The sequence below is a fragment of the Pantoea sp. PNT03 genome (assembly GCF_014852515.1).
GTDB classification, from domain to species: domain Bacteria; phylum Pseudomonadota; class Gammaproteobacteria; order Enterobacterales; family Enterobacteriaceae; genus Pantoea; species Pantoea leporis.
Map to the genome: position 1 here is coordinate 57,672 of NZ_JACVBT010000005.1, position 57,238 is coordinate 114,909.

53 protein-coding genes and 1 riboswitch (2 of these 54 only partly in view) are annotated in these 57,238 nt (G+C 58.0%); of the genes, 14 read left to right on the forward strand and 39 right to left on the reverse strand.

Translation table 11 applies throughout. The features are described 5' to 3' along the window. The 7 genes in view from IB226_RS17485 to argH are tightly spaced (at most 17 nt apart) and all read right to left on the reverse strand, a layout consistent with a single transcriptional unit that may run on beyond the window. Positions 1–962, reverse strand: partial view of an MmgE/PrpD family protein gene (locus tag IB226_RS17485; RefSeq protein WP_192236577.1) — the 5' portion only. 400 nt of this gene lie to the left of the window's left edge; the window shows 962 of its 1,362 coding nt (coding positions 1–962); its start codon is at positions 960–962; its stop codon lies beyond the left edge, outside the window. Continuing rightward, the gene (locus tag IB226_RS17490; RefSeq protein WP_192236578.1) at positions 946–1,833 is read right to left on the reverse strand and encodes a polysaccharide deacetylase; all 888 of its coding nucleotides are present in this window, start codon (positions 1,831–1,833) and stop codon (positions 946–948) included. The genes IB226_RS17485 and IB226_RS17490 overlap by 17 nt, the downstream gene beginning before the upstream one ends. Further along, complete coding sequence (locus tag IB226_RS17495) at positions 1,826–2,671, reverse strand: polysaccharide deacetylase (protein ID WP_192236579.1); 846 nt, start codon at positions 2,669–2,671, stop codon at positions 1,826–1,828. Before IB226_RS17495 ends, IB226_RS17490 begins: the two co-directional genes overlap by 8 nt. Before the next feature lie 11 nt (positions 2,672–2,682). After that, positions 2,683–3,504, reverse strand: coding sequence for an ABC transporter substrate-binding protein (locus IB226_RS17500; RefSeq protein ID WP_192236580.1), 822 nt, complete (start codon positions 3,502–3,504; stop codon positions 2,683–2,685). Between the two features lie 17 nt (positions 3,505–3,521). Beyond that, positions 3,522–4,286, reverse strand: coding sequence for an amino acid ABC transporter ATP-binding protein (locus IB226_RS17505; RefSeq protein WP_192236581.1), 765 nt, complete (start codon positions 4,284–4,286; stop codon positions 3,522–3,524). A 13-nt stretch (positions 4,287–4,299) separates the two neighbouring features. Then, entirely contained in the window at positions 4,300–5,178 is an 879-nt protein-coding gene (locus tag IB226_RS17510) for an amino acid ABC transporter permease (protein WP_101763141.1), read from the reverse strand. A gap of 9 nt (positions 5,179–5,187) precedes the next feature. After that, the gene (gene argH, locus IB226_RS17515; protein WP_110865790.1) at positions 5,188–6,615 is read right to left on the reverse strand and encodes an argininosuccinate lyase; all 1,428 of its coding nucleotides are present in this window, start codon (positions 6,613–6,615) and stop codon (positions 5,188–5,190) included. 157 nt (positions 6,616–6,772) lie between these two features. Between argH and IB226_RS17520 the strand changes: the two genes are divergently transcribed. Beyond that, complete coding sequence (locus IB226_RS17520; protein WP_192236582.1) at positions 6,773–7,744, forward strand: LysR family transcriptional regulator; 972 nt, start codon at positions 6,773–6,775, stop codon at positions 7,742–7,744. 241 nt (positions 7,745–7,985) lie between these two features. On the opposite strand, the gene IB226_RS17525 is transcribed toward IB226_RS17520, so the two are convergent. Next, positions 7,986–8,504 (reverse strand): GNAT family N-acetyltransferase, encoded by a 519-nt coding sequence (locus IB226_RS17525; protein WP_192236583.1) that lies wholly within the window; start codon positions 8,502–8,504, stop codon positions 7,986–7,988. Beyond that, complete coding sequence (locus IB226_RS17530) at positions 8,501–9,064, reverse strand: helix-turn-helix domain-containing protein (protein ID WP_192236584.1); 564 nt, start codon at positions 9,062–9,064, stop codon at positions 8,501–8,503. Before IB226_RS17530 ends, IB226_RS17525 begins: the two co-directional genes overlap by 4 nt. A 151-nt stretch (positions 9,065–9,215) precedes the next feature. Between IB226_RS17530 and IB226_RS17535 the strand changes: the two genes are divergently transcribed. Beyond that, on the forward strand, positions 9,216–9,950 hold the full coding sequence (locus IB226_RS17535) for a MerR family transcriptional regulator (RefSeq protein ID WP_101763312.1): 735 nt from the start codon (positions 9,216–9,218) through the stop codon (positions 9,948–9,950). A gap of 169 nt (positions 9,951–10,119) precedes the next feature. On the opposite strand, the gene IB226_RS17540 is transcribed toward IB226_RS17535, so the two are convergent. Genes IB226_RS17540 through IB226_RS17555 form a run of 4 tightly spaced genes read right to left on the reverse strand, consistent with a single transcriptional unit; the run spans position 10,120 to position 13,857 of the window. Continuing rightward, positions 10,120–10,851 (reverse strand): ABC transporter permease, encoded by a 732-nt coding sequence (locus IB226_RS17540; protein WP_110865787.1) that lies wholly within the window; start codon positions 10,849–10,851, stop codon positions 10,120–10,122. Further along, positions 10,851–11,786: an ABC transporter ATP-binding protein gene (locus tag IB226_RS17545; RefSeq protein WP_192236585.1), complete on the reverse strand. Its 936-nt coding sequence runs from the start codon at positions 11,784–11,786 to the stop codon at positions 10,851–10,853. The genes IB226_RS17540 and IB226_RS17545 overlap by 1 nt, the downstream gene beginning before the upstream one ends. Beyond that, the gene (locus IB226_RS17550; RefSeq protein WP_101763147.1) at positions 11,779–12,945 is read right to left on the reverse strand and encodes an ABC transporter permease; all 1,167 of its coding nucleotides are present in this window, start codon (positions 12,943–12,945) and stop codon (positions 11,779–11,781) included. Before IB226_RS17550 ends, IB226_RS17545 begins: the two co-directional genes overlap by 8 nt. Before the next feature lie 3 nt (positions 12,946–12,948). Beyond that, positions 12,949–13,857: an ABC transporter substrate-binding protein gene (locus tag IB226_RS17555; protein ID WP_192236586.1), complete on the reverse strand. Its 909-nt coding sequence runs from the start codon at positions 13,855–13,857 to the stop codon at positions 12,949–12,951. Positions 13,858–14,072: 215 nt separating this feature from the next. On the opposite strand from IB226_RS17555, the gene IB226_RS17560 reads away from it, so the two are divergent. Beyond that, positions 14,073–15,539 carry an MFS transporter gene (locus IB226_RS17560; protein ID WP_192236587.1) on the forward strand — a complete coding sequence of 489 codons (1,467 nt, stop codon included), beginning with the start codon at positions 14,073–14,075 and terminating at the stop codon, positions 15,537–15,539. A 39-nt stretch (positions 15,540–15,578) separates the two neighbouring features. Here the strand turns inward: IB226_RS17560 and idi are convergent, their stop codons facing one another. The 3 genes from idi to IB226_RS17575 form a co-directional block, all read right to left on the reverse strand. Continuing rightward, positions 15,579–16,112: an isopentenyl-diphosphate Delta-isomerase gene (idi, locus tag IB226_RS17565; RefSeq protein ID WP_192236588.1), complete on the reverse strand. Its 534-nt coding sequence runs from the start codon at positions 16,110–16,112 to the stop codon at positions 15,579–15,581. 211 nt (positions 16,113–16,323) lie between these two features. After that, on the reverse strand, positions 16,324–18,219 hold the full coding sequence (locus IB226_RS17570; protein WP_192236589.1) for a methyl-accepting chemotaxis protein: 1,896 nt from the start codon (positions 18,217–18,219) through the stop codon (positions 16,324–16,326). A gap of 152 nt (positions 18,220–18,371) precedes the next feature. After that, the gene (locus IB226_RS17575) at positions 18,372–19,484 is read right to left on the reverse strand and encodes a suppressor of fused domain protein (RefSeq protein ID WP_008102641.1); all 1,113 of its coding nucleotides are present in this window, start codon (positions 19,482–19,484) and stop codon (positions 18,372–18,374) included. 225 nt (positions 19,485–19,709) lie between these two features. On the opposite strand from IB226_RS17575, the gene IB226_RS17580 reads away from it, so the two are divergent. After that, the gene (locus IB226_RS17580) at positions 19,710–20,003 is read left to right on the forward strand and encodes a hypothetical protein (protein ID WP_110865780.1); all 294 of its coding nucleotides are present in this window, start codon (positions 19,710–19,712) and stop codon (positions 20,001–20,003) included. A 3-nt stretch (positions 20,004–20,006) separates the two neighbouring features. Here the strand turns inward: IB226_RS17580 and IB226_RS17585 are convergent, their stop codons facing one another. Further along, a complete protein-coding gene (locus IB226_RS17585; RefSeq protein ID WP_192236590.1) occupies positions 20,007–20,870 on the reverse strand; it encodes an oxygenase MpaB family protein in 864 nt (287 codons plus the stop codon). 115 nt (positions 20,871–20,985) lie between these two features. After that, positions 20,986–23,283, reverse strand: a complete 2,298-nt coding sequence (bglX, locus tag IB226_RS17590; RefSeq protein ID WP_192236591.1) for a beta-glucosidase BglX — start codon at positions 23,281–23,283, stop codon at positions 20,986–20,988. A gap of 154 nt (positions 23,284–23,437) precedes the next feature. Between bglX and dld the strand changes: the two genes are divergently transcribed. After that, positions 23,438–25,147, forward strand: coding sequence for a D-lactate dehydrogenase (dld, locus tag IB226_RS17595; protein WP_192236592.1), 1,710 nt, complete (start codon positions 23,438–23,440; stop codon positions 25,145–25,147). Positions 25,148–25,281: 134 nt separating this feature from the next. Here dld and IB226_RS17600 read toward each other — a convergent pair whose 3' ends face one another. The 3 genes from IB226_RS17600 to IB226_RS17610 form a co-directional block, all read right to left on the reverse strand. Further along, positions 25,282–27,723: a DUF3772 domain-containing protein gene (locus IB226_RS17600; RefSeq protein WP_101763157.1), complete on the reverse strand. Its 2,442-nt coding sequence runs from the start codon at positions 27,721–27,723 to the stop codon at positions 25,282–25,284. A gap of 219 nt (positions 27,724–27,942) precedes the next feature. Further along, positions 27,943–28,872, reverse strand: coding sequence for a D-alanyl-D-alanine endopeptidase (gene pbpG, locus IB226_RS17605; protein ID WP_137385419.1), 930 nt, complete (start codon positions 28,870–28,872; stop codon positions 27,943–27,945). Positions 28,873–29,197: 325 nt separating this feature from the next. Continuing rightward, positions 29,198–29,785 (reverse strand): Yip1 family protein, encoded by a 588-nt coding sequence (locus tag IB226_RS17610; protein WP_101763159.1) that lies wholly within the window; start codon positions 29,783–29,785, stop codon positions 29,198–29,200. Positions 29,786–29,951: 166 nt separating this feature from the next. Here IB226_RS17610 and IB226_RS17615 point away from each other — a divergent pair, with 166 nt between their 5' ends. Then, positions 29,952–30,527: a DedA family protein gene (locus tag IB226_RS17615; protein ID WP_192236593.1), complete on the forward strand. Its 576-nt coding sequence runs from the start codon at positions 29,952–29,954 to the stop codon at positions 30,525–30,527. Here IB226_RS17615 and IB226_RS17620 read toward each other — a convergent pair whose 3' ends face one another. Beyond that, positions 30,528–31,304: an SDR family oxidoreductase gene (locus IB226_RS17620; protein WP_110865774.1), complete on the reverse strand. Its 777-nt coding sequence runs from the start codon at positions 31,302–31,304 to the stop codon at positions 30,528–30,530. Positions 31,305–31,421: 117 nt separating this feature from the next. Between IB226_RS17620 and IB226_RS17625 the strand changes: the two genes are divergently transcribed. Both IB226_RS17625 and IB226_RS17630 read left to right on the forward strand, forming a co-directional pair. After that, a complete protein-coding gene (locus tag IB226_RS17625) occupies positions 31,422–33,236 on the forward strand; it encodes a glycoside hydrolase family 15 protein (RefSeq protein WP_101763162.1) in 1,815 nt (604 codons plus the stop codon). Positions 33,237–33,432: 196 nt separating this feature from the next. Next, complete coding sequence (locus tag IB226_RS17630) at positions 33,433–34,485, forward strand: L,D-transpeptidase family protein (protein ID WP_192236594.1); 1,053 nt, start codon at positions 33,433–33,435, stop codon at positions 34,483–34,485. Positions 34,486–34,568: 83 nt separating this feature from the next. Here IB226_RS17630 and IB226_RS17635 read toward each other — a convergent pair whose 3' ends face one another. Next, positions 34,569–35,594: a transporter gene (locus IB226_RS17635; RefSeq protein WP_192236595.1), complete on the reverse strand. Its 1,026-nt coding sequence runs from the start codon at positions 35,592–35,594 to the stop codon at positions 34,569–34,571. Positions 35,595–35,756: 162 nt separating this feature from the next. Here IB226_RS17635 and IB226_RS17640 point away from each other — a divergent pair, with 162 nt between their 5' ends. Continuing rightward, entirely contained in the window at positions 35,757–37,376 is a 1,620-nt protein-coding gene (locus IB226_RS17640) for an inorganic phosphate transporter (protein WP_192236596.1), read from the forward strand. Positions 37,377–37,420: 44 nt separating this feature from the next. On the opposite strand, the gene IB226_RS17645 is transcribed toward IB226_RS17640, so the two are convergent. From IB226_RS17645 to IB226_RS17660, 4 genes are all read right to left on the reverse strand, one after another. Next, entirely contained in the window at positions 37,421–38,629 is a 1,209-nt protein-coding gene (locus tag IB226_RS17645) for an MFS transporter (protein WP_101763166.1), read from the reverse strand. A 126-nt stretch (positions 38,630–38,755) separates the two neighbouring features. Beyond that, positions 38,756–39,712, reverse strand: a complete 957-nt coding sequence (dusC, locus tag IB226_RS17650) for a tRNA dihydrouridine(16) synthase DusC (protein WP_192236597.1) — start codon at positions 39,710–39,712, stop codon at positions 38,756–38,758. Positions 39,713–39,716: 4 nt separating this feature from the next. Further along, positions 39,717–41,105 (reverse strand): ATP-dependent RNA helicase RhlE, encoded by a 1,389-nt coding sequence (gene rhlE, locus IB226_RS17655; protein WP_192236598.1) that lies wholly within the window; start codon positions 41,103–41,105, stop codon positions 39,717–39,719. A gap of 215 nt (positions 41,106–41,320) precedes the next feature. Continuing rightward, positions 41,321–41,713, reverse strand: coding sequence for a YbhQ family protein (locus IB226_RS17660; protein ID WP_101763168.1), 393 nt, complete (start codon positions 41,711–41,713; stop codon positions 41,321–41,323). A gap of 177 nt (positions 41,714–41,890) precedes the next feature. Here IB226_RS17660 and IB226_RS17665 point away from each other — a divergent pair, with 177 nt between their 5' ends. Genes IB226_RS17665 through IB226_RS17675 form a run of 3 tightly spaced genes read left to right on the forward strand, consistent with a single transcriptional unit; the run spans position 41,891 to position 44,867 of the window. Then, the gene (locus IB226_RS17665) at positions 41,891–42,652 is read left to right on the forward strand and encodes an endonuclease/exonuclease/phosphatase family protein (RefSeq protein WP_101763169.1); all 762 of its coding nucleotides are present in this window, start codon (positions 41,891–41,893) and stop codon (positions 42,650–42,652) included. Further along, the gene (clsB, locus tag IB226_RS17670) at positions 42,649–43,893 is read left to right on the forward strand and encodes a cardiolipin synthase ClsB (RefSeq protein WP_192236599.1); all 1,245 of its coding nucleotides are present in this window, start codon (positions 42,649–42,651) and stop codon (positions 43,891–43,893) included. The genes IB226_RS17665 and clsB overlap by 4 nt, the downstream gene beginning before the upstream one ends. After that, entirely contained in the window at positions 43,893–44,867 is a 975-nt protein-coding gene (locus IB226_RS17675; RefSeq protein ID WP_101763171.1) for a lysylphosphatidylglycerol synthase domain-containing protein, read from the forward strand. The genes clsB and IB226_RS17675 overlap by 1 nt, the downstream gene beginning before the upstream one ends. Positions 44,868–44,924: 57 nt before the next feature. Here the strand turns inward: IB226_RS17675 and IB226_RS17680 are convergent, their stop codons facing one another. The 7 genes from IB226_RS17680 to moaA form a co-directional block, all read right to left on the reverse strand. Beyond that, positions 44,925–45,632, reverse strand: a complete 708-nt coding sequence (locus IB226_RS17680) for a Bax inhibitor-1/YccA family protein (RefSeq protein ID WP_101763172.1) — start codon at positions 45,630–45,632, stop codon at positions 44,925–44,927. Positions 45,633–45,695: 63 nt separating this feature from the next. Next, on the reverse strand, positions 45,696–46,790 hold the full coding sequence (locus IB226_RS17685; RefSeq protein WP_192236600.1) for a DUF1615 domain-containing protein: 1,095 nt from the start codon (positions 46,788–46,790) through the stop codon (positions 45,696–45,698). 80 nt (positions 46,791–46,870) lie between these two features. Then, on the reverse strand, positions 46,871–47,323 hold the full coding sequence (gene moaE / locus IB226_RS17690; protein ID WP_110865769.1) for a molybdopterin synthase catalytic subunit MoaE: 453 nt from the start codon (positions 47,321–47,323) through the stop codon (positions 46,871–46,873). A 2-nt stretch (positions 47,324–47,325) separates the two neighbouring features. Further along, a complete protein-coding gene (gene moaD / locus IB226_RS17695) occupies positions 47,326–47,571 on the reverse strand; it encodes a molybdopterin synthase sulfur carrier subunit (protein ID WP_101763175.1) in 246 nt (81 codons plus the stop codon). After that, the gene (gene moaC / locus IB226_RS17700; RefSeq protein ID WP_110865768.1) at positions 47,564–48,049 is read right to left on the reverse strand and encodes a cyclic pyranopterin monophosphate synthase MoaC; all 486 of its coding nucleotides are present in this window, start codon (positions 48,047–48,049) and stop codon (positions 47,564–47,566) included. The genes moaD and moaC overlap by 8 nt, the downstream gene beginning before the upstream one ends. A gap of 2 nt (positions 48,050–48,051) precedes the next feature. Further along, positions 48,052–48,567: a molybdenum cofactor biosynthesis protein B gene (moaB, locus tag IB226_RS17705; RefSeq protein WP_192236601.1), complete on the reverse strand. Its 516-nt coding sequence runs from the start codon at positions 48,565–48,567 to the stop codon at positions 48,052–48,054. Between the two features lie 17 nt (positions 48,568–48,584). Beyond that, positions 48,585–49,571 carry a GTP 3',8-cyclase MoaA gene (gene moaA / locus IB226_RS17710; protein WP_110865767.1) on the reverse strand — a complete coding sequence of 329 codons (987 nt, stop codon included), beginning with the start codon at positions 49,569–49,571 and terminating at the stop codon, positions 48,585–48,587. Continuing rightward, positions 49,561–49,696: riboswitch (molybdenum cofactor riboswitch) on the reverse strand. It overlaps the preceding gene by 11 nt. Before the next feature lie 195 nt (positions 49,697–49,891). Between moaA and yvcK the strand changes: the two genes are divergently transcribed. Then, complete coding sequence (yvcK, locus tag IB226_RS17715) at positions 49,892–50,794, forward strand: uridine diphosphate-N-acetylglucosamine-binding protein YvcK (protein WP_110865766.1); 903 nt, start codon at positions 49,892–49,894, stop codon at positions 50,792–50,794. A gap of 86 nt (positions 50,795–50,880) precedes the next feature. Here the strand turns inward: yvcK and uvrB are convergent, their stop codons facing one another. Next, positions 50,881–52,902, reverse strand: coding sequence for an excinuclease ABC subunit UvrB (uvrB, locus tag IB226_RS17720; RefSeq protein WP_192236602.1), 2,022 nt, complete (start codon positions 52,900–52,902; stop codon positions 50,881–50,883). Positions 52,903–53,803: 901 nt separating this feature from the next. Between uvrB and IB226_RS17725 the strand changes: the two genes are divergently transcribed. Next, positions 53,804–54,520 (forward strand): ABC transporter ATP-binding protein, encoded by a 717-nt coding sequence (locus tag IB226_RS17725; RefSeq protein ID WP_110865765.1) that lies wholly within the window; start codon positions 53,804–53,806, stop codon positions 54,518–54,520. 39 nt (positions 54,521–54,559) lie between these two features. Here the strand turns inward: IB226_RS17725 and bioD are convergent, their stop codons facing one another. The 4 genes in view from bioD to bioB are tightly spaced (each overlapping or abutting the next) and all read right to left on the reverse strand, a layout consistent with a single transcriptional unit that may run on beyond the window. After that, positions 54,560–55,231, reverse strand: a complete 672-nt coding sequence (gene bioD, locus IB226_RS17730) for a dethiobiotin synthase (protein WP_192236603.1) — start codon at positions 55,229–55,231, stop codon at positions 54,560–54,562. After that, positions 55,228–55,983, reverse strand: coding sequence for a malonyl-ACP O-methyltransferase BioC (bioC, locus tag IB226_RS17735; RefSeq protein WP_192236604.1), 756 nt, complete (start codon positions 55,981–55,983; stop codon positions 55,228–55,230). Before bioC ends, bioD begins: the two co-directional genes overlap by 4 nt. Next, entirely contained in the window at positions 55,967–57,118 is a 1,152-nt protein-coding gene (gene bioF / locus IB226_RS17740; RefSeq protein ID WP_192236605.1) for an 8-amino-7-oxononanoate synthase, read from the reverse strand. Before bioF ends, bioC begins: the two co-directional genes overlap by 17 nt. Then, positions 57,119–57,238: the end of a biotin synthase BioB gene (bioB, locus tag IB226_RS17745; protein WP_192236606.1), read on the reverse strand. It continues 912 nt past the right edge of the window; the window shows 120 of its 1,032 coding nt (coding positions 913–1,032); its start codon lies beyond the right edge, outside the window; it ends in the stop codon at positions 57,119–57,121.

The following is a 57,238-nucleotide window of genomic DNA, read 5'->3' on the forward strand; positions in this document are numbered from 1 at the left end:
CTGTGTAACTCGCGTCCGCCGCACATCTCCAGCAGGAACGGATTAACGCCCACCACGATGCGAGCGATCTGCTCTACCCGCACATCATGCTGTTGCAGCAGGATTCCCAGCGCATCAATCGCCGCGTGGGTGCCACGGCACGAAGCGTAGGGTTTGATTGAGCAGCGCGCCAGTTTCCACACCTCGCCGAGATCGGCCGTCAAAGCCTGCGGCTGCTGGGTTTCCGCTGCTAAGGTTTGCAGGAAGCCGCCCCAGCGCGGTTCAAACACCACTGAAGGGCCGCTGATACCGCGTTGTGCCAGCAGCGCGGCCTGTACGCCGCCTTCTGCTGCGCGCGCGGCATGGAGTTTCTTGGTGTGCGATCCATCGTGAATAAAGCCCCACAAACCGCCGCTGAAGCTGGCGGCAATGCCCAGCGCAGACGCACACTGCGCGCGATCCAGCTGCAGCAGCGAACAGACCGCCGCCGCCGCACCAAACACGCCGCAGCTGGCGGTAGAGTGCCAGCCTGCGCCGTTGTGCGCCGAGTAACCGCCGCAGGCTTCTAACACGCGGCGGCCAACGTCATAGCCGATCACCATCGCCACCAGCAGCGCTTGCCCGTCCACCGGCTGCGTCGCCAGCGGCAAAGCCGCCAGCAGCGCCGGGATCACCACCGCACCGGAGTGATCGCAGCCGCCGGTATCGTCGAGTTCATACATGTGCCCCGCCACGCCGTTCAGCCACGCCGCCTGTCGCGGATTGGCCTGCTGCGCGCTGCCCCAAATCTGCGCCTGTTCGCGGCCACCTTCGGCCTGCACCAGCGCCAGACACTCGCGCCAGATCGGGCTGTCGCAGCCCGCCAGCGAAGCACCGAGCGTATCAAGCAGATGGCGTTTCGCCTGCTCCACCAGCGGTTCAGGCAGTTGTGCAAAACGCGTCCCGGCGATAAAGGCCGCCAGTTGATCAAGCGAGTTCGCCATGCGCACCTCCAGTGATGCGGGTAAACACCTCCGCCGGATGGCAGACATCGTTATCCGGCTGCGTCTGCCAGTGTGCCGCCGCCTGCTCAGCGGTGGCGATCCACACATTGTGCTGTTGCAGCATGTCGAGCAGCGCCCGCAACAAACCAATGCGTCCGGCGGTGCCGATGATTTCCGGATGCAGGCGCAGCAAGTAGCACAGGCCAAAGCGGTGGAAGCCGTGGAAATCCTGCGTCATATTCGCCAGAGTTTCGCCATACGGCGCGATGCGCGATTGTCCCGGCGGAATAGCCGGGCTGAGGTTAAAGGCGAAGTACGGCTCATCTTCCAGCGTGTAGTGCATCGGTAATTCCACCAGACGCGTACCGGGATGGAAATACGGCATATCGTCGCCGCGCCAGCTCGATGACCATTTAATGCCGCGTGCGATCAACGCCTGCGCCAGTCCCGGTTTCCACTGCCCGGCGGGCGTACGGAACCCCGTGATTTTGCGTCCGGTTATCTGCGCCAGCTTGTCGCAGCCGCGCGTCACGCTGGCGATCTGCTGCTCCAGCGTCAACAGCGAGAAATCTTCGTGGGTATCGCCGCTGCAGGCGATTTCATGGCCGCCGGTCACGATGCGCTGCACCAGTTCCGGCTGCTGTTCGGCGACAATCGCGGGCATACACCAGCTGGCTTTGAGCTGCTTTTCTGCCAGCAGCGCCAGCAGGCGATCGACGCCGCGCAGCGTGCCGTAGCGCCACACCGACAGCGTTTTATCGCGCCCCGCCACTGCCGGAGCCTGAGTGAGAATGCCGTGAATATCGTTGAAATCGATAGTGAGGATCGCCGCCGACTGGAAACCCAGCGGCCAGCGTGAAGGTTCAGTCATGCTGTTGCTCCTGCAAATACCACTGCGCCACCGCGTCGCAGCGCGCAAACCAAACGTCATCGCGCGCCGTCATATGTGCAAACAGCTGTTCCAGCAGCAGCAAGCGTCCCGGCTGGCCGGAGATTTTCGGGTGGAACAGCGTGGTGAGGCACAAGCCTTCATTCATCGCGCCATCGAACTCGCGCTGCCAGTTATCACGCGTGTGCGCATAGCTGGCGATGCGGTCGCCACCTTTGGGGAAGTCGGGCTGGCGCGTGTAGGCCAGCGAGGCGTAATCATCCATCTCCCACTTACCGGGGACCTCCACCAGCGGCGTATGGCCCGCCACCGGAATGCTGTAAGGACGATCGTCGCCGCGCATGCTGCTGGAGTAGATCACGCCCGCGTCACGCAGGATTTGTGGCGTTTCGGCATGCCAGTCGCCCGACGGCGTACGAAAACCGCAGGCGGTGATGCCCAGATGCTGGTGAAAGACTTCAGCGGATTTCGCCATGACTGCGCGCTGTTCATCCGGTGAAATCGCCCAAAAGGATTCGTGGCGATAGCCGTGATAGGCCACTTCGTGGCCCTGTTCGATAATCGCCTGACACTGCTGCGGCCACTGCTCCACCACCCACGCCGGCACAAAGAAGGTGGCGGGAAGGTGGAAGGCGCGCAGCAGGTCAAGCAGACGCCCGAGCGCGCGGTACGGCCCGTAAGCCCCAAAAGTAAAATACTCTGGCGTTGACCACAGGCTGCCATTCAGCATGGCATCGCCGGTGGGACCGTCGAGGTCAAACGCCAGCGCCATACAGCCGCGTTTACCCTGCGGCCAGCGCACTGCGCCCGGTTGTTGCATCTGCGCGCTCCTTAGCCCTGGTTGACGGTCGCCTTCGCCACGCCGTTGTCTGCCAGACCCCATTTGCCGAGGATTTTCTGGTAAGTGCCATCGGCAATCATCGCGTCGATAGCCGCCTGAATCGCGGTGGTCAGCTCGCCCGCATCTTTACCAATCGCCATGCCGGTGTACTGGAAGGAGAAGGCTTTATCCAGCGCCTTATATTTGCCCTTTTCCAGATCCATGATGTACGGCAACGTTTCACTGCCCTGCACCACGCCATCCAGACGGTTCTGACGCAGCTGGGTGCGCGCATCGGCGGTGCCTTCAGCACCTACCACAATGATCGCCGGCTTACCGGCCGCTTCACAGTGCGCTTTTGACCAGTTGGCAATCTCCTGCGGGAAGGTGGTGCGACGGCTGGTACCGACTTTCTTACCGCACAGATCCATCGCGCTGTTGATGTCGCTGCGCGCGGATTGGGTGTAGAACTGCGGGCCGGTTTTGAAGTAATCGATAAAGTTCACCACCTGCTGACGCTCTTTGGTGTCCGTCATGCCAGACATCACCAGATCGACGCGCTTGGTCACCACCGCGTTCACCATCTGTTCGAAGGCGATCTCCTGCCAGTTGATCTTAACGCCGAGTTTTTCACCAATCGCCTGGCCGAGGTCGTAGTCCACGCCGGTCAGCTGGTTGGTCGCCGGATCTTTAAAATCCATTGGCGGATAGTTCGGCATGATCGCTACCGTCAGCCCTTTCTCTTTGATCGCCGCGGGTACGGCGATGTCTGCCCAGGCAGAGGATTGCAGCAATACGGCGGCACTGATGGCACTCAATAACAGCTTTTTCATATTCACCCCGGTAATGTTTAAAGAAGAATCGCGTTGATAAAGTTTTTCATCCGTGGATTTTGCGGGTTCAGCAGAATGTCTTCCGGTGCGCCCTGCTCGATAATCCGTCCCTCGTCCATAAACACCACCTGATTGGCCACCTCACGGGCAAAGCCCATTTCGTGCGTGACCACCAGCATGGTGGTGCCCTCTTTTGCCAGCTGACGCATCACCGCCAGCACTTCGCCCACCATCTCCGGATCCAGCGCCGAGGTGGGTTCGTCAAACAGCATCAGTTTGGGTTTCATCGCCAGCGCACGAGCAATCGCCACGCGCTGCTGCTGGCCGCCGGAGAGCGACTGCGGATAGTCGTGCGCTTTGTGCGCCAGACCCACGCGATCGAGCAGCGCCATCGCCTCTTCGCTGGCTTCGCGCCTTGGGCGCAGCAGCACGCGACACGGCCCTTCGATGATGTTCTCCAGCGCGGTTTTGTGTGGGAACAGGTTAAAGCGCTGGAACACCATGCCGGTTTGCAGGCGCTGGCGCGCAATCTGTTTGTCGCTTAGCGTATGCAGTTTGTTACCGGCGATGCGATAGCCCGCCAGCTCGTTGTCAACCCAAATTCCGCCTTTATCGACCTTCTCCAGCTGGTTAATGCAGCGCAAAAAGGTGCTTTTGCCGGAACCGGATGGGCCGAGGATGCACATCACCTCGCCGTAGTTCACTTCGAGGCTGACATCCTTCAGGGCGTGGAACTGGTCGAAATATTTGTTCACCTTAACGGCGCGCACGATGTTTCTCATGTTGGGCTCCTGATTACTGACGCTGACGATGGCCGCGTGAGAAATAACGTTCCAGTCGGCTCTGTCCAAACGACAACACCGTGACCACAATCAGGTACCAAATGCCTGCCACGAACAGCAGTTCCATGACGCGCGCGTTGGCGAAGTAGATGGTTTGCGTGTTGTAGAGCAGTTCGGAGTACTGAATCATGCTGGCGAGGCTGGTGGTTTTGATCATGCTGATAAATTCGTTGCCGACCGGCGGCAGAATCACGCGCATCGCCTGCGGCAGAATGATGCGCTGCAGCGCCTGCAGACGCGGCATGCCGATGGCTTTCGCCGCTTCGTATTGTCCGGTATCCACCGACAGCAGGCCCGCGCGCACCACTTCCGAGGTGTACGCGCCCTGATTGATGCTCAAACCGAGCAGCGCGGCGAGGAACGGCGTCATGATGGTGACGGTTTGCACGCTGAACACGCCGGGAATGCTGATGGTGGGAAACACCAGCGCGAGGTTGAACCACAGCAGCAGCTGCAGAATCAGCGGCGTGCCGCGAAAAATCCACGCGTAGCCCACGGCGATGTAGTGCAGCACCGGATTCGGCGACATGTACATGATGGCGGTGATGACGCCAAACAGTACGCCGAGCCCCATCGCCAGCACCGACATGATCAGCGTGTTGACCACGCCGTTGAGAATCGCCTGGGCGGTAAAGAACTGGCCGACAAACGACCATTCGATATTGCCGTGCGCAAAGGCGTTTACCAGCAGCGCCAGCAGCAGCAGAATCACCGCCGACGCGGTGATACGGCCGTAGTAACGGCGCGGCACCACTTGGTAACGATCGAGATCGTAATGCGTCTGCTCGCGGCTGTTGTTCAAACCCGGCTCAATCGGCGTTGATTGCGACATAAGTTCTCCTCAGGCGCGTGGGCCAGCGTAATCTTCGGTCCAGCGCTGCTGGTCCTGCATCAGGGTTTGCAGACGTGCCAGCTGCTCACGTACGCGTGCCGGTGCGGTACCGCCGTAGCCGCTACGGGCCGCCAGCGCGGCTTCCAGCGTCAGCGCACTGCGCACCTCCGGCGTTAAGCGGACATCCACCGCCTGCAGTTGCGCATCGCTGAGATCCGACAGACCGCAGTTTTCGCGCTCGCACAATTGCACCAGCTGGCCGGTGATCTCATGCGCTTCGCGGAACGGCACGCCGCGCATCGCCAGCCAGTCGGCCACTTCGGTCGCCAGCGTGAAGCCGTCCGGTGCCTGCTCGCGCATCACGTCGGTGTTGAATTTCAGCGTCGCCATCATGCCTGCCATCGCCGGTAGCACTAGCAGCAGCGTATCCACCGCATCAATCACGTTGCGTTTGTCGTCGCTGAGATCGCGGTTGTAGGAGAGCGGCATCGCTTTCATGGTGGTGAGCAGCGCCATCAGATTGCCGACCAGGCGGCCAGCGCGGCCGCGCGTCAGTTCGGCGATGTCCGGGTTTTTCTTCTGCGGCATGATGGAGCTGCCGGTGGCGTAGCTGTCATGCAGCTCGACCCAGCGGAACTGGCGCGATGCCCACATGCACACTTCTTCGCACAGGCGTGACAGGTTGATGCCGATCATGCTGGTGACAAACAGGAATTCAGCGGCATAGTCGCGGCTGGCAACGGCATCAATGGAGTTTTCGCACGGCGCGAGATAGGAAAGATCGGCGGCGGCCTGCTCCGGCTGGCGCGCAATGGCGGAACCGGCCATCGCAGCGGCACCGAGCGGACAGCGTGCGCTGCGGCGATCCCAATCCTGCATACGTTCAATATCGCGGGCAAAGGATTGCGCGTGAGCCAAAAGTTGATGACCAAAAACAATCGGCTGCGCCTGCTGCAGATGCGTGAAACCGGGCGCGACGCTTTCGGTGTGCTGTGCCGCCTGCTCGACCAGCGCCTGCTGCAAGGCCAGCAGCGCGCTCACCACCTTGCGACCGTTGTCGCGCAGGTAAAGACGCAGGTCGTTAACGGTTTGATCGTTACGCGAACGCCCGGCGCGCAGCTTGCCGCCCAGCGGACCTAAACGCTCGGTCAGCGCGCGTTCGATAAAGGTGTGCACATCTTCGTCGGCGGCAATCGGATGCAGCTGACCGGCGCGATAATCGGCGTCTAACGCGTCAATGGCCGCCAGCATGGTGCTGAGCTCTTCGGCGCTCAGCAACTCGCCGCGCGCCAGTTCACGGGCATGCGCCCGGCAGCCCGCCAGATCGTAAGGTGCCAATGCAAAGTAATAATCCGGGCTACGAGACAGCGCGGTTAAACTCGCCGCCGGTGCCGCTTTAAAACGCGCGCCCCATAACAGTTCGGCATTATCAGACATGCTATTTCCCCTTACAGATAATCATCAGCGATATGAAAAAGATATGGATGAGCCAGTTGAAATAATAAAAACTTATTTTATGGCTACACTGGTAAATAGGGCCTATTTCAGGTTCACTGTACTTTCACCGCAATTATTCCGGAGTTGAATAGCAAAAATGGAAAGTAAAGTTTCCCAGTCCGGAAACAATGCAAATAATCGCAGCGATAATGCGGTTCTGGCACTGAGTAATATCGATTTAAAATTACTGCGGGTATTTAAATGCGTGGTAGAAGCGGGCGGATTAACCGCTGCCAGCCACGAATTGAATATTGGTCTGGCGGCGATCAGTAAACAGGTTTCCGATCTGGAAATTCGTCTCGGTATGACGTTATGCAGCCGCGGACGCGAAGGTTTTGAGCTGACGCAGTACGGCATCAACGTCTACCAGGCCACGCTGGAGCTGTTCGTCTCGCTGAATCTGTTTCGCGAGCGGCTGCACAACAGCCGCAACGAACTGCTGGGCGACATTGCCATTTGCGTGGTGGATAACACCATCTCCGATCCGCAATCTCCGGTCACCGCAGCGGTGCAACAGCTGCACCAGAAAGCGCCAAAGGTACAAATTCGACTGCAAACCGCGCAATTAGATGATATTGAGCGCGGCATCAGCGAAGGCCGTTTTCATTGTGGTATTGCACCGGTTTATGAAATGAAAAGTGATTTTGATTACTTCCCGCTTTATAAGGAATATTCAAAATTATATTGCTCCATGTCACATCCTTTATATTCTGGATCGTGCGATAAAAATATATCGCTGGACATATTACGTGAGCAGAAAATTATTAATCATTTATATGTAACGCCGCGCGACGATCGTCGCATCATTCCCTTACAGGACAGCGGCGTGCAGGCGGTTCAGGTTGAATCTGTCGCCATGCTGATTTTAACCGGCCATTTTATTGGTTATTTACCGGAACATTATGCCGCCGCGTTTATTGCGCGTGGGCAGCTGTGTGAGTTGGGTGATGATTCGACTCGCCGTGAAAACCCGTTTTGTTTGATGATGAAGAAGGGCCGCAAAATAAACCCGATTATCCGGCTGTTTATGCAGGCGCTGGGGATTGGCGAGGCGGAAGGACCGCACTGAGTTGGTGCATTTTGGGATTGTGCTTGCTGTCCCCGGTCTGTGCTCGCTGTCCGTCCAGGTTTGTGCTCGCTTTCCCCGGTCTGTGCTCGCTGTCCCCCTCCTCGGTCCTCCCCCATAAATGGGGGAGGAAGATGCTGCCATATGTCAGTGATGAAGCTGCATGTGGCAGCGTCTCCTTCCCCCACTTGTGGGGGAAGGCCGGGATGGGGGACAGCAGGCACAATCACAATCACAATCACAATCACCCCAAGACCTTATACATCACCGTAGTCGCATCCAGCACACCTTCGGTTGACTCGGCATACAGCGGAATTGAACCAGCAATCTGCCAATCCATCGACAAATAGAGATCCGTTGCCACGTCGCCGCTGCGCGTATCCAGCACCAGCAGGGTTTTTCCCTGCTGTGCCGCCAGCTGTTCCGCCTGCTGCATCAGGCGGCGCGCGATGCCCTGACGTCTGGCGCGGGGATGCACCAGCAGCTTACTGATCTCCGCCCGATGGCGACCGTTCGGCATTGCGCTGAATCCCACCATCACCGTCGCCACAATCACGCCCTGCTGATACGCCACCAGCAGCTGATTGTCGCCGCTCGCCAGGCTGTAAATTTTGTCCTGCCAGAAGCGCTCAATGGCCGCGCGATCGTCCGCATCAATAAAGCCCACGCTGGCGCCATCGGCGACGCAGCCCTGCAGCACATCACACAATGCCGCCAGCAGCGGCTGCGCCTGGGTGGCGCTGAGAGGTTCGATGTCAATCATGGTTTGCATACCACCAAAATGTAGCGCGCGCCGCCTTCTGCATGGGCGGCAAACGCGGATTTGCCGGTGAGATGAAAGCGCAGACAGTCGCCTGCCTGCAGCGTCCAGTGCTGATCGTCCATGCTGATCGTCAGCTCGCCCGATTGCAGCCAGATGTGCTGCTCCAGTCCCTGAATCGGCGGCGCATCGTAATCGATGCGCGCGCCAGGACGCAGCACACCTTCCACCACTTCCGCTTTAAAGTGGCTGGCGGGCGGTGATACGTTGCGGCGCTGGAAGCCGCTGACGTCATCGCGCCATACCGGCTGTTGCGCCGCTTTCAGCAGCAGCGCGGCCTCCTCTTCCACCTCGCTCAGCAGGCGCGACATGGTCAAGCCGTAGGCCACGCAAAGGCGGTTAAGCAAAGCGGCTGTGGGGCTCGTTTCGGCGCGTTCAATGCGCGACAACGACGCCCGACTGATGCCGGTCGCCATCGCCAATTCATCTAATGACCAACCGCGTTGTACGCGTAATTCAGCCAGTCGCGCCGCCAGTCGATCGTCGGTATCCGAAGCAGACATCTTCACCTCTCATATACGGGAAATAAATCTCACTTATGAGATATGACCTTAAATAAATAAAGCGGTCAAGTTGTACAATTAAAAAATCATTGTACAACCCAGTCGTGGGGGTTAAGGTGTTGTTATGCAGGTCAGAATTTTTGAGGACTTTATGGCCTTATACAGTATCGGGGATGTGGCCGAACGCTGTGGAATCAACCCGGTAACGCTTCGCGCCTGGCAGCGACGTTACGGTCTGTTAAAACCCCAGCGTACCGAAGGTGGTCATAGGCAGTTTGATGATGAAGATGTTCAGCGTATCGAAGAGATAAAGCGCTGGATAGAGAGCGGCGTGCCTGTTGGCAAAGTGAAAGCGTTGCTGGAAGGCGCCACGGTCAATGTGGATGACGGTTGGTCGGCGCTGCAGGAAGAATTGATGAGCGTACTGCGCCACGTTCGCCCGGCGAAATTGCGCGTTAAAATTGCCAATATTGGCCGGGAACATCCGGTGGATGCGTTAATCGATCACGTGTTCGTGCCGGTTCGCCAGCGTCTTGGTTTAGATCAGAACACCGCGCGCACCATGTGCAGTCTGCTTGATGGCGCGCTAATTGATTATGTGGCGTTTTGTCTGGCCTGTGGACGTAAAAAAGCCGGTAAAGATGCCTTGATGCTGGGTTGGGCGGTGGAAGATCGTACCCGCATCTGGCTGGAAGCCTGGCGTTTGTCGCAGCAAGGCTGGCGCATGGATGTGCTGGCGGAGCCTCTGGACATGCCGCGCCCTGAGTTATTCCCCGGACAAAACCTGTTTATCTGGACCGGCAAAAAGCCGACGCGTCGTCAGGTCGAGCAGTTTGAACACTGGCAGGCGCAGGGTTTTGCCATTCACCTGCACGATCCCGCATAAGTAAAATCGCACACACGGCCTTTGCCTGGCGTGGTGTGCGCGTTATCATGCCGCCCTAAATTTCTTTTCTCAGGTCTCCTCATGAACTGGAATAAACTCCTTATCGGTTCCCTGTTTGCCATCATGGCGCTTGGCGGCATGGGTGGCATGATGCTGGTCGGCTACAGCCTCATTGTGCATACCCACTAAGTTTGCGCTGCACGCGCTCTAGCAGGCGATCGCAAATCAACGCCAGCAGCGCCACCAGCAGCGCGCCCTGAATCACATAGGCGGTGTTAAAGCCGCTAAGACCGATAATCACCGGCGATCCCAGACTCTCCGCGCCCACCGTGGAGGCGATAGTTGCCGTGCCGATGTTGATCATCACCGAGGTTCGCACGCCCGCCATGATCACCGGTGCCGCCAGCGCCAGCTCAATCTGCCACAAGCGTCGCCACGGCCCCATGCCGAGGCCGACCGCGATTTCACGATTGCTGGCCGGTACGCTATCTAAACCTGCCAGCGTGCCCTGCAAAATCGGTAGCAAGCCGTAGAGAAACAGCGCCATTACCGCGGGCGTGGCACCAAACCCCATCACTGGCACCGCAATCGCTAACACCGCAACCGGCGGAAAGGTTTGCCCGGCCGCCGCCACGGTTTCCAGCAGCGGACGAAAGGCGCGCCCGGCGTGACGCGTAGCAAACACCGCACAGGCAACGCCGACCAGCAACGCCAGCAGGCTGCCGCTGACCACCAACGCCAGATGCGCCAGCGCCAGCCGCCAGAAACTCTCCTGCTGATACAGCGGACGCTCGAGCTGTGGAAACCAGTGAGCAAACAGCGGACCGCTGTGCGGCAAGCCCCACAGCAGCAGCAGAAAGGCCGCCAGCAGCCAGTAGAGCGGATCGCGTAACAGCCGCATCAGCTCGCCTCCCGCTGGCGCAGCAGATCGCTGAAGTGCAGCACGCCCAGCGGCTGTTGCTGCTGATCGATCACCGGCAATTTATCGGTGCGGCGCGCAATAAATTGCGACAGCGCTTCACGCAGCGTCAGCGATTCGGCAATCGGTTCGGCGTCCAGCCATTCACCGCGTCGCGCCGCGCTGCCCGCACGTCCCAGCGCCAGCAAACGCACGCCGAGCTCGCTGCGACCAAAGAACTCGCGGGCAAAGTCGTTCACCGGCTGCGTCAGCAGATCGATTGGCCTGCCCTGCTGCACGATTTCGCCGCCGTCCATCAGCACCAGCTGATCGGCCAGCGTCAGCGCTTCGTCGATGTCGTGCGTCACCAGCACCACGGTGCGACCGGACATTTTCTGAATGCGCAGCATCTCGTGTTGCAACGCCAGACGGTTAACCGGATCGAGCGCGCCGAAAGGTTCATCCATCAGCAGCAACTCGGGATCGGCCGCCAGCGCACGCGCCACGCCGACGCGCTGCTGCTGTCCGCCCGACAGCTGATGCGGCATGCGCGTCGCCAGATGGCTGTCGAGATTGAGCAGCACCAGCAGCTCCTCGACGCGTTGTTTGATCTTCGCCTGCGGCCAACCGAGCAGCGAGGGCACGGTGCCGATGTTCTTCGCTACGTTCCAGTGCGGAAACAGGCCAATCGACTGAATGGCATAACCGATGCGGCGGCGCAACGCGCGCGCATCCATGGTTTCGATGGCTTCTCCGGCAAAACGGATTTCACCGCTGTCGTGCTCCACCAGCCGGTTGATCATCTTCAGCGTGGTCGACTTGCCCGAACCTGAGGTGCCAATCAGCACGGTAAAACTGCCCTTCTCAATCTTCAGCGACAGGTTACGTATCGCCTCTTTGCCAGCGAACACTTTGCTCACCTGGTGAAATTTAATCATGACGTCTCTCCAGCAGTGCCGACAGTAAACGCAGCAGCGCATCAAAAATCACCGCCAGCGCCACCACCGGAATCACGCCCAGCAGCACCAGATCCAGCGCGCTGCTCAGCAATCCCTGAAAAACAATGGCGCCGAATCCGCCCGCCCCAATCAGCGCCGCGACAACCGCCAGGCCCACGGTTTGCACCACTACCACGCGCAGCCCGGAGAGCCACACCGGCAGCGCCAGCGGCAGTTCGGCGTGCCAGAACTGTTGCCACGCGCTCATGCCCATGCCGCGCGCGGTTTCACGCACTTCCTGCGGCACCTGCTGCAAACCGGCCACCACGCTGCGCACCAGCGGCAGCAGCGCGTAGAGCACCAGCGCAATCAAGGCCGGCGCAATACCGATGCCGCTGATGCCCCAACGGGCCAGCAGCGGAAAATGCGCCACCAATCCCGCCAGCGGCGCAATCAGTAAACCGAACAGCGCCACCGACGGCACCGTTTGAATCAGGTTAAGCACGCTAAATGCGGCATTCTGCCAGCGCGGACGCCGCGCAATCGCCAGCCCGAGCGGCAATCCGATGATTACCGTCGGCAGCAGCGTGCCGCCCAGCAGCCACAAATGCTGCGTGAAGGCCGCATCAAACACCGCCGTGCGGTTGGCGTACTCTTTCAAAAGCGAGAGACGATCAAGATGACCGCTGAGTAACAGCGCCAGCGGCAGCAGCCAGATTTGCAGGTTTAGCACAATGCGCCACGGGGTACTGCGGGTGATTTGCCGGACCGCTTCCGCCGCCAGCAGCAGCGCCAGCGCCGCCGCACACCACAAGCCGCTGCCAAACGCGGTGCGCGCCAGCGGACTACCGCTGTTCGCCAGTTGCGTGGCCTGTTGTCCGGCCAGCCAGATGAGTAAGGCCAGCAGCACTTCCGCCGCCAGCAGCACCGATATCGCGTGAATGCGGCGCGGCGGCCACCACAAGCTCTGCCACAGCCACAGCAACGGGATGAACAGCAGTATGCTGTTGGTCACCTGCCATAACGTCAGCGGCTGGCCAGAGACCAGCCGATTGGCGGCAAAGCTCAATAGCGGCAAGGCAAACAGCGCCAGCGTGATAAGCGCGATTAACACCAGCAGCACCGGCTGCTGGCGCGGTCGGAATAACAACGACGACACTGCTTACAGCAACTTATTGGTCTGTAGCCACTGTTTCGCGACCTGGCTGGCATCCTGACCATCCACCGCGATCTGCGCATTCAGCTGCTGCAGGGTTTTCTCATCCAGCTTGCTGAAGACCGGCTGCAGCCAGTTGCCGATGTCGGGATATTGCTTGAGCACGCTTTCGCGGATCACCGGCGCAGGGGCATAAATCGGCTGCACGCCTTTCGGATCGCTCAGCGTCTGCAGGCCTAATGCCGCCACCGGACCGTCGGTGCCGTAGGCCATCGCCGCGTTCACGCCAGAGGTTTGCTGCGCCGCCGCTTTGATGGTCACGGCGGTGTCGCCACCGGCCAGCGACAGCAGCTGCGCCTGTTCCAGTTTGAAGTTGTAAGCTTTTTCAAACGCCGGTAACGCATCGCTGCGTTCGATAAATTCCGCCGAGGCAGCCAGTTTGAAAGTGCCGCCTTTTTTCAGGTAAGCGCTGAGATCGTCCAGCGTGTTGAGGTTGTTCTTCTGCGCCACGTCGCCGCGCACCGCAATCGTCCAGGTATTGTTAGCTGGCGCGGGCGTCAGCCACACCAGATGATTTTTCTCGGCGTCGAGTTTTTTCACCTTCTCGTAGCCCTGCTGGGCGTTCTTCCACGCTGTGTCTTTCTCATCGTTGAAGAAGAATGCGCCGTTGCCGGTGTATTCCGGGTAGATATCCAGCTCACCGGCGGTGATCGCGCCGCGCACCACTTGCGTGGTACCGAGCTGGATTTTATTGACGGTTTTTACCCCATGTTTGTCCAGCACCTGCAGAATAATGTTGCCGAGTAGCGAGCCTTCGGTATCAATTTTGGAACCGACTTTCACCGGATCCGCCGCCTGCGCTGCACCCACGCTCATTGCCAATGCCATCATTCCCAATAAACCCTGCTTTATCATCCCGCTTCCCTCATTTGTTTTCATTGTGTGACTATCAAGCGTAGCCTGGCGAATGGGGATAGGCGCGGTCAAGCGGCTTACTTCGTGCTTTTTTTGCTATCAATTGCCTATCGGTTATAACCAAAACGCAGCACATATAACCAATTGGAATTTTCGATGTTAAGACGGCGGCTTATGCTCACCGTCCCACTCATTACAATAAATTACAAAACATCATGACCGACTTAGCTTCTCCGGCGCACGTCGCGCAGGCAGGGAATGCCCCCATCGGTGAGACCAAATGGATCCGCAGCGCGGCCGATGTCTCCGGGCTGGTGAACAACAGCACCGAATCACGCAGCAACGCGCGCATCGTCATCGCCATTGCGCTGGGCGGCGTGTTCCTTGACGCCTACGATCTCGGCGCATTGGCGTTTGGCATCAAAGACGTGACGCGCGAGTTCCAGCTGACGCCCGCAGGCACCGGCATGGTGGCATCGGCGATTACCTTTGGTGCGATTGTCGGGGCGCTGATTGGCGGCTACCTCACCGACAAAATAGGTCGCTATCGCGTGTTTATGGCCGACATGTTTTTCTTCGTGGTGGCAGCGTTAGCCTGTGCGTTCGCGCCAAACGAATATGTGCTGGCCGGTGCGCGCTTTGTGATGGGCCTCGGCGTCGGGATTGACTTACCGGTGGCGATGGCGTTTCTCGCCGAGTTTTCGAAGCTGCGCGGGCAAGGCAATAAGGCCGCCAGCGTGGCGATGTGGTGTCCGACATGGTACGCGGCGATCAGTATTTCCTACCTGCTGGTCCTGCTGCTGTATGCGGTGTTGCCCGAAAGCCACACCGATTGGCTGTGGCGTTTGATTCTGGGTTTTGGTGCGGTGCCTGCGCTGCTGATCATCGCTATTCGCAGCCGTTACATGAGTGAGTCGCCGATTTGGGCAGCCAATCAGGGCAACCTCACAGGCGCGGCGGAGATTCTGCGCAACTCTTACAACATCAACGCGCAGGTGGCGGATGACGCCGATCTGACGCCGCAGAAAGCGGTACGTAAAGCCAGCTGGCGCAACTACGGCGCGCTGCTGCATGGCGTCTATCGTCGTCGTACCATTCTGGCAACCGTCACCTCCATCGCCTCGTCGTTTGCCTATAACGCGGTGGCGTTTGGCCTGCCGGTGATTATCTCCAGCTTCTTTGCGCAATCGATGCTGACCACCATTCTGGTGTCGCTGGCGCTGAATCTGCTGTTTGCTTTTGTCGGCGGCTTGCTGGCGGTGCGGCTGGTGCCGCGTCTCGGCGCGTGGAAGATGTCGGTGGCCGGTTACGCTTGTCAGTGCGTGGCGCTGCTGGGATTGGCGTTGATTGGTCGTCCGGAAGGCGGCGAACAGGCGGCGGTGGCGATTGCCATGCTGGCGCTGTTCCTGTTTGGTCAGGGCTTTGGTCCCGGCTCGCACACCATGACATTTGCCTCGCTAAGCTATCCGGCTTCGCTGCGCGGCGTGGGCGTCGGCTTCAATCAGACGCTGATGCGCGGCAGTTCCACCGTGTCGCTGTTCGCCTTCCCGCTGCTGGTGGCGGCGTTTGGTACCGGCGTGTTCTGGGTGATTTTCCTTGCACCGCTGATTGGCTTACTGGCGCTATTGGCGATTCGCTGGGAGCCGTCGGGTTACGACGTGGATGCGGAAGATTTTCAGTGATGGATTAACAGAGGTCGCCATAAATGGCGACCTTCGTCTTTAAGCCGTCAGGCGAAACTCGCCCAGCGTGTTGGGAATGCGCGGGAAGGTATGCAAAAACCACGGCGTGAACTGCGCCGGATTCTCCTGCATCTCCTGCTGAATCTGCGCAATCGAGCGATAGCACCATGCATCCGCCTCCTCCGGGTTGAGGACCGGCTGCTCATCGCTGATGGCGAAGAACACGTGGCCATATTCATGCTCGGTCAAGCCGTTACTCAGCGGCAGGTTGTAGCTCAGCTCAAACACCGGCGTTAACGCAACATTCATGCCCATCTCTTCACGCAAACGGCGCTCGGCGGCATCGCGCGTGGATTCCTGCGGATAGGGATGACTGCAGCAGGTGTTACTCCACAATCCACCACAGTGATATTTGCTGCTGGCACGGCGTTGCAACAGCACTTCATGGCGCGAATTGAACACGTAAACCGTTACCGCGCGATGCAGCAATCCTTTTTCATGCACTTCCAGCTTTTCCATTTTGCCGATAGGGCGATCGAGGTGGTCAACGAGAATAACTTCAATGGCGGGCATGACAACTCCTTCGGAAAATTCGCAGCTATTGTACACAACCTCCAAAGGGTTGATGGAGGAAATAGCGCACATTCCGTGCGTTAACGTGGGCACATTAAAGCGTAGCAGCCTGCGGAGAATTCAGCATAAAAAAGCGGGGAATGGCGTTAATAGAGAAGATGTGTGCGGTGTGTGAGAAGGTCGCCATGCATGGCGACCGACTCCACAAAACTTACAGCTTAAAGCTTTGTACCACCTGCTCCAGCTGCACGCTTTGCTGCTGCATCGACTGCGCGGCGGCTGAAACCTGCTCGACGAGCGCGGCGTTCTGCTGAGTGCTGCCGTCCAGCTGGGTAATCGCCACGTTAACCTGATCGATGCCCATGCTCTGCTCGCGGCTCGCTGACATGATTTCGCTCATCAGCGTGGTCACGCTGCTGACGCCCTGCATCAGCTCATCCATGGTTTGCCCGGCCTGCTCCACCAGTTGGCTGCCGGTATCAATATTCGCCACCGACTCCTCAATCAGCTTCTTAATTTCACGCGCCGAGTTAGCCGAGCGCTGTGCCAGGTTGCGCACTTCCGAGGCCACCACGGCAAAACCGCGCCCCTGTTCACCGGCGCGCGCCGCCTCTACCGCGGCGTTCAGCGCCAGGATGTTGGTCTGGAAGGCGATGCTGTCGATGACGCTGATGATATCAACCACTTTGCGCGAAGAGTGATTAATCGCGCCCATGGTGGTGACCACCTGACGCACCACTTCGGTACCGCGTGCCGCAACCTGCGACGCGCCATCCGCCAGCTGATTCGCATGCGTGGCGTTATCGGCGTTCTGACGTACGGTGCCGGTTAGCTCTTCCATCGATGCCGCCGTTTCGACAATCGAACTGGCCTGCGATTCGGTACGCGCTGAGAGATCGGCGTTGCCACTGGCGATTTCACGCGAAGCCGCCGTAATCGCCAGCGCGCTGTCGCCCACCTGACGCATCAGGCCTTGCAGATAGGCGATGAACTGGTTGAAGCTCTGCGCCACGGCGTTGAATTCCGGGCTGTTGCTGGCGGGCAGACGCTGCGTCAAATCGGCACCGCCGGTCGATAAGGCTTCAATGTTGCTGTTCAGCACCGCGAGGCGTTTCATCATGGCGCGCACAAAGCCCAGCAGCACCAACAGCAGGATCACCGCCAGCGGAATCTGCACCAGACCCAGACGCGTCAACATGCTGTGAGTTTGCGCATCCAGCAAGCTCGACGGCACATCGCTGGCGAGATACCACGGGCTACCGGCAATCGCCTGCACAAACAGCGTGTGTTCGCCATCTTCACCTGCAAAGGTGGTTTGCGCGGGCTGGCTGCCCGCCTGCGCCAGCAGACCTTTTAACGCGGACGCCATCGGCAGCTGGGTATCGGCGAGGTTTTCCAGCTTCGGCGCACCATCCACCAGCGCGGCGTTACCGACCACTTTGCCGTCGGCTTCAACGATCAGTACGCGGCCCTGAATCGCCTCACCCATCTGTTTTGCCAGTTGGTTGAAGAAGCCGAGCGTCACGTCAATGGTCGCCACGCCCCATACGGTGCCATCGCGATAGATCGCCATCGCGCAGTTGGTACGTGGCTGCGGGCTGGCAGCATCCTGATAGGCTTTTGCCCATGCGCACTGGCCCTTCGGCGCGCTCAAACCATCTTTGTACCAGGATTGCTCCCAGTATTTGTCGGCGGCGTCCGAGTTCCAGTAAGTGTTGACCTGCAGCTGGTTACTGGCGTTGCGCGCAAAGAACGAACTGTCTTTCTCTTTGGCCGGATCGCGACGGTTCGGTAACGGCCAGATGCCACCGCCGAACACGTTGCTGTCCTGATATTGGTTAACTAAGGCGGGCAGCAAGGTATCAATTGCTGCGCTGTCCATCACGCCTGCGGCTTCGGTAATGGCGCGCTGCTGTGCCTGTACGCGGTTCATCTGCTCGACGATGCGTCCGGCCAGGCCGTCCACTTCGTAACGTACCAGACGACTTTCATTTTCGGAGAGTTGCGGAGCGATAAACTGATTAATTACCAGCACGGTAACCAGCATCAGACCGGCAAAAAAGGCGACCAGCGTCGCGGTGAAACGGGATTGTGTTGTTTTGAACATTATGTGTGCCCTTACCCTGGTTGGCGAGTTGCCTGATCGAGGTTAACGGCGTGTTAATGGGGAACTTGAGGTGAGCGCGATCACAAAGCAGTGAAATAGTTGATTTGGGTGATAATTTAAAATCGTAGGGTCGGCATTGATGCCGACCTGATTTACGGAGCGGGAGTTTCAACCACTTCCTGGCGCGGCCGGAACACATGATTATTGCCGTCCGCCAGCAAACGTTGCAGCAGCTGCTGCCCACCGCGATCGTCAGCCTGCGCAAACTGGCGTTCGGCTTCAGTAATTGGCGTGGACCACAGCAGATTCACGCGATCGCCATCGCGTTTCGGCAGGCGGAATTGCGCCGCTTCGGGAGCGAGATCGTTGGCCAGCAGGAAGCTTTCAAAGCCAACCGGCGCCACTTCCGACGCCAGCGTATGCCCTTCGCCAATCCAGGTCAGGCGCGCCCACGGCAGATGGGCAAACTCAGCCAGCGCGCTCGCCATCTGCACCGCATTGGCTTCGGTCATCACTTCACCGTCCACCGCCATCGCCAGCTCGACGCGGCGATACTGCGGCGCCAGCTCGTCAAACAGGTGATCCACCTGCGGCATCGGACGGATCCCCATGCCAAGCGTCAGGAAATACCAAACGCCATTGTGCAAGTGCTGCGAAATCGCCATTGGCGGCCAGTTGCCTTGATCGATGGAGTAATATTTTACCGATTCGCCAAACTGCGCCTGATAACACTGCATCAGCTCGCGCTGCACCACATCCCACAAGTGTCCGTCGTGCCAGTCACGCCAGAAGTGACGCTGCTGTTCAGCGCGCGCGTAGTAATCGTTGGTGGAGGCCGATCCCAGCGGTGCGGTCAGGCGATTCTCTTTGATGCAGGCAGCAGAAAAACTCACCTGCTTATCCTGATACAGGCTCCAGCCAGGGATCACCGCCAGCAGCTGGCCGTAATACCACAGCGCGGCGCCGTCGTCGCTGGGCTCCCACAGCACCTGTAAGCCGGCGGGATCGAGCATCGGCTCGGCTTCCAGCGTGCGGCAATACTCGGCACTCAGCAGCGGCGCGATGCCCTGCTCCATCGCTTCACGATCTTCCTGCGCGGGCGCAGGCAGCAGGTTACGCAGCCAGCAGCCGCGCACCGCGTATTGGCTGCGAAACAGGTCATTCGGCCAGATATAAAAATAGGCCGTACGCGCATCCTGCTCGACGATCGCGGTTAGTGTGTGTTGCTGATTCGGCACCTCAGCAATCAGAGGTTGGTGGGTCATAACGCCTCGATATTACCTGGAGGAATCCATTTTCCCCGAGAATAGAGTAGGATCGGCACTCGTGCCATGTGACACAAGGGTAAAACTCTCAAAGTGCCAGACGGGAAAGATGAGTGCGGCTTATCAATTGCCGCTTAACACGCTGACAAGCTTCAGATTAATTTGCGATTCTTTTACCATTTCGCGTGATATGGTTTGCGCATTCACCTCTTTGGAGCTGCCATCATGGTGCTGCAAAACCTCGATCTGAACCTGCGTGACGTGGTTATTTTCGCGATGTTGGTGTGGCTGTTTATCCGTTATACATGGGTGATGACGTCGCTGACGCTATTGCTAGGCGGCGTGGCGTTGCTGGTGTTATTACCGCTTGATATCTATTACAGCCTGCTGCCGCTGGCGCTGATTGGCCTCGGACTTGGCATGATGCTGCACCATTATCAGCAACGTCAGCAGGCACTAAAACGTGAAGCGCGCACACCGCGCACCTACACGCAGAAAGAGGATGAGCTACATTTGTAACGCTTAGCGGCCCATGCGCTGCATGGCGCGGGTATAAGCGCCGCGCTGAATCGACCAGCGCAGCAGCCCGGCAATCACCGCCATTTCCCGATCCACGCGCCACTGCGTCAGCGGCCCAACCGGCTGCTGAATCTGCTGTTGTGCCCAGTCAGGCAACAATCCCATTCCCGCTTTCAGCATCACGCGCATTGCCGGTTTCGCCTGCCAGCTAGGTGCAGGCGCGTTAATCAGCAATTGCATCACCTCCAGCGTGCGCGCATCACAGAGCAACTCGGGCCGCATCATCTGTAGATGCGCCTCAACCGCCTGCACGCTTTTCGGCACCCGCTGTGCGCCAAGCGCCTCGGCAACTAATGCCGCTTCTTGATAGTAACGATCCTGATCGGCCAGGCTGAGCTGCGGATTTTTGTAGCGCAGATGCGCCGCCAGAAAACGGCTGGTTTCCGCAACGTGTACCCAGGTAAGCAGATGCGGATCGCTGGCGGCATACGGCTTGCCCGCGTTATCGACGCCGGTGACGCGCAGGTGAATCCGTTTGACGCGGTCGATAAGGATGTTGGCATCGGCGGTGTTACCGAAGGTGGTGACGGCGATAAACTGGCTGGTGCGACGCAGGCGGCCCATCATGTCCTGCCGGAAATTGGAGTGATCCCACACGCCCGCCAGCGCCGCCGGATGCAGCATCTGCAGCATTAAGGCGCTGATACCGCCGCACAGCATCGAGGGGAAGTCGCCATGGACGCGCCAGATTACGTGGTCCGGGCCAAATAAGCCGGGATCGCCAGGCGGTTGCGAAATGTCGAATTCGTTGAGTGACAGGCCGTTGAGGCGGAATACTTGCTGTTGGATGCGTTCGCGGATGTTCATGGGTTTGTGCGCTCATTGGCCTGGTCGACATGAATGCCGACCCTACAAATCACCGAAGCATAACATGTAGGGTCAGCATTCATGCTGACCGAGCGAAAGAGCGCAACAATCTTACTTACAGATAATCAAACTGCGCATCCTGAGTGCGCACTGAATCCAGTCCAATCATCACGTTGAATTTGCCTGGCTCGGCAACCTGCTGCATCTTCTGGTTCCAGAATTTCAGCGCATCAACGTCGATCTTAAACTTCACGGTCTGCGATTCACCGGCTTTCAGCATGATGCGCTGGAAGCCGCGCAGCTCCTGCACCGGACGGCTAATGCTGGCGACCGGATCGTTGAGATAGAGCTGCACCACGGTTGCACCATCGCGTTTACCGCTATTGGTCACGGTCACTGACGCTTCCACCGAGCCGTTACGCGGCATAGTGCGTGACGACATCTTCACCGGCGACACCGTGAAGGTGGTGTAGCTCAGGCCGTAACCAAACGGATAAAGCGGACCGTTCACCGCATCGTAGTAGTGCGAGGTGTACTTGTTCGGCTTGGCGAAGTTGTAGGGACGACCGGTTGGCAAGTGGTTGTAATAAATCGGAATCTGGCCCACCGAACGCGGGAAGGAGACCGGCAGCTTGCCCGACGGGTTGTAATCGCCGAACAGCACATCGGCGATCGCGTTGCCGCCTTCAGTACCGCTAAACCAGGTTTCCAGCATCGCATCGGCTTGCTGATCTTCCTTCACCACCGTCAGCGGACGGCCGTTCATCAGCACGATCACCAGCGGTTTGCCGGTGGCCTTCAGTGCGGCCAGCAGCTTCTGCTGACTTTCCGGGATCACCAAATCGCTGCGGCTGGAGGCTTCATGCGCCATGCCCTGCGCTTCACCCACGGCAGCCACCACCACATCAGCTTTTTTCGCCTGCGCTACCGCTTCGTCAATCAGCTCCTGCGGTGAACGCTTGTCCACGCTGACCGCCTGCTCATACAGATTGAGGAAGTCCTGAATGCCTTTGTTGTCGGTGATGTTAGCGCCTTTGGCGTACAGCACCGTGCCTTTGCCCGCCATCGCATTGCGCACGCCTTGCAGCAGCGGAATCGACTGTTTCGCCACGCCGGCGGCCGACCAGCTGCCCATGATGTCGCGCTGGCTATCCGCTAGCGGACCCACCAACGCAATGGTGGCGTCTTTCTTCAGCGGCAGCGTTTCGCGCCAGTTTTTCAGCAGCACAATGCTTTTACGCGCCACGTCACGCGCTTCGGCGCGATGCAAACGGCTTTCCGCATTGGTGTCCTGCGGATCACTCTCTTTCGGCCCTAAATGACTGTAAGGATCGTTAAACAAGCCCATGTCATATTTGACGTTCAGCACATGGCGCGCGGCATCGTCCACTTCCGCCATGCTCACCGCGCCGCTCTTCACCAGGCCCGGCAGATATTTGCTGTAGTACTCGTCGCTCATGCTCATGTCGATGCCTGATTTCATCGCAATGCGCACCGCATCCTGTGGATCGCTGGCTACGCCGTGTTTAATCAGTTCTTTAATCGCACCGTGATCGCTAATGGTGATGCCTTTGAACTTCCAGTCGCCGCGCAGGATGTCTTTCAGCAGCCAACTGTCTGCCGTGGCCGGTGTGCCATTCAATGAGTTAAGCGCCACCATTACGCCACCGCTGCCCGCATCCAATGAGGCTTTATACGGCGGCAGATAATCCTGGAACAGGCGCTGCGGGCTCATGTCGACGGTGTTGTAATCTCGTCCACCTTCCACTGCGCCGTAGGCCGCGAAGTGCTTCACGCTGGTCATGATCGAGTAGCGATCCGCCGCGCTTTTGCCCTGCATGGCTTTCACCATGCTGCTGCCCATTTGCGCGCTGAGGAAGGTGTCTTCACCAAAGCCTTCCGAGCCGCGTCCCCAACGGGGTTCGCGGGACACATCAACCATCGGCGCCCACGTCATGTTGAGGCCGTCATCCGCGGCTTCATAAGCAGAGACGCGTCCCACCTCAGCGATGGCATCCAGATCCCAGCTTGCCGCCAGGCCGAGGGGAATCGGGAAAATGGTGCGCTGACCGTGCACCACGTCATAGGCGAAGAACAGCGGAATTTTCAGGCGGCTGAGCTGCATCACCTGATCCTGCATGGCGCGAATATCCTGACGCGTCACGGTGTTAAAAATTGCCCCGACCTGACCGTGCTGAATCATGTCGCGAATCGCCGATTTTGGCGTATCCGGTCCTACGCTGATCAAACGCATCTGCCCGATTTTTTCATCAAGGGTCATTTTGCTGAGCAGCTGATTCACAAAGGCGTCGCGCGCCTGTTCAGTCATCGGATGTGGGCCAAACAGATCGTCCGCGAAAGCGGGTTGCATGGCTAAGGAGACAGCGAGGCTAACAGAGTAAATCCATTTCATCAGGTCGGGTTCTCTTAAGTGACTGCGCAATATCGAAATAACCGGGGCAGTTTGCCACAAGATGAGGATAGCAGGTAGCCGCCATGTCACACCGCGCTCCTGTCGCTGGCGCATGCTACAGTAAAAGCGCCATGTTAAAGACAAGGATAGGCCAATGAATAACAACACTTCGCACCCTACTCTGCTCGCCGAACTGCGTCGTCTGGTCGGATCGTCGAACCTGTTAACCGACGCGGAACAGACCGCGCGCTACCGTAAAGGTTTTCGCTCGGGCGAAGGCGAAGCTCTGGCGGTGATTTTCCCCGGTTCGCTGCTTGAGCTGTGGCGTGCGTTGCAGGCGCTGGTGAGCGCCGATGCGATCATTTTGATGCAGGCCGCCAACACCGGCCTGACCGAAGGTTCCACGCCAAACGGCAACGATTACGATCGTCCAGTGGTGATCATCAGCACCTTGCGTCTGGATAAGTTGCAGCTGATCGACAACGGCAAACAGATCCTCGCCTTCCCCGGCAGCACGCTGTATCAGCTGGAAAAAGCGCTAAAACCGCTTGGCCGCGAGCCGCATTCGGTGATTGGTTCCTCCTGCATTGGCGCCTCGGTAATGGGCGGGATTTGCAATAACTCGGGCGGATCGCTGATCAAACGCGGTCCGGCCTACAGCGAAATGGCGCTGTTTGCGCAGATTGATGCCAGCGGCAAACTCAAGCTGGTGAACCATCTCGGCATCGATCTCGGCCATTCGCCGGAAGAGATGTTGGGTCGGCTGGATGACGATCGCTGGCAGCAGAGCGATGTGCGCTGGGATGAACGTCACGCCTCGGATCATGAATATGCCGACCGCGTGCGCGATATCCATGCAGAGACGCCAGCGCGCTTTAACGCCGATGAGCGTCGCCTGTTTGAAGCCTCCGGCTGCGCCGGTAAGCTGGCGGTGTTTGCCGTGCGTCTGAATACTTTCCCCACCGAACCGCAGCAGCAGGTGTTCTACATCGGCACCAATAATCCGGCGGAACTGGGCGATATTCGCCGCCATATACTGGCGGAATTTACCCATCTGCCGGTGGCGGGCGAATATATGCACCGCGACATTTTCGACATCGCCGAGGTGTACGGCAAAGATACCTTCGTGATGATTGATAAACTCGGCACCGACAAAATGCCGCTGTTTTTCACCCTGAAAGGCCGCGTGGATGCCTGGCTGGGCAAGCTGAGCTGGGTGAAACCGCATCTCACCGATCATTTATTGCAGCGCATCAGCAGCTGGTTACCGGCGCATCTGCCTAAACGCCTGAAGCAGTATCGCGACAAATATGAGCATCACCTGATGCTGAAGATGTCCGGCGACGGCGTTGCCGAAGCGCAGGCCTATCTGACCGAATATTTCCGCGAAGGCGGCGGCGCGTTCTTCGCCTGTGACGCCAAAGAGGGCGCGCACGCGTTCCTGCATCGCTTTGCCGCCGCCGGTGCTGCGGTGCGCTATCACGCGGTGCATGCCGATGAAGTGGAAGATATTCTGGCGCTGGATATCGCGCTGCGTCGTAATGATGAAGCGTGGTTTGAACGACTGCCGCCCGAGTTCGATAACGATCTGATCCACCGTCTCTACTACGGCCACTTCTTCTGCCACGTCTTCCATCAGGATTACATCGTGAAAAAAGGCGTGGATGCGCATGCGTTAAAAGAGAAGATGCTGGCGATTTTAGCCGCGCGCGGCGCCGAGTATCCGGCCGAGCATAACGTGGGCCATCTGTATCAGGCGAAACCGCAGCTGCAGGCGTTTTATCAGCAGCTCGATCCCACCAACAGTTTTAATCCAGGAATTGGGAAAACCAGTAAGCAGAAGGGTTGGGCGGTCATAAAATAAACAACGATGTGGCCGTGTGTTAGGCCCCATCTTTTCCGATCCGTAGCGGCGCAATTAATTGCGTTGTTTTGACCTTTTCATCGCGGTCAAATTGCGCGATAAATCGCGCCGCTACAGTAGGTGCAATCACGTCATTATGGCAACGGATCGCTTTGCTGATCTTGTGCTGCGGCCACGGCGCGGCGCTCGATGATCATGGTCTGCGGCGTCGACAGCATAATGCCCTCTTTACGCAGACGCGTCAGAATATCGAACAGCAGATCGCTCTTGGCACCGGAAATCTGGCGTTGGCCGGCAACGTTGCCGGTGACGCTCAACACGATACCCGCCGGCGTCAAATCTTTGAACGACACGGACGGCTCCGGCGTCTCCAGAATACGTTCGTTCTCCTGATACACTTCCAGCAGAATTTCACGCACCCGCACCGGATCGATATCCAGCGGGAACGTCAGCAAGATGGTGACCACGCCCTGCGCGTTACCCATGGTGGCGTTACGCACGTTCTGCGAAATAAATTGCGAATTCGGCACAATCACCGTCGATTTGTCGCCGAGCTGAATTTCGGTGGCGCGCACGTTAATACGACGAATATCCCCTTCAATACCGCTGATGCTCACCAGATCGCCCACTTTCACCGGACGCTCGGTTAACAGAATCAGGCCGGAAATAAAGTTCTTCACAATCTCCTGTAAGCCGAAACCGATACCGACCGACAAGGCGCTCACAATCCACGCCAGTTTGTTCCACTGCAGGCCCATAATCGACAGCGTCAGCAGGATAATCAGCACGTAACCGATATTGCTGAACAGCGTCACCAGCGACACGCGCATGCCGACGTCCATGGTGGTTTTGGGCAGGAAATCTTTATCCAGCCAGCGACGCACCGAACGCAGCACGTAAATGCCCACCACCAGACAGAGAATCGCGTTCACCATGTGTGCCGGCACAATGTTCAGCGACTCCAGCCCTTTGCCGCCCCAGAACTCAATCACCTTCTGGATCAGCTCAATCGGCGTTGATGAGGCAAAGGTGCCGTTCAGCAGTGCCAGCGCCAGAATGGCAATCAGCACGGTTTTACCCAGCGCGCTGAGCAGCGTCGCCGCCTGTTGCAGGTAACGCTCATCAATATTCAGCGTGGTTTGCAGGCGCTTGCCGGTGGCATTGCTGGTGGAGAACAGGCTTTCGCAGCCGTCATTCACCAGATGGCTGAGGAAGTAGAACGAACCAAACAAAATGCCGCACCAAATCACTTCATAGCTAAGGAAGCGCGCCAGCGTGACGTAACCGATGATCAGTGAAATCAGAATGCCGAGCGCCGTCAGCATCAGCGCCAGCTGCACCAATCCCACCAACGTTGAACGCGCTTCAGGCTGCTGACCTTCCTGCACCATGCGGCGGCGTACGCGGTTGATGCGCATGCCGATCGCCAGTCCGGTACTGCCAATCAGCAGCGCGGTCAAGCCGTTAGCAAAAATGGTGGTATTCAGGCTGGTGCCCACGCTGTAGTTGAAGGCTTCCACCGTCTGGAAAATAAACACCAGCGCCGCAGTGAACGGCGGGAACGGCTTCAACGCTTGCGCGACTTCGTTGGAGATGGCCGGCAAACGCCAGCTTGGGCGACGTGTGGAGAGAAACGCGCGGCCTAAACCGGCAATCAAGCCGCAATAGACGCTGAGCTGCACCAGCCGATCAACAAAATCCTGCACATCACCCGAGACTTCATCACGGCGCGTAAAGGCCAGCGCGATGAAGTTAAAGGTGATCACCACCGCGGCCAGCGTGGTGAGCGCGGTGGTGGCGGCGAGGAAGCTGCGACGTAAGCGCCCTTCCGGCATTTTATGAATGCTGACCCAGGCAAAGAACTCTTCGCTGTAGCGACGGCCCAGCGTCATCACCAGCATCGCGGCAAACAGCCAGGCCACGGTGCCGAAACGCCAGCCAGATTCCCACGACAGCGCGGCGGTGTCCTGCAATTCAGTAATGAACTCGCTGATCTTCTCGCCATCAAGATCCTGACTGCTGACCAGCGGCGCCCAGAAGCGCGGGCCAAGGATACTGCCAGAGTTCAGCGCCAGCTGGCTTTTCAGCTGGTCACGACGCAGGTTGACGATCTGCGATGACAGCACCAGCGCACCGTTTTTGATGCCATCGGCTTGTTTGATCTGATCGTCCAGCTTGGCTTTCTGGCTCTCCAGCGCCGCACGTTTGCGCGTCACTTCAGGCGTCTCTTTCACGCCGCTATCGGCTTTCGGTGCCGGGCCGAGAACCGCCAATTGTGCATCCAATTGCTGGCCCTGCGGGATCAACGCCTGGCCGAGGGTTTCGGCATTACCGGAAAGCTCCAGCGCCATCTCATTAAGCTGGTTGAGCTGGCTTTCATTGGTATCGCCCGAGACCTGGCCTTTAATTTTGTCGAGAATTTTCTGCATCTTAGGCAGCTCGACCGAGGCATTCACCTTGGGTGCGGCGTCCTCTGCCTGATCGTTGGGCGGCGTATCTGCGGCCACGCTCAGCGTGGGAGCTAACAGCACAAGCAGCAGTAAAAACGGGGTAAACAGATGACGAAACTTGAACATATGAATGAGATTCCAGCGTAATAACAGCCGATAAACGCAAGTGCGATCGTGAATGGCGGCTAGTTTAAGACGTTGCCGACACTGAAACTATAGGAATGAAGGTGTAAAACTTTGGCGCTAACGATAAGCGTTTTTGCAGATGAGCGTAACAACACAACGCTCAATCTGTAGCGGCGTAATCTATTGCGCCGCTACGGTATATGCGTGCTTCAAATAGGGTTATTCATTATTCGCGGTCAAGCCGGATTTCTGCTTTTTGTACGCCAGCGCAGCGGCCGGAACCGGTGCGGCTTTGCCGGTTTCCAGCCAGTCGCGCAGGCGGTTGGCATCGGCGAAATGGGTATATTTACCAAAGGCATCCAGCACCACCAGCGCCACCGGACGGTTGTTGATCACCGTGCGCATCACCAGACAGTGCCCGGCTTCATCGGTATAACCGGTTTTGGTCAGCTGGATGCGCCAGTCGTTTTTGTACACCAGATGATTGGTGTTACGGAACGGCAGCGCGTAGCTCGGATGTTTGAATACGGCGGTGTCTTCTTTGGTGGTGCTCAGTTCGCCAATCAGCGGGTACTGTCGCGTGGCTTTCAACAGCTTGACCAGATCTTCCGCGCTGGAAACGTTCTGAATCGACAGGCCCGTCGGCTCGACATAGCGCGTGTGCGTCATGCCAAGTGAGCGTGCTTTGGCGTTCATGGCGCGAATAAACGCATCGTAACCGCCCGGATAGTGATGCGCCAGGCTGGCGGCAGCGCGGTTTTCCGAGGACATCAGCGCCAGTAGCAGCATGTTGCGGCGGCTGATTTCGCTGTTCAGTTTGACGCGGGAGAACACGCCGCGCATCTCAGCGGTATGGCTGATATCCACCGACAGCATTTCATCCATCGGCAGTTTGGCATCCAACACCACCATCGCCGTCATCACTTTAGTGAGTGAGGCGATCGGACGTACGCGGTTAGGATGGCTGGAAAACAGCACTTTGTTGTTTTCCAGATCGACAATCATGGCACTGCCGGAGGCGATTTGCGGTTGGGCAATCGGCGCCAGGTTTGCGAGTGCCGCCGGCGCAGCGAGCGCGGGCGTTATAGCGGCTGGCGCGGCGACAAACAGCGCCAGCGACAGCAAGGAAATACGCATTTTTGCAGACATCGTGTCAAAAAAATCCGGTCAGGAGTTTTGCGCTGTGTTGAGACACAGGCCGCCCGCAACAATCCAGGCGGGATGCGGGCTGGCAGCAGTATCATACGCACTTACCTAAGAAATTTCTTATTGAGATTGTTTCCGGGCGTTAAAAAGGTCGCCATGGATGACGTGATGCTCGTCAATTAAGATATGAAAATCCCTGATTACCGAAAGCACAGCTTGTAGCGGCGCAATTCATTGCGCGATAAATCGCGCCGCTACGGAAGGTGCGGTGATTTGATACGGCGCTTATCTGATCGGCATTACGCCATTGATGCCGACCTGGCTTTCCTCAGAACAACCGTGGCCCGTAACCCCACAGAACCACCGTCAGCGCCAGCAGCACTTCAAACACCAGCACACCAATCGCCAATGTCGATCCGGAGAAGCGCAAGCTCTCATCACGGTCGATGCTCAGGAACACCGGGATGCCGACGTAAAGCAGATAACCGGTGTAAACCAGCGCCATCGCGCCCACCAGCACGCACAGCCACACCAGCGGATAGAGCGCCACCAGCCCGCTGAGGAACAGCGGCGTGGCCACATACCCGGCAAACACCGTACAGCGCTGCAAGCTGGGACGCTGCGGATAGTTACGCGCCATCCAGTGGATCACGCGGCCCATTACCGCCACGCCGCCGAGGATAATCAGATAGAACAGAATGCCGAGACCGATACCGGTCAGTAGATTGAGTTGTACGAACTGCCCTTCGCCCAGATTCCAGCCCAGCTGCGTGGTACCGATAAAGGCGCAGATCACCGGGATCGCCGCCATTAGCAGAACATGATGGGTGTAATGGTGCGAAACGCTCTCATTTTCCTGTTTAATATCGCGCATTTCCTGACCTGGATGCGCCAGTAAACCCCAGACATGATTCATACATTTACTCCTTTGCTGCGATGGGCTGCCCTTACAGCCAACGGCCTGATCAACGGAGGCAGCGTTAGCTCAAGTATAATCGTCGGCGCCGTTTTTGCGGGGCGCCACACAAATTAAGCCGCTGGTATACACTAATAGCGATTTCACACTTTGCAGGGAGGATAATTTGCATCTCGATATCAATGGATTAATCACCCAATACGGTTATCTGGCGCTGCTGATTGGTTGTATTGCCGAAGGGGAAACGTTCACGTTGTTGGGCGGTGTGGCGGCGCATGAAGGCTTATTGCGCTTCAGCGGCGTGGTGCTGGCGGCGATGGTCGGCGGCATTATTGGCGATCAGCTGCTGTTCTGGCTGGGACGCCGTTATGGCACGCGCATTTTGCGCCGTTTCAGTAAACATCAGGAAACAATTGGCAAGGCTAAGCGGCTCATTCAAAAACACCCGAGCCTGTTCGTGATTGGCGTGCGCTTTATGTACGGCTTCCGCATTGTCGGGCCGATCATTATTGGCACCAGCCGCCTCAAGCCGCTGCGTTTCTTCATTCTGAACGTGATTGGTGCGGCGCTGTGGGCGCTGATCTTTGTCTCGCTTGGCTACTTTGCCGGACAGATTGTCGCGCCGTGGCTGCACAAGATCGATCAGCACCTCAAGCCGCTGTTGTGGCTGGCGGCGGCGGTGATTTTTGGCATCGTCTTGCGTTACATCATTCGCCACTGGAATCACCGCCGCGCCGGTTGATTACGAGTGGTACCCCTTAAACTGCGGATTGGCCAACATAAAACCACCGTCGACAATAAACGATTGTCCGGTGGTATAAGTTGCCCACTCCGAACAGAGCCATGCCACTAAACTTGCCACTTCACGCGTATCGCCGGGACGCCCAATCGGGATTTCCGGCATACGTCGTCCTTGCTGGTCATCTTTCATATCGTTCATCGCCGTGGCAATTGCGCCCGGTGCGACCGCGTTCACCAGAATATGGTGCGGTAAGAGACTCAGCGCCATCGATTTGGTCAAGCCGCCGAGCGCATGTTTGGCAGCGGTATAGGCGGTGGCATCCGGCAGCGGCGTATGTTCATGCACCGACGTAATGTTGATGATGCGTCCGCCGTCGCCCTGATCAACCATATGACGCGCGGCAATCTGCCCGCAAAGAAACGCGCCATCGACATCCACGTTGAACACTTTGCGCCAATCCTCAAAGGTGACATCGAGAAAGTCGGCTTTGGTCATCACGCCGGCATTACACACCAATACGTCAATGCGCCCCAGCGAGTTGATCAGCTGCGTCAGTTGCTGTGCGCCGGCTTGTGGATCGGAGAGATCAACCTGCCGCACCTGCGCCTGCTGTCCACGGCTCTCCACCATGCGCGCGGTTTCCTGGGCGCCCTCTTCATCCGAACTCCAGGTGATGCCCAGCGTATAACCCGCTTCGGCCAGCATCACCGCACAGCTGCGGCCAATGCCTGAACTGGATCCGGTAACCACAGCGACTTTCTGTTTTCCTAAGCTCATAACATTCTCCTGATTGAGGGTGTCTTTACAGTATAGAAGTTATCCTTCTGTGCCTCGGGGCCGCCGAATCTGCCGTTTCGTCTATAGTTAACAATTACCTACGGCAAAGGGGGCACGATGAGCGAGATTAAACGCAGAATAGACGACCATGGCGTGATTGGTGATTTACGCACCTGCGCACTGATTGCTAACGATGGCACCATCGATTATCTCTGCTGGCCGGCGCTTGATAGCCCGTCGGTTTTCGCCGCGCTACTGGACAGCGATGAGGCCGGCCTGTTCTCCCTCGCGCCGGACTGGAAAAATGCCCGCCAGCAACAGCTCTACTTACCGGATACCAATATTCTGCAAACCCGCTGGCTGGATGACGCCGGCGTGGCAGAGATCACCGATTACATGCCGATCTGCGATGAGCAGAGCAAAGTGCCGCGTATCGTGCGCCGCGTAAAGATGGTACGCGGCACCGCCACCTTTCATCTGCTGTGTGCGCCACGCCACGACTACGCGCGTGCCGAAACCACCACCGAACTGCGGCCCGGCGGTATCGCCTTTCTTGCGTCGGGACAACCGGCGTTGCGCCTCAGCGCTTCGGTGGTGATGACGCGCGAGAATCACAGCGCGGTGGCGGAATTCACTCTGAAAGCCGGGGAAACCGCTGAGTTTGTCTTTGGTAACGATGACGATCCTAACGTGGCCACCATCGCCACCGAGCACTGTTTCCACGACACGCTGGAGTACTGGCGACGCTGGAGCAGCCACAGTTCCTATCGCGGCCGCTGGCAGGAGATGGTGACGCGTTCAGCGCTGGCGCTGAAGTTACTCACTTCGCATCAGCACGGTTCCATCGCCGCCGCCGCCACCTTCGGCTTACCCGAAGAGTTGGGCGGCGAGCGCAACTGGGATTATCGCGCCTCGTGGATCCGCGATGCCTCATTCAGCATGTACGCGCTGATGCGCCTCGGCTACACCGAAGAAGCGCGCGACTTTACCAAATGGGTCGGCCGCTGCGTCGAGCACAGCCACGACGACACGCCGCACCTGCAAGTGATGTATCGCCTCGACAGCGGCACCGAGCTACACGAAACCGAGCTGCTCAATCTTTCCGGCTACGCCAATTCACGTCCGGTGCGCATCGGCAATGATGCCTGGCGCCAGACGCAGCTCGATATTTACGGCGAGTTGATGGATGCCATCTACCTCGCCAATAAATATGGCGAGGCAATTTCGCATCGCGGCTGGAAGTATGTGTCCGATATGATCGATTACGTCTGCGTGAACTGGAATCAGCCCGATGCCGGGATCTGGGAGATGCGCGGCGAGCCGGAACATTTCCTGCATTCACGCCTGATGTGTTGGGTCGCGCTCGATCGCGCACTGCGCCTTGGCCTGAAACGTTCGCTGCCGATGCCGTACGACCGCTGGGATAAGGTGCGCAGCGAGATCCGCGACGATATCTGGCAGAACTTCTGGAACCCGGAGCTGGGCCATTTCACCGCGACGCGCGGCGGTAATTTCCTGGATGCTTCGATGCTGCTGATGCCGCTGGTGCGCTTTGTCAGCTCCACCGATCCCGACTGGATTTCGACGCTGGACGCGATTAAAACGCATCTGGTGAGCGACGGTTTAGTCCGACGCTATAACATTCACGAGACGCCTGCCGATGCTTTAACCGGCGGAGAAGGATCTTTCGGTGCCTGCTCATTCTGGTATGTGGAGTGTCTGGCGCGAGCCGGTCGCGTACATGAGGCGCATTTTGAGTTTGAAAAGCTGCTGAGTTACGCCAATCCGCTTGGTTTGTACGCCGAAGAGTTCACTTCACACGGCGAAGCGTTGGGTAACATGCCGCAGGCGTTGACGCATCTGGCGTTAATCAGTGCCGCTTTTTTCCTCAATCGCAAACTGAGTAATGAAGTGACGCTGTGGCAGCCGTGAAAATTCACATTTTGGGCTGCGGATCGAAGGGAATTGTCGGGTAAAGACAAGGAATTGCGTAAAGTATATGCAGCCAGTAAAAATCCTGATTTCCATCAATGCGCCAATGCACATATAATGCGCAGCGGGTCATACTGACCACGATGGATTCGACACACTGACAAGCCTGAAACATGGCCATAACGACTTGAAAAACATGAAAATGAGCATTCGCGCGTTCGCTTCACTCGCCCTCGCACTGGCGGCGTTCAGCCAGTCGGCATTTGCAGTAGTCTATCCGCTGCCGCCGGCTAACAGCCGTCTGATCGGCGAAAACATTGAAATCACTGTCCCTGATGACAGCAAACTTCCGCTGGAAGCCTTTGCTGCACAGTATCAGATGGGCCTCAGCAATATGCTGGAAGCCAATCCGGGCGTTGACGTTTATCTGCCAAAAGCTGGCACTAAAATGATCATCCCACAGCAGCTGATTCTGCCTGACGCGCCGCGTGAAGGCATCGTGATCAACAGCGCTGAGATGCGTCTTTACTACTACCCGAAAGGCACCAAGACCGTGGTCGTGCTGCCAATCGGTATCGGCGAGCTGGGTAAAGATACGCCGGTCAACTGGACGACCAAGGTTGAGCGTAAGAAAGATGGCCCAACCTGGACGCCAACCAAAGCGATGCACGCAGAATATGCTGCACGCGGCGAGAGCATTCCTGCGGTGTTCCCGGCGGGTCCGGATAACCCGATGGGCCTGCACGCGCTCTATATCGGCCGCCTGTATGCGATTCACGGCACTAACGCCAACTTCGGTATCGGCCTGCGCGTAAGCCACGGCTGTGTGCGTTTGCGTGCTGACGACATCAAATGGCTGTTCGACAACGTGCCAGTTGGCACCCGCGTACAGTTCATCGATCAGCCGGTGAAAGCCACCGTTGAGCCAGATGGTTCGCGCTACGTGGAAGTACACAATCCGCTATCGACCACCGAAGAGCAGTTCAATTCACGCGAAGTGGTGCCGATCAACCTGACTTCCGCTGTGACCAAAGTGATTGCCGATGCCAGCACCAACCAGGATGCGGTCAACAACGCTATCCAGGCGCGTAACGGTATGCCGATCAAAATCAACGGTCCAGTTGGCGAAGTGCAGCCAGCACCGGTGCCAGTTCAGGAGTCTTCTGATGCATTGCCGAAAGAAGAGCCAATGACACCGCAAGGTATCAACGGCGCAGCGCCAGCAGCGCAGCCGGCCACCAGCCTGTAATCGCGCGTTAAGACGCGCAACAAATTGCGCCGCTACAGATACATGCACCTACCGTAGCGGCGCGATTCATCGCGCAACGTTAATCAATCACGCGGTCGTCGAAACGCCAGCCAACCCGCCACCAGGGTAAACGCCAGCACTACCAACACCAGCAGCAAAAAGCCGTGCGGATTATTCGCCAGCGGAATTCCGCCCACGTTCATGCCAAAAAATCCCGCCACGATATTGATCGGTAACGCCAGCACGGTAATCACCGTCAGCAAAAACAGCGTGCGGTTGCTCTGCTCCATCAATCGTGCGGCAATCTCTTCCTGCAGCAAACGAATCCGCTCCATCAAACTCGCCAAATCATTCAGCGCCACGCTGAACTCTTCGGTGAAAATTCGCAGCTCGCCCAGGGGTTCACGCTTTAGCCATTTGGGCGGACGATTCAGCAAGCGGAACAGCGCCGCTGGTTCCGGTGCCAGCAAACGCTGCACGCGCAGCAGCATACGACGCAGTTGTCCCAGCTCACTGCGATTGGTTTTGATCGCCGCACTCAGCAAGCGCTCTTCAATCGCATCCACCGCCTGACTGGAACGCCGCACCACTTGCTCCAGCTGCGCTTCCTGCTCGCCAAGCAGCCACAGCAGCATCGCATCCGGCTCGGCGAACTTCAGTTCATTCATCTGCTGATGCATGCGTTCGATCATGCCAACCGGGCGAAAACGCGCGGTGACCACCACACGCGGGCAGCACCACATCCACAACGTGGCGTTCTGCGTGCTGCGCTCCTCTTTACTGAAGGTGACGTCATTGAGTACCGCCAGCAGCGCATCGTTTTGCTGGGCTAAACGGGTGCGCGGCGAAGCAGAATGTATCTCGTCGAAAAAATCGTGGTCTACGCCAAAGTGGTCCTGAACCCAGCGTTCAGCACGCGCGTGATTAAGGTTGATGTGCAGCCAGATAAAGGTCGACTCCGGCAGCTGCTGCTGCGATAGCTGGGCCGCTTCGCGTGCATTGAGCCGCTGTGGCAGCGACGCGGACGTAAAAAGATAACCATGAATCAGTCCGGCGACGTCGTTATTGAAGTCCGGCAGCGAGGCGAGCGGTAGTACGGGCTGGAGCATTAGCAGGTCATTCCCGAGCGGTCAGATCCACAGCGTGCGACAGGGATGTTGCAGCAAGATGACACCGGGCGTGCGCCATCATCATTCTGTCATACAAACCACGTATCACACTGCCATTAACGGGTGCCGTTCGAGCATCGTGATTTAACACTGAGGTGTTTTATGGCTGAAAACAGTTTACCTGCATCGACCTCCTCGTCCCACAGCGGACGCCCGAACCTTAACCGCGGCAACGGCCCTGCCTCACGTCTGATCTTTGTACTGTTGCTGATCGCTGGCCTGCTGTATGCCGGCATCAACCTGTTTAATGACGTTGAAGAGACCGGTGCGCCGGTCACCAGCTACATACCGTTCCTGCTGCTCGGCGTGGCGCTGATCATTGCGCTCGGTTTTGAATTTGTGAACGGTTTCCACGATACCGCCAACGCCGTCGCCACGGTGATCTACACCCATTCACTGTCGCCGGGCGTGGCGGTGATGTGGTCCGGTTTCTGTAACTTTTTGGGCGTGCTGCTCTCCAGCGGCGTGGTGGCGTTCGGCATCATCTCGCTGCTGCCGGTGGAGTTAATTCTGCAAGCGGGCAGCGGCCACGGCTTTGCCATGGTCTATGCGCTGCTGTTCTCGGCGATTATCTGGAACCTCGGCACCTGGTATTTTGGTTTACCGGCCTCCTCTTCGCATACGCTGATCGGTTCGATTATCGGCGTTGGCGTGGCGAACGCCTTGCTGCATGGCCGCAGCGGCACCAGCGGCACCAGCGGCGTGGATTGGGATCAGGCAATTAAAGTCGGGTATGCGCTGCTGCTGTCGCCGATTGTCGGCTTCGTCTGCGCCGCACTGCTGCTGCTGGCGATGAAAGCCTTTATCCGCAATCGCCAGCTGTATGAAGCGCCGAAGGGCAACCAGCCGCCGCCGGTGTGGATTCGCGGCTTGCTGATCCTCACCTGCACCGGCGTCTCTTTCGCGCACGGCTCGAATGACGGGCAGAAAGGCATGGGCCTAATCATGCTGATTCTGGTCGGCACCATGCCGATTGCCTACGCGTTGAACCGCTCGCTGCCGCCGGAGCAGATTCCGCGCGTCGCCGCCTTAACTCAGGTGACGGAACAGCAACTGCTGACGCTGCAACCGGCGCCCGCCGCCATGCCCGCGCCGCGCGAGGTGCTGACCGAATTCGTGCGCACCAGCCAGACTCGTCCACAGGTGTTGCCGGCGCTCGGCATGATGCTGGGCGATATCGGCGACCAGATTCGTCGCTACGGCGCAGTGGAGAATATCCCGGCGCAGGCGGTGACCAACACGCGAAACGACATGTATCTGGCCTCCGAAACCATTAAGCATCTGCAAAGCGCCAAAGTAGCGCTGCCGGAAGAGACCGCGCGCAACCTGGCGGCGGTGAAGAAAGAGCTGGATGCCGCCACGCGCTTTATCCCGATGTGGGTGAAAGTGGTGGTGGCGATAGCGCTGGGCCTCGGCACCCTGGTTGGCTGGCGTCGCATTGTGGTGACGGTGGGCGAACGCATAGGCAAAACCCATCTGACCTACGCGCAAGGTGCCAGCGCTGAGCTGGTAGCGATGGCGACCATCGGCGCGGCCGACGCGTTTGGCCTGCCGGTTTCTACCACGCATGTGCTCTCTTCCGGCGTCGCCGGTACGATGGCCGCCAACCGTTCAGGTCTGCAACTCGCCACCATCCGCAATCTGGCGATGGCGTGGGTGCTGACGCTGCCGGTGTCCGTGTTACTTTCGGGACTGCTTTACGCCCTGTTTATCCACTTTTAACTGCGGTAAACAACGGCGGCGCACGGGGGTTTGCCGATGAAGCGTTATTCGCTCAGCGCTTGCGCGGCCGTCTGCCGGCCGTGTTGCTGGTGCAGACGCAGCGTGATGGCAAACGCGCCCAGCACCATCAGCGCCGCCGCCAGATAGACCGATTGCATGCCCCAATGCCCAATCAGCAAGCCCGCCACCGGACCGGTTAATCCCAGTCCTAAATCGAGAAACGCCGAATAGGTGCCGAGCGCCGAACCCTGATCCTGCTGCTGTACACGCTTCACCGCTTCCACGCCCAGCGCCGGGAACACCAGCGAGAAACCGCCGCCGGTGAGAAACGCGCCCAAATCCACCAGCCAGATGCTGTCGGCCTGCCAAATCAGCAGCAGTCCGGCACACTCCAGCACGAATGACACCAGCGACACCTTCAGGCCACCGAAACGCGTGATGTAGCGACCAAAACCGAGGCGCACAATCACAAAGCCGAGGCTGAACAGCGTCAGCGCGAACGCCGCACCGCTCCAGTCGCGGCTGGCGAAATAGAGCGTGATAAAGGTGGAAATTACGCCGAAACCGATGGTGCCAAAGCCAAGCGCCAGCCCAAACATCCACACGCGGCTGACCACGCGATGAAACGGAATGCGCACGCCGGCGGAGACGCTGACGCCCGCTTTGCGACTCGCCATCCAGAATCCGGCAACGCCCATGATCGCCACCAAACCAGCAAAGCCGCTGATGCCAAACCACTGATTCAGCAGCACGCCGAGCGGTGCACCAATCGCCATGGCGAAATAGGTGGCTACGCCGTTCCACGAGATCACCCGCGCGGTTTGCAGCGGACCGACAATGTTCATGCCCCACAGCGTCGATCCGGTGCTACTAAAGCTTTCACCTACGCCGAGGAACAAGCGCCCCGCCGCCAGCAGCGCCAGGCTCAGCAGCGGCATGTCGCTGCACAGCGCGGCGATAATCGATAACACGCCGCTCATGCCGCAGAACACCAATCCCATCATCACCACGCGCTTCGGACCAAAGCGATCCGCCAGACGACCGGAGTGCGGGCGGCTTAATAGCGTAGCGAAATATTGCAGGCTGATGATTAATCCGGCGATGAACGAGCTGAATCCAAGCTGGTTATGCACGAATCCCGGCAGCACCGCGAGCGGCAAACCCACCGAAAGATAGCAAAAGAAGGTGAAGACAATGACGGAGAGAATACGTTTATTTAACTGAGCGTTACTCAGTACAGCGGCGTCAGACATGGAAAGTGGCGTCGGGGATCAGGATTAAAGTAGGCGGTCACTATAACCTTAGCGTGCTAAGAGATCGCGGGTTTTTTAGTTATAAAGTTTATGCACTTGTTGAGAAGGTCGCCATGAATGGCGACTCTACGAGGATTTGATTATTGCTGCGGCATGGCGCTCGATTGCGGTGGCGATGTCGGCGGAGACTTTGAGGGTGCGAACTTCGCTGAACAAGCCGTCGGCTTGGTGATACGCCTTGCGCAGGTAGCCAAGCCACTGCTTGATGCGCGCGACATGATACATGCCGGTATCGCCCTGCTTTTCCAGCTGAGTGTACTTCAGCAACAAGGCAACCACGTCGGGCCACGCCATCGGCGCTTCGTTGTATTTCACCACGCGCGCCAGATTCGGCACACTGAGCGCACCGCGCCCAATCATCACCGCATCGCAGCCGGTAATGCGCATGCAATCCTGCGCGTCCTGCCAGTTCCAGATCTCACCGTTGGCGATCACCGGAATGCGCAGACGCTGGCGGATTTCGCCAATCGCCTGCCAGTTAATGCTTTCGGCGCGATAACCGTCTTCTTTAGTACGACCGTGCACCACCAGCTCGCTGGCACCGGCTTGCTGCACCGCATCGGCAATCTCAAAACGACGATCGCCAGAATCCCAGCCCAACCGCACTTTCACCGTCACCGGCAGATGATCCGGCACCGCTTCACGCATCGCTTTCGCGCCGCGATAGATCAGTTCGGGATCTTTCAGCAAGGTGGCACCGCCGCCGCTGCCGTTGACCAGCTTTGACGGACAGCCGCAGTTGAGATCAACGCCCCAGGAACCGAGTTCCACCGCGCGCGCGGCGTTCTCGGCCAGCCACTCGGGGTATTGCCCTAGCAGCTGCATGCGAACGCGCGTGCCTGACGGCGTGCGGCTGTGGTTATGCAGCTCAGGACACAAACGATAGAAGGATTTTACCGGCAGCAGCTGATCGACCACGCGCAAAAACTCGGTCACGCACAAGTCATAATCATTCACCCCGGAGAGCAGCTCACGCACCAGCGAATCAAGCACGCCCTCCATCGGCGCCAGCAACACCCTCATGACGTTAGGCGTTCCCGGTTTTCTTCGGCGCCGGACGACGACGACCGCTGTTGGCGGCTGGCGCAGCCTGGCTTGCGCCCTGCGCTGGACGACGCGCGGAACGCGCTTCACCCTGCGGACGTGGCGCATTGCCGCTATGCGGGCGAGAAACGTTGCCGGCCTGGCCGCGACCCTGGCCTTGACCACGTCCACCTTGACCGCGACCGCCGCCCTGCTGCTGACGACCGTTCTGGATTGGCTCGGCTTTGATGCTGGGATCGACTTCGAAACCAGGCAGCTCGATGCGCGGGATTTCACGCTTCAGCAGACGCTCAATGTCACGCAGCAGTTTGTGTTCATCAACACACACCAGCGACAGTGCCGCGCCGGTAGCAGCCGCACGGCCGGTACGACCGATACGGTGCACGTAATCTTCCGCCACGTTTGGCAGCTCGTAGTTCACCACGTGTGGCAGCTCTTCGATATCCAGACCACGCGCAGCGATATCGGTCGCGACCAGTACGCGAATGCCGCCGGATTTGAAGTCAGCCAATGCACGGGTACGCGCGCCCTGGCTCTTGTTGCCGTGGATCGCGGCGGCGGTGATGCCGTCTTTGTTCAGCTGCTCAGCCAGATGATTGGCGCCGTGTTTGGTACGGGTGAACACCAGCACTTGCTGCCAGTTATCACGACCAATCATCAGCGACAGCAGTTCCCGCTTGCGCTTCTTATCCACGAAATGCACTTGCTGTGAAACTTGCTCAGAGGCGGTGTTACGACGCGCAACTTCAACCTGTTCTGGGTTGGTAAGCAGTTTTTCCGCCAGCGTTTTGATCTCGTCAGAGAAGGTGGCAGAGAACAGCAGGTTCTGACGCTTAGCAGGCAGACGCGCCAGCACGCGACGGATGTCGTGGATGAAGCCCATGTCGAGCATACGATCCGCTTCATCCAGCACGAGGATTTCAACCTGTGACAGATCAACCGCGTTCTGGTGCGCCAGATCGAGCAGACGGCCCGGTGTCGCCACCAGCACGTCAACGCCGCCGCGCAGTTTCATCATCTGCGGGTTGATGCTCACGCCGCCGAATACCACCAGCGAACGGATATCGAGATATTGGCTGTACTCACGCACGTTCTCGCCAACCTGAGCCGCCAGTTCGCGGGTCGGGGTCAGGATCAACGCACGCACCGGACGGCGGCCACGCGCCGTGGACGGTTTTGCAGTCAGACGCTGCAGCAACGGCAGCGTAAAGCCGGCGGTTTTACCGGTGCCGGTTTGGGCGCTCGCCAGCAGGTCACGACCAGCCAGCACCACAGGAATGGCCTGACGCTGAATCGGCGTCGGCTCTTGGTAGCCTTGTTCTGCTACCGCACGCAAAATATCGGCACTTAAGCCGAGAGAGTCAAATGACATGCAGGTGTATTACTCCGAACCGTCCTGACCGCCGTAGGCGATGTAGTTTTCAGGAGGGATATGACGCAAGCGCGGGGCTCACGTGTGAAAAGGGCACAAACTACCATGCGTAAGGGCGCGAGTTTAGCAGCTTTCCGCGCAGACAGCATCCATAAAAAAAGGAGCCGCACTGGGCTCCTTTTTGTCAGGTCCGCAGGGTTGCGGTCCCTAATCGATCAACTGCGCTTCTTCTCGATGCGCTGAACCGGCTCTTTCGCCAGCAGTGAAACCAGCGCCGGTCCCACCAACATCACCACGCCGAGGAGACCAATCAGCAGGTTGTTGTGGATAAAGCGGGAGATCAGGAACAGCGTTAACATCGCTGCGCCAAAGTAGTAAGTGGTGGTCACCTCTTCGAGGGAATCACCCATTCTACGTAAACGGGCACTACGCTGCATGACCAGCATGGTAATGAATACCACCGCATAAGCTGCCACCAGGGTACTGCTCACTTCAACCAGCGCCCTATGTTTCCAGCCCCAAACCAGTGCGGCAATCACCAGCAGGTGCATTGCAATGTGCAAACAAGTTTGTCCGGTAACAATCTGAACACGATTAGACCATTTCATTCTCTTCTCCTGGCAGACCCAACAGGTCGCCCAAGTGTATCTGGCTGGAGGCCAGACGAACGTCCTCAATGTAAAGCAAATTTCGGATTACGCCCTAATTTTCTGCCCTTAACACCATCCATTTGTGACAAAGACTACACTTTGTGCTGTTGATGATGAAAAGGAGCGCGTCGAAGTATGCCACAAAATACGCAAGGATTTTCATTTAAAGTCCTGACGATCAATACCCACAAGGGTTTCACCAGCTTTAATCGCCGCTTTATCCTGCCGGAATTGCGTGACGCTGTTCGCGCCACGTCGGCGGATATCGTCTTCCTGCAAGAGGTAATGGGTACCCACGCCATCCATTCGCTGCACATTGAAAACTGGCCGGAAACCTCCCATTACGAATTTCTGGCCGATACCATGTGGAACGATTTTGCCTATGGCCGCAACGCGGTTTATCCCGAGGGACATCACGGGAACGCGATATTGTCACGCTTTCCCATCGTTGAATATGAAAACCGCGATATTTCCGTCGCCGGAAGTGAAAAACGCGGCATGTTGCACTGCCAAATCCGCCTGCCGGATCGGGCGGAACCGCTGCATGTGTTCTGCGTACATCTCGGTCTGAAGGAGAAACATCGCCAGGCGCAGATGAAGATGATGTGCGACTTTATCGATACGCTGCCGCCCGATGCGCCTTTGGTGGTGGCCGGTGATTTTAATGACTGGCAGGTCAGCGCCAATCGCTTTCTCAAACGCGCGGTGGGCTTAGAGGAAGTGTTCAGCATCAAAACCGGCCGCCCTGCCCGCACCTTCCCGGCGCGTTTTCCGCTGTTACGGCTAGATCGTATCTACATCCGCAACGCTACGGTGAGTAAGCCGTGGGCGCTGCCGGTAAAACCCTGGTCTCACCTGTCCGATCATGCGCCGTTAGCGGTGGAGATTTTCCTATGAGTTTCAATTGGCGCGACGGTAATCAGCTCCGTCTGTTAGAAAATGGTGACCAGTTTTTCCCGCGCGTATCAGGCGCGATCCAACGCGCCGAGCGCACGCTGCTGCTGGAAACCTTCATCCTGTTTGAGGACGAAGTCGGCAACGATCTGCACGAACAGCTGCTCAATGCGGCGCGGCGCGGGGTCAAAGTCGAGGTGATGGTCGATGGCTACGGCTCGCCAGACCTCTCCGACCGATTTGTGGATAGCCTGACGGCCGCGGGCGTGCGCTTTATCTATTACGATCCGCGTCCGCTGGTGCTCGGCATGCGCACCAATGTGTTTCGTCGCCTGCACCGCAAGATTGTGGTGATCGATGAACAGATCGCCTTTGTCGGCGGCATCAACTTCTCCGCTGAACATAACATCGATTTCGGTGCAGAGGCCAAACAGGATTATGCCGTGGAGGTGAAAGGCCCGGTGGTGCTGGATATTGCCCAATACGTGCAGCAACAAATGGGCAGCGAACAGCACACGCGGCGCTGGTGGGGTGCGCGTTCCCATCGCCCGGCGGTCAACGCCATGCCCGGTGAAGCGCAGGTGTTGTTTGTCTACCGCGATAACGACGAACACCGCGACGACATCGAACAGCACTATCTCGCCATGCTGCGCAAGGCACAGAAGGATGTGATCATCGCCAACGCCTACTTCTTCCCCGGCTATCGTCTGCTGCGCGAAATGCGCAGCGCGGCTCAGCGCGGCGTGCGCGTCAGGCTGATTGTGCAGGGCGAGCCCGATATGCCGATCGTCAAAGTCGGTGCCGAGCTGCTGTACAACTATCTGGTCGATGGCGGTGTGGAAGTGTATGAATATTGCCGCCGCCCGCTGCACGGCAAAATTGCGGTGCAGGATCAGCAGTGGTCCACCGTCGGCTCCAGCAACCTCGATCCACTGAGTTTATCTCTCAATCTGGAAGCCAATTTGATGGTGCACGATCGCGCTTTCAACCAGACGCTGCGCGACAATCTGGAACTGCTGATTCAGCAGGACTGCGTGCGCGTGGAGGATGACAAGCTGCCGCCGCGCAACTGGTGGCAGCTCACCAAGGGCGTAATTGTGTTCCACTTTTTACGTCACTTCCCGGCTATTGCCGGATGGTTGCCTGCGCACACGCCACACTTGTCGCAAGTTGCTCCCCCCGTACAACCCGAAATGGAAACTCAGGATCGGGTTGAAGCCGATAATTCAGGAGCAAAATCCTAATGTCGAAAAAGAATCCGCGCTGGCAACTGGCGAAGAAAATCCTCACCTGGCTGTTTTTTATTGCGGTGATTGTGCTGCTGGTGGTGTATGCGCGCAAGGTGAACTGGGAAGACGTCTATACGGTGATCGTCGGTTATAACCGCTATGTGGTGCTAAGCGCTGCTGCACTAGTGGTGGTGAGTTATCTGACCTATGGCTTGTACGACCTGATTGGACGAGCCTACTGCGGCCATAAGCTGGCGAAGCGCCAGGTGATGCTGGTGTCGTTTATCTGTTATGCCTTCAACCTGACGCTCAGCACCTGGGTTGGCGGCGTGGCGATGCGCTATCGGCTCTACTCAAGACTCGGTTTGCCGGGCAATACTATTACGCGCATTTTCTCGCTGAGCATCGCCACCAACTGGCTCGGCTATATTCTGCTGGCCGGCGTGGTGTTTGCGGCGGGCATGGTGCCGATTCCCTCCGGTTGGTTCATTGGTGAAACCACGCTGCGCATCATTGGCGCGGTGCTGCTGGTGATGGTGGCGGTCTATTTGTGGGCTTGCGCCTTCGCGAAGAAGCGCCGCTGGACGGTTAAAGGCCAGCATCTGCAGCTGCCTTCGCTGCGCATGGCGCTGTTCCAGTTTGCGGTCTCCTGCGCCAACTGGATGGTGATGGGCATGATTATCTGGCTACTGCTGGCGCGTCAGGTGGATTATCCGATTGTGTTAGGCGTGTTGCTGATCAGCAGTATCGCCGGTGTGATCATTCACATCCCGGCCGGGATTGGCGTGCTGGAAGCGGTATTTTTGGCGCTGCTCAGTGGGCAACACGCCTCGCACGGCACCATTATTGCAGCGCTGCTGGCTTACCGCGTGCTCTATTTTATTCTGCCGCTGTTGGTGGCGCTGGTGCTCTATTTGTGGCTGGAGAGCCGCGCGAAGCATTTACGGCAGAAGAATGAGCAGAAGATGGAGAAATCGGTATCGCGGTGAGTTTGTGCGGAGTTCCCCTCTCCCGCAGGCGGGAAAGGGGACAGTTTGTTGCGTGGTTTAGCGGCGGTTGCCGAAGATGCGCAGCAGCATCAGGAACAGGTTGATGAAGTCGAGATACAGCGTTAACGCACCCATGATTGAGGCGCGACGCAGGTTCTCTTTGTCATTGACGTTGATATTCTCGCCAATCGCCTTCAGCCTCTGCGTGTCATAGGCGGTTAAGCCAACAAACACCACCACGCCGATATAGGTAATCGCCCACATCAGCGCCGGACTTTTCAGCCAGAAGTTCACCAGTGACGCCAGCAAAATACCGATCAGCGCCATAAACAGCAGGCTGCCAAAACGGCTCAGGTCGCGCTTAGTGGTGTAACCGTAGAAGCTCATGGCACCGAACATCCCGGCCGTCACGAAGAAGGTGCTGGCGATGGATGAGTAGGTGTAAACGAGGAAAATACTCGCCATGGTTAATCCGGTTAGCGCCGAATAGAGCATAAACAGTGCGGTGGCGACCGCGCCGCTCAGGCGATGCACCATGCCAGACAACACAAACACCAGCGCTAACTGCGCGATGATCAAACCGAAGAAAGTGATGCGGTTAGCAAACACCAGTTCCATTACTGCAGGTGTGCGGGCAGCAAACCACGAAACAAACGCGGTGAGCAGCAAGCCGCAGGTCATCCAGCCATACACCTGCGCCATGTAGGTCTGCAGCGAGGTGGATGCCTGCTGCACGATTGAATCATTACGTGGATATCGATCCATGAAGCGCCTCATTAGCGGTTACGTTAACAAACTCTGTAAGTGTGGAGTGTACACCCGTTTGCGTCAACGGCGCGTCAAGCACTGTTGATAGCGGCCATTTACGCGCTGAGCAAACCACGCGGTGGTGAGATTGCGGGTGATTTTCGGGCTCTCCAGCTTGATGCCCGGCAGCATTTCGCGCGGCAGACGTTTTCCGGCCATCTTATCGGCGAGGATAAAGGTCTGCTTCCACAGCGTGCTGTTAGCAAAATCTTCGCTGTCGCCCTTCTCCAGATCGCGGCGGATTTCGCGATTGCTCATATCCAGCTGCTTGCTAAGGCTGCGCACCGCCAGTTCGGTGGAACCGGCCTGATCGCTGCCATAGACGATCAGGTCGCCGTCCAGTGCCAGCTTGATGCCGCTGGCGCGCGCAATGGCCGCCTGAAATGCGGCGTTGCGGCTGGCGTACCAACCGGCGTTGAAGTCGGCAAAGCGATACAGCGGCTGGCTGTAATCGGCCGGGTAGCCAAGCAGATGCAGCGTGCCGAAGTAGATACCACCGCGACGGGTGAAGACTTCACGACGAATCGAGCCGTCAACCGCATACGGATAGCCTTTGGCGTGCGCTTCCGCAAACGCAATGCTGACCTGCATCGGCCCGCCGGTATGAATTGGGTTGAGGTTGCCAAACAGCTTTTGCCCCATCGGCACCATATCGATGAAATCATCAAAAATGGCGCTCAGCTCTTTCTCGCTGCGCACCTTATCCAGACGCGCAGCATAGCTTTCGCCATTTGGTGATTTGATCAGCAGAGCGGTGCGCACCAGAAATGCCGGCACATGCACTTTGGCGGCGCGGCGATCAATCTCGCCCCAGGCGATTTTCGGTAAGCCCGGCACCACCGCATCGGCGCTGAAGTTAGACTCCTGATCGGTAACGGCAATCACCGCGCAGAGGTTGCTGATGCTGGCATCAATTTGCTGCACGCGGAACGCGGTATAGATATCGTCGGCCCAGGCGGATTTCTGTTTAACGTCGCTGGGCAACAAATGCTGGATTTGGCTTTTTACATCGGCGGGCTGACGCGCGGGCGCCTGCGGCTCTTTTTTCGTGCTACAACCGGCCAGCACCAGCGCAGCCAGCAAAGCTGCGCCTTTCATCATCTTGCTCGTGTTCATCCTGCTCCCTGACGCCAACAAAAACCGTACCTTAACGTTTTCAGTGGCCTGCCGCTATCGGAGCCGGAGGATTTTGCGCGCTAGCTCCAGCGTTCAGCGGCCTGATGATCGCTATCTCGGGCATCAACCCAGCGATCGCCTGCGGCGGTGGCTTCACGCTTCCAGAACGGCGCGCGGGTTTTCAGGTAATCCATGATGAACTCGGTGGCGGCGAATGCGCTGCCGCGATGCGCGCTGCTGACGCCCACAAACACGATCTCATCGCCGGGAAACAGTTCGCCAACGCGATGGATCACCGTGACCTGCTGCAGCGCCCAGCGCTGACGCGCGTCTTCTACGATCTCCCCCAGCGCTTTTTCCGTCATGCCGGGATAGTGCTCCAGCGTCAAGGCCGCCACGCTGGCACCGAGATTGTGATTGCGCACTTTGCCGGTGAAGGTGACGACCGCGCCATCGCTGTCATGGGTGGCGAGTTTTTCGTACTCTTCGCCGACGTTGAACGGCTCTGAACCCACACGAATCCGCGTTTCCATCATCAGCCTCCGGTGACCGGCGGGAAAAAGGCCACTTCATCACCCGCACGCAGCGGATGACTCATCGGCACCAGCGTTTGATTTACAGCCGCCAGCAGCTTGCCGGATTCCAGCGCCAGCGCCCAGCGATCGCCCTTCTCTGCTAACGCCGCGCGCAGCGTGGCGACATCGGCGTAGTCAGGCTGCAAATCCAGTGAAGCGGTGCCGGTTAATTCCCGCACCTGAGCAAAAAACAGCACCTTAATCATGGCTCACCGCCTTGAAGTCGCCGGATTTGCCGCCGCTTTTGGTCAGCAAACGCAGCTGGTCGATGACAATGTCTTTTTGCACCGCTTTGCACATGTCATAGATGGTGAGCGCTGCAACGGACGCCGCCGTCAGCGCTTCCATCTCAACGCCGGTTTTGCCGGTAAGACGACAGAGTGAGGTGACGCGCACGCGATTGTGCTGCGGTTCCGCCAGCAAGGTAACTTCCACCTTGCTCAGCATCAGCGGATGACAGAGCGGAATCAGTTCCCAGGTGCGTTTCGCCGCCTGAATACCGGCGATGCGTGCGGTGGCGAACACGTCGCCTTTGTGATGGCTGCCGTCAATAATCATCTGCAGCGTTTCGGCGCTCATCAGCACCAGCGCTTCGGCCTGCGCTTCGCGCACCGTTTCGGTTTTGCCAGAGACATCCACCATGTGGGCTTCGCCAGCGGCATTGATATGAGTTAACGATGACATACTTACAACTTCTTCAAATGTGAGACGAAATTACACGGACGCGTACGCGCATCCAGCTGATCTTCGATAATGCGTTCCCAGGCGCTGCGGCAGGCGTTGGTTGATCCCGGCACGGCAAAAATCAGCGTCTGATTGGCTAATCCAGCCACCGCGCGCGACTGCAGCGTCGAGCTGCCGATCTCTTCATAGGAGATCATGCGGAACAGCTCGCCAAAGCCTTCGATTTCGCGGTCCAGCAGCGGCAGCAACGCTTCTGGCGTGCTGTTTTTGCTATTGAAACCGGTGCCGCCGTTAACGATCACCACTTGCACATCGTCGCTGGCAACCCAGCGCGATACCGTGGCACGAATGCGATAGCGGTTATCTGACACAATCGCGCGATCAACCACCTGATGCCCGGCTTCCGCCAGCGCTTCACGCAGATAATCGCCCGATGTGTCATTGCTGGCATCGCGGCTATCCGAGACGGTCATCACCGCCACATTTAAGGCGACAAATTCGCCGGAAGGTTTACCCATGGCCGTAACTCCTGTGTTTAGCCACCAATAAAGGAGAGATTTTGCGTGATGCCGGTGTTGCCCTGATGCAGGAAATGCGTCTGCTTTTTCTGCCCAAGGCTGTGCGCAATGCGCGCCTGCAACTCATCTTGCTGATCGTCAGAGGCCAGCAGATCGCGCAGCGACACGCCGCCGTCACCAAACAGGCACAGATGCAGATTGCCCAGCGCCGAGACGCGCAGGCGGTTGCAGCTGGCACAGAAATCTTTCTCGTACGGCATGATCAGGCCGACTTCGCCCTGATAATCGGGATGACGGAACACCTGCGCCGGACCGTCGCTGCGGCCGCGCGGCTGGCGTTGCCAGCCTTGCAGGATCAGCTGATCGCGGATCACTTCACCGGAGATGTGATGACGGCGGAACAGATCGCTGCCTTCGCCGGTTTCCATCAGTTCGATAAAGCGCAGTTGAATCGGTCGCAGGCGCAGCCACTCAAGGAAGGTGCTAAGGCTGTGGCTGTTCACATCGCGCATCAGCACGCTGTTGACTTTCACTTTCTCGAAACCGGCATCAAAGGCGGCGTCGATTCCCGCCATCACCTCGGCAAATTTGTCCTGGCCGGTAATGGCGTGAAACTGGCGTGCGTCGAGGCTATCGACGCTGACGTTGATATGGGTGAGACCGGCAGCGCGCCAGGCATGTACGTCACGCGCCATGCGATAACCGTTGGTGGTCATCGCGATCTGGCGAATGGCGGCGTTTTCACGCACTGCAGCGATGATGTCGGTGAAATCACGCCGCATGGAGGGTTCGCCGCCCGTCAGGCGCACTTTTTCCGTGCCCGCCGCCGCAAAGGCACGCGTCACGCGACGAATCTCATCCAACGAGAGAAAACTTTTATTGTGCGTACCGTTCGGCTTATAGCCGTTCGGCAAACAGTAGGTACAACGGAAGTTACACACATCCGTGACCGACAGGCGCAGATAGTAAAAGCTGCGCGCATAGGCATCTGTAAATTGTGGCACCTGAACACCTTTCCAAAGTCGGGAGATGCAGTCATTTCTTTCTGCACCCTGGCAGCTCAAGGCTGCGGCCTGCCTTCCATATCTATAACGACTTAGGAAACCAGGCTTGGGAGTTTGTTGTCATTATGGACAACACGGTTAAAACGAATGGTAGCGCGATTAACGGTTAGCATCCATGAGTGATTTTCGCTATATATCTTGATGCATAACGTTTTTTCACCGCATTTTCGCGACAGGATACGGTAAAATGCACCACAGATATTGATGCACATCAGTTCAACTACGCCTCAACGCGAGGACGTCAGTGACAAAGGAGAAACATGAATCGAACCCTGGCAGATTTGGATCGCGTAGTGGCATTAGGTGGCGGACACGGTTTGGGCCGCGTGATGTCGGCGCTGGCACCGTTAGGTTCGCGCCTGACCGGCATCGTCACCACCACCGACAACGGCGGATCCACCGGCCGCATTCGCCGCTCGGAAGGCGGCATTGCGTGGGGCGATATGCGTAACTGCATCAATCAGTTGATCACCGAACCGAGCGTCGCCACCGCGATGTTTGAGTATCGCTTCACCGGTAATGGCGAGCTGGCCGGACACAACCTCGGCAACCTAATGCTGAAGGCGCTTGATCATCTCAGCGTGCGCCCGCTGGAAGCCATCAACATCATCCGCAATCTGCTCAAGGTCGATGCGTTTCTGATCCCGATGTCGGAACAGCCGGTCGATCTGGTGGCGCAGGATGGCGAAGGCAATATGGTGTACGGCGAAACGGCAATTGATGAGATGAAGCAGCCGCCCCAAGAGTTGATGTTACATCCGAATGTGTTGCCAACCCGTGAAGCCATCGAGGCGATTGGCGAAGCGGATTTGATTCTGATTGGCCCCGGCAGCTTCTACACCAGCCTGATGCCGATTCTGCTGATGGAAGAGATGGCGCGCGCGCTGCGCCGTACGCCTGCCACCATGGTGTTTATCGGCAATCTGGGCCGCGAACTGAGCCCAGCGGCAGCTAGCCTGAATGTGGCCGATAAGTTGGCGATCATGGAGAAAGCGATTGGCAAGCGGGTGATTGATGCGGTGGTGGTGAGTCCGGCCGCCGATATTCGCGGCGTGGAAGAGCGTTTAATCATTCGCGAACCGCTGGAGGCCGCCGACATCAAATATCGCCATGACCGCCAGCTGCTGCGCATCGCGCTGGAACACGCGATTCAGGCCGTTTAATTTCCAGGTGCGCATGAATGCGCACCCTACGAAAACCGCGCTGAATTCCTGTAGGGGCGTCATTCATGGCGACCTGGATACCACGATCACGAAGCCGCAATAAACAGCTCGCGCAATTGATGCAACTGATCGCGCACGCTGGCAGCCTCTTCAAACTCCAGATTCTGCGCGTGCTGCTGCATCTGCCCTTCCAGCTCGTGAATCTTCTTCTGCATCGCCTGCGGCGTAAGCGCCATATAGTTGGCTTCCGCTTCTGCTGCGGTGCGTGAGGCGGTTTTGCCTTTACCACGCGTTTTCACTACGTTTTTGCCGAGCTCAAGAATATCGGTGATCTTCTTGTTGAGCCCTTGCGGCGTAATGCCATTCTCTTCGTTGTATTTCTGCTGCTTCTCACGACGACGCTCGGTTTCGCCCATCGCGCGCTCCATCGACGGTGTGATTTTATCGGCGTAGAGAATCGCCCGGCCATTGATGTTACGCGCGGCGCGACCAATGGTCTGTATCAGCGAACGCTCCGAACGCAGGAAGCCCTCTTTATCGGCATCGAGAATCGCCACCAGCGACACTTCCGGCATATCCAGACCTTCTCGCAGCAAGTTGATGCCAACCAGCACATCAAATTCGCCAAGACGTAAATCGCGGATGATCTCCATACGTTCCACAGTATCGATATCCGAGTGCAGATAGCGCACCTTCTCGCCGTGCTCCACCAGGTATTCGGTAAGATCTTCCGCCATACGCTTGGTCAGCACAGTCACCAGTACGCGCTCGTTAATCTCAACACGCTTGCGGATTTCCGACAGCAAATCGTCGACCTGCGTCGCCACCGGCCGCACTTCCAGAATCGGATCCAGCAGGCCGGTTGGACGCACCAGCTGATCGATCACTTCACCACCCGATTTTTCCAGCTCGTAGTTGCCCGGCGTGGCCGACACGTAAATGGTTTGCGGAGCGGCTGCTTCAAACTCTTCAAACTTCATCGGACGGTTATCCAGCGCCGACGGCAGGCGGAAACCGTACTCCACCAGCGTCTCTTTACGCGCGCGGTCACCACGATACATGCCGCCAATCTGCGGAATGGTGACATGCGATTCGTCAACCACCAGCAAGCCATCCGCCGGTAAATAGTCGAACAAGGTCGGCGGCGGCTCGCCCGGTCCGCGCCCGGAGAGATAGCGCGAGTAGTTTTCGATGCCGGAGCAGTAACCCAACTCGTTCATCATCTCGAGATCGAACTGCGTCCGCTGGGAAATACGCTGCTCTTCCAGCAGCTTATTGTTCTCCAGCAGCACTTTGCGGCGCACCACCAGCTCATCTTTGATCTCTTCCATCGCCTTAAGAATGCGCTCACGCGGCGTCACATAGTGCGTTTTCGGATAGACGGTAAAGCGCGGGATTACCGAATCAATCTGCCCGGTGAGCGGATCAAACAGCGACAGCCGCTCAACTTCTTCATCAAACAGCTCAATACGCAGCGCAATATCGTCCGATTCTGCCGGGAACACATCAATCACTTCGCCGCGCACGCGGAAGGTGCCGCGCTGGAAGGCCTGATCGTTGCGAGTGTATTGCAGCTCCGCCAGACGACGCAGAATGCTGCGCTGATCGATAATCATGCCGCGCGTCAGATGCAGCATCATTTTCAGGTAGAGATCGGGATCGCCCAAACCGTAGATCGCCGAAACCGAGGCCACGACGATGACATCACGGCGCTCCAGCAGCGCTTTGGTCGCCGACAGACGCATCTGCTCAATGTGCTCATTCACCGAGGCATCTTTCTCGATAAAGGTGTCAGAACTCGGCACATAGGCTTCAGGCTGATAGTAATCGTAATATGAGACGAAAAACTCCACCGCGTTATCCGGGAAGAACTCCTTCATCTCACCGTAGAGCTGCGCCGCCAGGGTTTTATTCGGCGCCAGCACCATCGTCGGGCGGTTGAGGTCGGCAATCACATTCGCCACGGTAAAGGTTTTACCTGAGCCGGTCACGCCCAACAGCGTTTGATGCGCGAGTCCATCTTCCAGTCCCTCTTCGAGACGGCGAATCGCCTCAGGTTGATCCCCTGAAGGCTTGAAAGCGGAGTTGAGTTTAAAGACTTTGCTCATGTTTTAGCGGTTCCAGCAGATGAAGTCGGCGGGCAGGCTGCTAATTCTACTCTGCTATGGCGAATTTGCCAGAAAAAAATACTGGACATAATCACAGTAACCTTGCACGATAATGGCACCTGACGGCGATTCTCTTCAGTGCAATTTAAGCGGCAGGCGGCAAGTTGTTGTTGCGCAATGTTATCCCCAGGCGGAGGATGCTTTTAACATTTGTCAATAGAGTGTCATTAAATTGCAGTCCGATGACAAGGCAGATAATTCGCATGCTTGATTTTAACTAACCTGCTGTTTTAATTCACTTTGACTCAAAAGCCCAGTTTCTCATCATAATGTAGGAAGGCCGCGAATTTACTCGCTTCCACACGGTTTTCAGTCGCTAATGCACAAGGTTATCCACAGTAATGGTGGATAAGTGAATCCAGCCCCGAGCCCATCGGCTGTGTATAATTTTCTCCCGCCCATTCTTAAGCGTGAAAAAAAAATTTTTCGCATTTATTTTTCCCGCCGTGCGTGTCGCATTACCCCCCTTTTTCCGGCTTTACCTTCCCGTGCCCGGCGAAAAGTCAGGCGTTAAGGCCATTTATTTCTCCGGTTATTGCCTTACGAACGATCAAATGCACCAGAAACGTTAAGCAGTCAGCACCGTCAAAGTGCAGTCGGTTTATCACCGCTGGCAATTGTTAAGCGTTTCTCAACTTTTAGCCGCTGATTTGTCAGGTTTCCGCCGCAGTTGCGCCTGAATTCCTAACCTGGCCTGGGAATTGCAGTGTTAGCACTATGGAGTGACGAGTCCATATCGGCGCTTGCCGACGACAGCGGTGTCCATCAATCGTGCACGACTGTATGCCAGACGACACAGAGCGGGAGCATTCAGGCTAATAATCTGGAAGGAGTATGTCAGATGCTGAGTTTACGTTCGGTGAATCAGTTTTACGGTCAAAATCACATTCTGTGGGATGTCGATCTCGATCTGCCGCCGGGCACCTGTACCGGCGTGCTGGGCAGTCCCGGCATGGGCAAAACCACGTTGGTGAACTGCATTATGGGCCGCCTGCCAATTAACAGCGGCTCGATGACCTGGCAGGAAGATGGCGCGCCGCCGGAAGATTTACTGTTGCAACCGGCCGAACTGCGCGCGCGCACCGGCATTGGTTATGTGCCGCAAGGACGGCATATTTTCTCGCAAATGAGCGTGGAGGATAACCTGCTGATCGCCCTGATGGCGGCACAGGACGATCGTAGCCGTGCCATTCCAGAAATGGTGTTCGACCTGTTCCCGGCACTCTATTCATTGCGCCATCAGCGCAGCGGCGAGTTGCCAATGGAACAGCAACAACATTTGGCCCTGGCGCGTGCGCTAGTGCTGCAACCCAAGCTGGTGATTCTGGATGAGCCGACAGAAGGGATGTCGCCGTGGCTGGAAGAGGAGATGGGCAATCTGATTCGTCGGTTAAACCGTGAGTATGGTTTAACCATTCTGCTGCTTGAGCAGCACGTCTCGTTTGTCCGCCGCGTCGCCGATTATTTCCTGCTGCTGCATCGCGGACGCAATGTGGCGCACGGCAAAGTGGCGCAGCTGGATGATTTGACGGTGAATAAGTGGCTGACCGCAAGGTGAAGATGTAGCCAGGTCGCCGTGAATGGCTACCTGGGTTATTTATTGCGGCAACGTCAAATAACGCCCGCACTCGGCCTGCTGCGACTCGTCGCGTAGGTGCGGAATCTCACCGAGGAACGGCGCATCAATGCGCTGACGCAGCGTATCCATATACTCCTGATGACGTTTGCCGGGCGGCTGAATATCATTGGCAATCCAGCCCGCAAGGCGCAATCCGCGCGCTTTAACCGCTTCGGCGGTTAGCATGGCATGATTGATGCAGCCTAACTTCACACCCACCACCAGAATCACCGGCAGCTGCTCGTCTTCCACCCAATCGGCGTAAGTTTGCGTCTCCGACAGCGGCGTAAACCACCCGCCTGCGCCTTCGACTAACACCCATTCTGCCTGCTGCTCCAGCGCGCGCAAGCCCGCTGACAGCGTGGTAAAGCTAATCGGCCTGCCCTCTTTCGCGCTAATGATATGCGGCGAGGTCGGCTCGACAAACGCCAGCGGGTTCACCTGCTCGTAGCTTAACGACAAGGTGCTGTAGCGCTGCAACGCCAGCGCGTCGCTGTTGCGAATGCCTTGCGGCGTGATTTCGCAGCCGGATGCCACCGGCTTATAGCCTGCGGTGCGTAAACCGGCGGCGCTCGCCGCCTGCAACAGCGCGCCGCTGGCCACGGTTTTGCCCACTTCGGTATCGGTTCCGGTAATAAACCAGCGTGTCATTTGCTTAAAACTCCATACATCAGGTGATAACTCAGGCGATAACCGGACTCGTCCTGCGGCCAGCGTTGCTCAAGCTGTGCCAGTTGGGAACGCGTTAGCACGCTGGCACCGCGACCATCGTGCAGGTGCGTGGCCCCAATGCCTTTCAGCGAGCGCATAGCGCTGAGCGCGCTGGGAAAATGCAGGGTGATAACCTGCTGCTGCACGGCGATCGGCAGCGTCGCGGTGGCCGCATGAAACTGCGCAGCGCTGAGGAAACGGTTGGCGTGCTGGCGACCATCCAGCTGCGCCCACGCGTAATGCACTTCGTGCAGCGAACCGTCGAGCAGCGTGGAAAACAGCACCGTGCCGCCCGGCCGCGTGACGCGCAAAAACTGCTGCAGCGCAGTATGCAAGTCGCTGCTCCACTGCACCGCCAGATTGCTCCACACGCCGTCAACGCTGGCGTCCGGCAGCGGCACCGCATCGATATCGCCCAACAGATAGTGCTGCGCCGATTGCTGATCGCGCGCGGTTTGCAGCATGTTGGGCGACAGATCGAGCGCCGTCAGCGTGCGCCCGCGATCGCGCCAGTAGCGGCTATACCAGCCGGTACCGCACCCGGCATCCAGCAGGTGCGGACCAAAACCAGCGGGCGCCAGCGCCAGCAGCGCATCGCCGCTCAGCCGCTGTAACTGCGCGTGCTGCTCGTAATGGGCAGCCGCACGACCAAATGCCTGCGCCACGGCCTGTTTGTTAACCTGCAGCGTCATACAGCGCCTCCAGCAGACGATCAATGTCATCGGTGTGATGTGCAGCGGTAAGCGTGATGCGTAGCCGAGCGGTGCCCGGCGGCACGGTTGGTGGCCGAATCGCACTGACCCAACAGCCGACCTGCGCCAGCCGCTGCGATAACGCCATAGCCGCGCTGTTTTCGCCAACGATCAGCGGCTGGATGGCGCTCGCAGAATCGACCAGCTGCCACGGCAAATCCGCCGCAGCGGCGCGGAAACGCGCAATGTGGCTGTGCAGTTTTTCGCGCAGCGCATCACCTTGTTGAATCTGCCGCAGTGCCGCCAGCAGCGCATAGCACTGCGCCGGTGGCATCGCGGTGGAGTAGATCAGATGGCGGGAAAACTGCTCGACGTAATCAGCGGTGGCGTCATCGCACAGCAGCGCCGCGCCGCTGACGCCAAACCCTTTGCCGAAGGTGACGATCAGCAGTTCCGGTTTGACCTGCTGCTGCCAGCAGCTGCCGCGCCCTTGCGCGCCGCTCACGCCGATACCGTGCGCATCATCCACCAGCAGCCAGCCGTTGCCGCGCCGCGTCTCCGCAGCGATCTGTGTTAGCGGAGCGCTGTCGCCGTCCATGCTGAATACGCCTTCGGTCACCACTAGCGTGCCGCCGTCCGACGGCGTTGCCAGCAGCTTCGCCAAACTTTCCGGCTGATTGTGGGCAAAACGGCGCAGGCTCGCCGGGCTGTGGCTGGCGGCATCCAGCAGTGAAGCGTGCGCCAGCTTATCGGCAAAGATGCGATCCTGCTTTTCCGCCAGCAGATGGATCACCGCCTGATTGGCGGCAAACCCCGAAATGAACAGCAGCGCGCGCGAATAGCCCAGCCAGTCAGCCAGTTCCTCCTCGAGCTGCGCATGGTGGCGGCTGTAGCCGGTCACATGCCCGGATGCACCCGCGCCAGCACCCGTCTCGGCCGCGCCCTGCTGCCACGCGGCAATCACCGCCGGATGCTGGCTCAAGCCAAGATAGTCGTTGCTGGAAAAGTGACGATAACGCTGCCCCTCCAGCGTAATTTCCCGCACGCTGTTGTGCTCAACGCGACGCCGTAAACGCCAGCCATCAGCGGCACGCCGCGCCGTCAGCGCCTCGTCGATACGTTGTGACCAGCCCATTTACACCGCCGCGTTGTAGAACTGCTCGGTATCCGCGTGCAGCAGCTGCTCGCTGAGCTGATGCTGCTGCTCATTGTCACCCGCCGTCGTCGCGGTGTGCTCCGGATTCAGGCCTAATTT

Excerpts from the sequence above, each read along its gene's own strand:
- IB226_RS17490 (WP_192236578.1), bottom strand. The coding sequence starts at position 1,833 with ATGACTGAACCTTCACGCTGGCCGCTGGGTTTCCAGTCGGCGGCGATC.
- IB226_RS17495 (WP_192236579.1), bottom strand. The coding sequence starts at position 2,671 with ATGCAACAACCGGGCGCAGTGCGCTGGCCGCAGGGTAAACGCGGCTGT.
- IB226_RS17500 (WP_192236580.1), bottom strand. The coding sequence starts at position 3,504 with ATGAAAAAGCTGTTATTGAGTGCCATCAGTGCCGCCGTATTGCTGCAA.
- IB226_RS17505 (WP_192236581.1), bottom strand. The coding sequence starts at position 4,286 with ATGAGAAACATCGTGCGCGCCGTTAAGGTGAACAAATATTTCGACCAG.
- IB226_RS17510 (WP_101763141.1), bottom strand. The coding sequence starts at position 5,178 with ATGTCGCAATCAACGCCGATTGAGCCGGGTTTGAACAACAGCCGCGAG.
- argH (WP_110865790.1), bottom strand. The coding sequence starts at position 6,615 with ATGTCTGATAATGCCGAACTGTTATGGGGCGCGCGTTTTAAAGCGGCA.
- IB226_RS17520 (WP_192236582.1), top strand. The coding sequence starts at position 6,773 with ATGGAAAGTAAAGTTTCCCAGTCCGGAAACAATGCAAATAATCGCAGC.
- IB226_RS17525 (WP_192236583.1), bottom strand. The coding sequence starts at position 8,504 with ATGATTGACATCGAACCTCTCAGCGCCACCCAGGCGCAGCCGCTGCTG.
- IB226_RS17530 (WP_192236584.1), bottom strand. The coding sequence starts at position 9,064 with ATGTCTGCTTCGGATACCGACGATCGACTGGCGGCGCGACTGGCTGAA.
- IB226_RS17535 (WP_101763312.1), top strand. The coding sequence starts at position 9,216 with ATGGCCTTATACAGTATCGGGGATGTGGCCGAACGCTGTGGAATCAAC.
- IB226_RS17540 (WP_110865787.1), bottom strand. The coding sequence starts at position 10,851 with ATGCGGCTGTTACGCGATCCGCTCTACTGGCTGCTGGCGGCCTTTCTG.
- IB226_RS17545 (WP_192236585.1), bottom strand. The coding sequence starts at position 11,786 with ATGATTAAATTTCACCAGGTGAGCAAAGTGTTCGCTGGCAAAGAGGCG.
- IB226_RS17555 (WP_192236586.1), bottom strand. The coding sequence starts at position 13,857 with ATGATAAAGCAGGGTTTATTGGGAATGATGGCATTGGCAATGAGCGTG.
- IB226_RS17560 (WP_192236587.1), top strand. The coding sequence starts at position 14,073 with ATGACCGACTTAGCTTCTCCGGCGCACGTCGCGCAGGCAGGGAATGCC.
- idi (WP_192236588.1), bottom strand. The coding sequence starts at position 16,112 with ATGCCCGCCATTGAAGTTATTCTCGTTGACCACCTCGATCGCCCTATC.
- IB226_RS17570 (WP_192236589.1), bottom strand. The coding sequence starts at position 18,219 with ATGTTCAAAACAACACAATCCCGTTTCACCGCGACGCTGGTCGCCTTT.
- IB226_RS17575 (WP_008102641.1), bottom strand. The coding sequence starts at position 19,484 with ATGACCCACCAACCTCTGATTGCTGAGGTGCCGAATCAGCAACACACA.
- IB226_RS17580 (WP_110865780.1), top strand. The coding sequence starts at position 19,710 with ATGGTGCTGCAAAACCTCGATCTGAACCTGCGTGACGTGGTTATTTTC.
- IB226_RS17585 (WP_192236590.1), bottom strand. The coding sequence starts at position 20,870 with ATGAACATCCGCGAACGCATCCAACAGCAAGTATTCCGCCTCAACGGC.
- bglX (WP_192236591.1), bottom strand. The coding sequence starts at position 23,283 with ATGAAATGGATTTACTCTGTTAGCCTCGCTGTCTCCTTAGCCATGCAA.
- dld (WP_192236592.1), top strand. The coding sequence starts at position 23,438 with ATGAATAACAACACTTCGCACCCTACTCTGCTCGCCGAACTGCGTCGT.
- IB226_RS17600 (WP_101763157.1), bottom strand. The coding sequence starts at position 27,723 with ATGTTCAAGTTTCGTCATCTGTTTACCCCGTTTTTACTGCTGCTTGTG.
- pbpG (WP_137385419.1), bottom strand. The coding sequence starts at position 28,872 with ATGTCTGCAAAAATGCGTATTTCCTTGCTGTCGCTGGCGCTGTTTGTC.
- IB226_RS17610 (WP_101763159.1), bottom strand. The coding sequence starts at position 29,785 with ATGAATCATGTCTGGGGTTTACTGGCGCATCCAGGTCAGGAAATGCGC.
- IB226_RS17620 (WP_110865774.1), bottom strand. The coding sequence starts at position 31,304 with ATGAGCTTAGGAAAACAGAAAGTCGCTGTGGTTACCGGATCCAGTTCA.
- IB226_RS17625 (WP_101763162.1), top strand. The coding sequence starts at position 31,422 with ATGAGCGAGATTAAACGCAGAATAGACGACCATGGCGTGATTGGTGAT.
- IB226_RS17630 (WP_192236594.1), top strand. The coding sequence starts at position 33,433 with ATGAAAATGAGCATTCGCGCGTTCGCTTCACTCGCCCTCGCACTGGCG.
- IB226_RS17635 (WP_192236595.1), bottom strand. The coding sequence starts at position 35,594 with ATGCTCCAGCCCGTACTACCGCTCGCCTCGCTGCCGGACTTCAATAAC.
- IB226_RS17640 (WP_192236596.1), top strand. The coding sequence starts at position 35,757 with ATGGCTGAAAACAGTTTACCTGCATCGACCTCCTCGTCCCACAGCGGA.
- IB226_RS17645 (WP_101763166.1), bottom strand. The coding sequence starts at position 38,629 with ATGTCTGACGCCGCTGTACTGAGTAACGCTCAGTTAAATAAACGTATT.
- dusC (WP_192236597.1), bottom strand. The coding sequence starts at position 39,712 with ATGAGGGTGTTGCTGGCGCCGATGGAGGGCGTGCTTGATTCGCTGGTG.
- rhlE (WP_192236598.1), bottom strand. The coding sequence starts at position 41,105 with ATGTCATTTGACTCTCTCGGCTTAAGTGCCGATATTTTGCGTGCGGTA.
- IB226_RS17660 (WP_101763168.1), bottom strand. The coding sequence starts at position 41,713 with ATGAAATGGTCTAATCGTGTTCAGATTGTTACCGGACAAACTTGTTTG.
- IB226_RS17665 (WP_101763169.1), top strand. The coding sequence starts at position 41,891 with ATGCCACAAAATACGCAAGGATTTTCATTTAAAGTCCTGACGATCAAT.
- clsB (WP_192236599.1), top strand. The coding sequence starts at position 42,649 with ATGAGTTTCAATTGGCGCGACGGTAATCAGCTCCGTCTGTTAGAAAAT.
- IB226_RS17675 (WP_101763171.1), top strand. The coding sequence starts at position 43,893 with ATGTCGAAAAAGAATCCGCGCTGGCAACTGGCGAAGAAAATCCTCACC.
- IB226_RS17680 (WP_101763172.1), bottom strand. The coding sequence starts at position 45,632 with ATGGATCGATATCCACGTAATGATTCAATCGTGCAGCAGGCATCCACC.
- IB226_RS17685 (WP_192236600.1), bottom strand. The coding sequence starts at position 46,790 with ATGAACACGAGCAAGATGATGAAAGGCGCAGCTTTGCTGGCTGCGCTG.
- moaE (WP_110865769.1), bottom strand. The coding sequence starts at position 47,323 with ATGGAAACGCGGATTCGTGTGGGTTCAGAGCCGTTCAACGTCGGCGAA.
- moaD (WP_101763175.1), bottom strand. The coding sequence starts at position 47,571 with ATGATTAAGGTGCTGTTTTTTGCTCAGGTGCGGGAATTAACCGGCACC.
- moaC (WP_110865768.1), bottom strand. The coding sequence starts at position 48,049 with ATGTCATCGTTAACTCATATCAATGCCGCTGGCGAAGCCCACATGGTG.
- moaB (WP_192236601.1), bottom strand. The coding sequence starts at position 48,567 with ATGGGTAAACCTTCCGGCGAATTTGTCGCCTTAAATGTGGCGGTGATG.
- yvcK (WP_110865766.1), top strand. The coding sequence starts at position 49,892 with ATGAATCGAACCCTGGCAGATTTGGATCGCGTAGTGGCATTAGGTGGC.
- uvrB (WP_192236602.1), bottom strand. The coding sequence starts at position 52,902 with ATGAGCAAAGTCTTTAAACTCAACTCCGCTTTCAAGCCTTCAGGGGAT.
- IB226_RS17725 (WP_110865765.1), top strand. The coding sequence starts at position 53,804 with ATGCTGAGTTTACGTTCGGTGAATCAGTTTTACGGTCAAAATCACATT.
- bioD (WP_192236603.1), bottom strand. The coding sequence starts at position 55,231 with ATGACACGCTGGTTTATTACCGGAACCGATACCGAAGTGGGCAAAACC.
- bioC (WP_192236604.1), bottom strand. The coding sequence starts at position 55,983 with ATGACGCTGCAGGTTAACAAACAGGCCGTGGCGCAGGCATTTGGTCGT.
- bioF (WP_192236605.1), bottom strand. The coding sequence starts at position 57,118 with ATGGGCTGGTCACAACGTATCGACGAGGCGCTGACGGCGCGGCGTGCC.